This window comes from Georgenia daeguensis (genome assembly GCF_039537705.1).
GTDB classification, from domain to species: domain Bacteria; phylum Actinomycetota; class Actinomycetes; order Actinomycetales; family Actinomycetaceae; genus Georgenia; species Georgenia daeguensis.
Genome location: NZ_BAABBA010000008.1, coordinates 111,734 through 167,946 on the forward strand (window position 1 = coordinate 111,734; position 56,213 = coordinate 167,946).

The following is a 56,213-nucleotide window of genomic DNA, read 5'->3' on the forward strand; positions in this document are numbered from 1 at the left end:
GTCCGTGCTCCTGTGCGGCGAGCGGGGCGCAGCCCCCGGCCGGTCCGTGCTCCTGTGCGGCGAGCGGGGCGCAGCCCCCGGCCGGTCCGTGCTCCTGTGCGGCGAGCGGGGCGCAGCCCCCGGCCGGTCCGTGCTCCTGTGCGGCGAGCGGGGCGCAGCCCCCGGCCGGTCAGTGTTCCTACGCCCCGAGCCGCCTCTGCACTCTGTCGGTAAGTGCTCCTGGGCAGATCAAGTCGTCCTAGAAGCACTGCCGCTGCGCAGGACCACTTACCGGTGGTACCCCTCAGGTGGGGGCCGCCGCTCACACGGCCGGCGCCGTCGCCGCGACCCCGGCGCCGGGACGGACGCCGGGGTCGCGGCGGCGGGTCGGCGCCGGGGCGGATCAGACCTTCGAGAGCCCGCGGATGGGGCTCACCTGCTGCTCCGCCTCGTGGTCGGGCCCGAGGGGGATGCCGCTGCGGTCACGCAGCACCAGCGTCGCGAGGAGGCCGACGAGGGTCATCCCGGCGAGGTACAGGGTGACCGCCGTGGTGGAGCCCGTCGCCTGGACGAGCGCGGCGGCGATCATCGGGGCGAAGGCCCCGCCGGCGATGGCGCCGATCGCGTAGGAGATCGACACGCCCGAGAACCGGATCGAGGCCGGGAAGAGCTCCGCGTAGAGCGCCGCCTGCGGGCCGTACGTGAAGCCGAGGCCGAGCGTGAGCAGCGCGAGGCCCGCGAACAGCAGCCCGACGTCGCCGGTGTTCACCAGCGGGAAGAGCGCGAGCACGCCGACCAGCTGCAGGATCCAGCCCAGGACGTACGTCGTGCGCCGACCCAGCCGGTCTGACACCGCGCCGGCGATGATCGTCGAGATCAGCCACGTCACGGCGGAGCCGGTCACGGCCCACAGCACCGGGCCACGGTCGAGCCCGAGCGGGCCCTCCGGGCTCGTCGCGTAGTTCTGGATGTACCCGCCGGTCGTCATGTAGCCGACCGCGTTGTTGCCGGCGAAGACGAGCGCTGCGACGACCACGAGGACGGTGTGCCTGCGGAAGAGGCGCAGGATCGGCATCTGCGCCTCCTGCTTGCGCTCGGCCAGCTCCGCGAACACCGGGCTCTCCTCGACCTTCCGGCGCACGTAGTAGCCGACCAGGATGAGGACGACGCTCAGCAGGAACGGGATGCGCCAGCCCCACTCGAGGAAGGCGTCGCCGGGGGCGATCATCGCCATGAGCGCCATGACGCCGGAGGCGAGCAGCAGACCGAGCGGGACACCGGTCTGGGGTCCCGCACCGAACAGCCCGCGCCGCCTGCCCGGAGCGTGCTCGACCGCCATGAGGACCGCGCCGCCCCACTCGCCGCCGGCCGAGACGCCCTGGATGATGCGCAGCAGCACGAGGAGGACCGGCGCGGCGACCCCGATCGTGGCGTACGTCGGCAGCAGGCCGATCAGGGAGGTCGCCAGCCCCATGAGGATGAGGGTCACCATGAGGATGACCTTGCGGCCGTACCGGTCGCCGAGGTGGCCGGCGAGGAACGCGCCGAGGGGGCGGAAGAGGAAGCTCACACCGACGGTCGCGAACGAGAGCAGCAGCCTGTTCTCGCCCAGGCCGGCGAAGAAGATCTCACCGAAGACCAGCCCGGCGGCGAAGGCGTAGATGAAGAAGTCGTACCACTCGACCGTCGTACCGATGACGGTGGCGAAGACGACGCGCCGCCGGTCGGCGAGGTCGGGCGAGTGCGCGGGGGGCGTCAGGTCCCGGCTGTCGTTCATGGTGCTCATCAGTTGACTCCTGTGTCGTTCCGACGTCGCTGTCAGTGGCCGCCGAGCACTCCGGCTTGCCTCGTGGTGGACGATGATATACGATTTCGAATACAAAGCAAGGGGCGAAGGAGCTCATGACTGAAGACATCACCATCGGCGCAGGCACGGACGAGCGGTTCTCGGGGCTGCCGGGGCGTCCGGGCAAGATCGTCGCCGTCCACCTCAGCTACGCCTCACGCGCGGACCAGCGTGGTCGCCGCCCTGCCCATCCCTCCTACTTCTTCAAGCCGTCGAGCTCGGTCGCCCCCTCCGGCGCGACCGTCGAGCGGCCGGCCGGCACCGAGCTGCTGGCCTTCGAGGGCGAGATCGCGCTCGTCATCGGCACGGCAGCCCGCCGCGTCGACCTCGCCGAGGCGTGGGACCACGTCGGGTGGGTGACGGCGGCGAACGACTTCGGGCTGTACGACCTGCGCGCGAACGACAGGGGCTCCAACGTCCGCTCCAAGGGCGGCGACGGCTTCACCCCCGTCGGCCCCTCCCTCGTCGACGCCCGCACGGTCGACCCTGCCGCGCTCCGGCTGCGCACCTGGGTCAACGGCGAGCTGCGCCAGGACGACACCACGGCCGGGCTCATCTTCCCGCTCCCCCAGCTCATCGCCGACCTCTCCCAGCACTTCACGCTCGAGCCGGGCGACGTCATTCTCACCGGCACCCCCGCCGGCTCCTCGGTCGTCGTCCCCGGCGACGTCGTCGAGGTCGAGGTCGACGCCCCCGGGGCGCCCGGCGCCCTCAGCTCGGGCCGGCTGGTCACCACCGTCACCCAGGGCGGGCACGGTTTCGACGGCGCCCTGGGATCGCTGCCGGCCGTGGACGACGTCCAGCGGACCGAGGCGTGGGGGTCGCGCGCCGCCGCCGGCCTGGAGCCGGACCCTGAGCCGTTCCGCCTGACGCCGGAGCTGCGCGCGAAGCTCGTGAAGGCCCCGGTGGCGGGGCTCAGCGCGCAGCTGCGCAAGCGGGGCCTGAACAACGTCACCGTCGACGGCGTGCGGCCGATGCACCCGGAGGCCAAGCTCGTCGGCACCGCCCGCACCCTGCGGTTCGTGCCCAACCGCGAGGACCTGTTCGCCAGCCACGGCGGGGGCTACAACGCGCAGAAGCGGGCGTTCGACGCCGTCGGCGAGGGCGAGGTCGTCGTCATCGAGGCCCGCGGCGAGGAGGGGTCGGGCACCCTCGGCGACATCCTCGCCCTGCGCGCCCACGCCCGCCGGGCCGCCGGGATCGTCACCGACGGCGGCGTGCGCGACCACGACGCCGTGGCCGCCGTCGGCATCCCGGTGTACAGCAAGGGTGCGCACCCGGCCGTGCTCGGCCGCCGGCACGTGCCGTGGGACGCGGACGTGACGATCGCCTGCGGCGGGACGACCGTGCAGCCCGGCGACCTCGTCGTCGGTGACCGGGACGGCGTCGTCGTCATCCCCCCGGCCCTCGCCGAGGAGGTCGCCGACGCGGCCCTCGCCCAGGAGGACGAGGACGCGTGGATCGCCGAGCAGGTCGCGGCGGGGCACCCGGTCGACGGACTGTTCCCGATGAACGCCGAGTGGAGAGCGAGGTACGACGCATGGCGCGCGAAGAGGTGACCGAGACGGCGGCGCCCGCCCCGAGCAAGTCGCAGCGGGCCTACCACTGGCTTAAGGAGCGGATCGCGAACCAGGAGTTCACGCCGGGCTACCGCCTGGTGCTGGCCTCGATCGCGGCGGAGCTCGACATGAGCGTCGTGCCGGTGCGCGAGGCCATCCGCCAGCTGGAGGCCGAGGGCCTGGTCACGTTCGAGCGCAACGTCGGCGCGCACGTGTCGATGATCGACGACTCCCAGTACCGGCACAGCATGGAGGCCCTGGCGATCCTCGAGGGGGCGGCGACCGCGCTCTCGGCACCGCACCTGACCGCCGAGGACCTGCGCCGGGCGCGGGAGGTCAACGGCCTGATGGTCGAGACGCTCGACCACTTCGACCCCCGCTCGTTCACGGCGCTGAACCAGAAGTTCCACTCGATCCTCTACGCCCCGTGCCCGAACCCGCGCATGCTCGACCTCGTCAACGCGGAGTGGGGCCGGCTGGGCCACCTGCGCGACTCGACGTTCAGCTTCGTGCCCGGCCGCGCGCAGGAGTCCGTGCGCGAGCACGAGCACATCGTCCACCTCATCGAGGCCGGCGCCCCCCTGGCGGACGTCGAGCGCGCGGCCCGCCGCCACCGCTCGGCCACCCTCGCCGCCTACCTGACCCACGAGCACCCTGAGGACGCCGGTCCGGCCGACGTCCTCACCGCCCACTGACCGGAGGCACCCCATGAGCAGCACCGACCCGACGACCGCGACGGCCGCCCGCTACCTGCCCGCGGACCTGCCCGAGCGGATCCAGCACTACATCGACGGCGAGTTCGTCGACTCCGCCGACGGCGACACCTTCGACGTGCTCGACCCGGTCACGAACGAGACCTACCTGCGCGCCGCGGCCGGGAAGAAGGCCGACGTCGACCGCGCGGTCGCGGCGGCGCGGCGCGCGTTCGTGGAGGGCCCGTGGCCGAGGATGCTGCCGCGCGAGCGCTCCCGCGTGCTGCACCGCATCGCCGACATCGTCGAGTCACGCGACGCCCGCCTCGCCGAGCTCGAGAGCTTCGACTCCGGCCTGCCGATCACCCAGGCGCTCGGCCAGGCCCGCCGCGCCGCCGAGAACTTCCGGTTCTTCGCGGACCTGATCGTCGCCCAGGCCGACGACACCTACAAGGTGCCCGGCCGGCAGATCAACTACGTCAACCGCAAGCCCATCGGGGTCGCCGGGCTCATCACGCCCTGGAACACGCCCTTCATGCTCGAGTCCTGGAAGCTCGGCCCCGCGCTGGCGACCGGCAACACGGTCGTGCTCAAGCCGGCCGAGTTCACACCGCTGTCGGCGTCCCTGTGGGCGGGCATCTTCGAGGAGGCCGGCCTGCCCAAGGGCGTGTTCAACCTCGTCAACGGGTTCGGCGAGGACGCGGGCGACGCGCTGGTCAAGCACCCCGACGTACCGCTGATCTCCTTCACCGGCGAGAGCCGCACCGGGCAGATCATCTTCGCCAACGCCGCGCCGTACCTCAAGGGCCTCTCGATGGAGCTCGGCGGGAAGTCCCCCGCCGTCGTCTTCGCCGACGCCGACCTCGAGGCCGCCGTGGACGCGACGATCTTCGGGGTGTTCTCCCTCAACGGCGAGCGGTGCACGGCGGGCAGCCGCATCCTCGTCCAGCGCGAGATCTACGACGAGTTCGTCGAGCGCTACGCCGCCCAGGCCAAGCGCGTCGTCGTCGGCCCGCCGCACGAGCCCCGCACCGAGGTCGGCGCGCTCGTGCACCCCGAGCACTACGACAAGGTCATGAGCTACATCGAGATCGGCAAGACCGAGGGACGCCTCGTCGCCGGCGGCGGGCGGCCCGACGGCTTCCCGACGGGCAACTACGTCGCCCCGACCGTCTTCGCCGACGTCGCCCCGGACGCCCGCATCTTCCAGGAGGAGATCTTCGGGCCGGTCGTCGCGATCACCCCGTTCGACACCGACGAGGAGGCGCTGGCCCTCGCCAACGGCGTGAAGTACGGGCTCGCCGCCTACATCTGGACGAACGACCTCAAGCGGGCGCACAACTTCTCCCAGGCGGTCGAGGCGGGGATGGTGTGGCTCAACAGCAACAACGTCCGCGACCTGCGCACCCCCTTCGGCGGCGTCAAGGCCTCGGGCCTCGGCCACGAGGGCGGCTACCGCTCGATCGACTTCTACACCGACCAGCAGGCCGTGCACATCACGCTCGGCAAGGTGCACAACCCCACCTTCGGCAAGGTCGACCCGCACGCACCGACGGACCTGGACGACCCCGACCCGCGCTGAGCACACCCCCCGAACGAGAGGCAAGGACGCTGACGTGACCACGCGTGACCAGATGACCCAAACCACCTCCGGATTCTTCGTGTCCCAGGAGGCGCCCATCCACACCGACAACCCGGTGCCGACGCCGAGCTCGCCCCCGCCGGACATCCTGCGCTGCGCGTACATGGAGCTCGTCGTGACGGACCTGCAGCGCTCGCGCGACTTCTACGTCGACGTGCTCGGCCTGACGGTGACCAGCGAGGACGAGAACACGGTCTACCTGCGCAGCATCGAGGAGTTCATCCACCACAACCTCGTGCTCCGCAAGGGGCCGGTCGCCGCCGTGGCCGCGTTCTCGTACCGGGTGCGCAGCCCCGAGGACCTCGACAAGGCCGTGGCCTTCTACACCGAGCTGGGCTGCCGCGTGGAGCGCCGCCGGGAGGGTTTCACCCAGGGTATCGGGGACTCGGTGCGCGTGGAGGACCCGCTCGGCTTCCCGTACGAGTTCTTCCACGACGTCGAGCACGTCGAGCGGCTCGCCTGGCGCTACGACCTCTACACCCCGGGCGCGCTCGTGCGCCTCGACCACTTCAACCAGGTCACTCCGGACGTGCCGCGCGCGACGAAGTTCATGCAGGATCTCGGCTTCCGCGTCACCGAGGACATCCAGGACGAGGCGGGCACGGTCTACGCCGCGTGGATGCGCCGCAAGCCGACCGTCCACGACACCGCGATGACCGGCGGGGACGGGCCGCGCATGCACCACGTCGCCTTCGCCACCCACGAGAAGCACAACATCCTCGCCATCTGCGACAAGCTCGGTGCCCTGCGCATGTCCGACCGCATCGAGCGCGGCCCCGGCCGGCACGGGGTGTCCAACGCGTTCTACCTCTACCTGCGCGACCCGGACGGCCACCGCGTGGAGATCTACACGCAGGACTACTACACGGGCGACCCGGACAACCCGGTCGTCACCTGGGACGTCCACGACAACCAGCGCCGCGACTGGTGGGGCAACCCGGTGGTGCCGTCGTGGTACACCGAGGCGTCCCTCGTCCTGGACCTCGACGGCAACCCCAAGCCGGTTCTCGAGCGCACCGACTCCAGCGAGATGGCGGTGACCATCGGGGCCGACGGCTTCTCCTACACCCGCCGCGAGGAGGGCGAGGAGTCGATGCCGAGCTGGAAGCAGGGCGAGTACAAGCTCGGTCACCAGCTGTGACCGGCCCGCTCCCCGACGACAGGGCCACCCACACCCCAGGAGGACCGGATGCTGCCGCCTGAGACCGTCGCGGCGATCGCGGACGAGCTCGCCGCCGCCGAGCGCGACCGCACGATGGTGCCGCTGCTGACCGCCCGGCACCCCGGCATGACCGTCGAGGACTCCTACGCCGTGCAGAACGAGTGGCGGCGCCGCGCCGTCGAGGCCGGACGCCGGCCGGTCGGCCGCAAGATCGGGCTGACCTCGAAGGTCATGCAGGCGGCGACCGGCATCGACGAGCCGGACTACGGCGCGATCTTCGCCGACATGGTGTTCGAGAACGGCTCCGTCATCGAGCACGCCCGCTTCTCGAACGTGCGCATCGAGGTCGAGCTGGCCTTCATGCTGGCCGAGCCGGTCGACGGCCCGGACGCCACCGTCTTCGACGTGCTCCGGGCCACCGAGTACGTGGTCCCGGCGCTGGAGATCCTCTCCTCGCGCATCGAGCTCGAGGGCCGCACCATCGTGGACACGATCAGCGACAACGCGGCGATGGGCGGGATGGTCTACGGCGGCAACCCGGTCCGGCCCGGTGAGGTCGACCTGCGCTGGGTCTCGGCGCTGCTGTACCGCAACGAGACCATCGAGGAGTCCGGCGTCGCGGCCGCGGTGCTGAACCACCCCGCCATGGGCGTCGCCTGGCTGGCGAACAAGCTCGCCCAGCACGGCGACCGCCTCGAGGCCGGCGAGCTCGTGCTGGCCGGCTCCTTCACCCGCCCCATGTGGGTCCACCCGGGCGACACCGTGCTCGCCGACTTCCGAGAGCTGGGGACGATCTCATGCCGCTTCGCCTGACGCCGACCTTCCGCCACGCCCTGGCGGAGCAGCAAGACCGGGGCGCGAACGCCCGCCCGCTGGCGGGCATCTGGGTGTGCTCGGGCAGCCCGCTCGTCGCCGAGATCTGCGCGGGCGCGGGCCTGGACTGGATGCTCATCGACATGGAGCACTCCCCCAACGGCCTCGAGTCCGTGCTCGGGCAGCTCCAGGCGGTGGCCTCCTACCCCGTCACCCCGGTCGTGCGCGTGCCCATCGGCGACGTCGTGACCATCAAGCAGGTGCTCGACCTCGGGGCGCAGAACCTGCTGGTGCCGATGATCTCCTCCGCCGAGGAGGCCCGGGCGGCCGTCGAGGCCGTGCGGTACCCGCCGCGCGGGCGCCGCGGGGTCGGGTCCGCGCTGGCCCGCTCCGCCCGGTGGAACCGGGTCGACCGGTACCTCGCGGACGCCGACGAGCACGTGTCGCTCTTCGTGCAGATCGAGACCGCGGAGGGCGTCGACGCGGCCGCCGAGATCGCCGCCGTCGACGGCGTCGACGGGGTGTTCGTCGGCCCGTCCGACCTCTCCGCGTCCATGGGGCTGCTCGGTCAGCAGAGCCACCCCGACGTCGTCGCGGCGGTGCACCGCGCCTTCGAGGCCGTGCGCGCGGCGGGCAAGCCGGTCGGGGTCAACGCGTTCGACCAGGCCGTCGCGCGCTCCTACCTCGAGGCCGGCGCGTCATTCGTGCTCGTCGGTGCGGACGTGGCGCTGCTCGCGCGTGCCTCCGAGGCGCTCGCCGCGGCCTTCGTCCCCGCGACGGACGACGGCGCGCGCGCCAGCTACTGAGCCGGTCAGCGGGCGCGGCCGACGCCCGCCTCCTCGGCGGCCACCTTGATGATCGCGGAGGCGTTCTCCTCGCCGAGGCCCTCGTCGAGCGCCTGGAGCCGGGAGGCCACCAGTGAGTTGCCGACCAGCTTCATGCGGTGCCCGCTGCCGGCCGGACCCATGTGAGCACTAGGCGCCGGACAGGTGTCCGTCGCCGGGTACGTCCGTTCGACGCAGCTCCCGGGCCGCGCTGTCGGCGGCCTCGCGCAGCAGCACCGAGTCGCGGGCGGCGATGACCAGGTTCATGCCCTGCTGCGCCCGGCTCCGGGCGCCGGCCAGATCGGCCTGGTCGATCCCGACCGCCACCCCGGCCCCGCGTGCCGCCTCGACGACCCGCGCGACGGCGGCCTCCAGCTCGGGCGCCTCGGGCCGCCGGCCGAGCCCGAGGGAGAGGGCGAGGTCGTTGGGACCGATGTAGACGGCGTCCACCCCGGGCACCCGGACGATCTCCTCGACGTTCGCCAGGCCCTCGGCCGTCTCGATCATGAGGATGCAGGTGGCGAGGCGGTCCCCCTCGTCCGGCTCGGGGTGGCTGCGGCGCGCGTCGCCCCACAGCGGGCCCCAGCTGCGGCGTCCGGCCGGGGCGTAGCGGCAGGCGTCCACGGCCCGGCGCGCCTGCTCGGCGTCGTCCACCATCGGCACGATCACGCCCTCGGCGCCGAGGTCGAGCGCGCGCATGATCTGCTCGGGCGCGTTCCAGGCCACCCGCACCACGCTCGCGGCCGGCGTGCGGTGCAGCGCCGCGAGGATCGCCGTCGCCGAGCCGGGGCCGGCGAAGCCGTGCTGGAGGTCGACGCAGACGAGGTCGAACCCGGCCCGCCCGACGATCTCCGCCGCGACCGGGTCGTCCAGGGCGCTCCACACGCCGTAGGCGATCCCGCCGTCGGCCCACGTCTCCTTCAGGCTCATGCCGGCGTGACGTCCCCGCAGAGGTGGACGGAGACGCCGAGGCGGGCGAACATCGCCGCCTTGGCGGTCAGGGCCTTGTCCGCGGTCTTCGCGTCCGGGGCGTAAACGACCTGGGCGTGGTTGGCCTTGTGCCGGGCCATGAACTGGTCGCGCGTGATGCCGTGGAGGACGACATGGGCGATGGGCCACTCGGGGTTCGTCGCCTGCTTGCGCCGCTCGGTCTCCTCCGCCGGGAGCTCGACGACGCTGGCGCGGCCAAGGTCGACATGCAGGGCGCCGTCGGCGATGTAGACGCGGGACCAGACGATCTCGCCGGGCTTGGAGACGCCGTTGACGGTCGCGCCGCCCGCGGGGAAGAACACCGGGTCCTGGCGCCAGCCCTCGGCGTCGGCGTACCCGCGGGCGAAGTGCGACGGCGGGACCGAGCCGGAGATCTCGAAGACCCAGACGAACCGGCCCTCGTACTCCTCGCCCCAGCGCACGTCGTGCAGGGTGTTGGCCGGGTCCAGGCCCATCGCGGTCCAGATGCGGTTCGTGATGAGCGCGTCGACGGCGACCCCCTCGTCGACCTCGTTGAAGTGCGGCAGCGCCTGACCGTCGTAGAGGACGCGGGCGCCGTCCCGGCTGGTCACCGGCGGGCGAGCGACGTTGTTGAGCAGCCCCTCGACCAGGTCGGAGGCGGGCGCGAGGTTCTTCAGGCCCTGCTGATACTGGATACCGACGGCGTCCAGGCCGAAGTCGTCGCTGATCCGCAGCGCGGCGACGTACATCTTGTACTGCCAGCGCAGTTGGCTCTCGGTGAGCTCGGTGGCCTCGTCCGACCCGGTCCGGAACGTCATGCCCGCGTCGGTGAGCCACCGGCCCACCGCGTCCGCCTCCGCGTCGGTGACCGTCTGCATCTCGGCCCACAGCGCGGACTGCGAGAGCCGCTCCTTGTAGATGCCCAACGGGTTGAGCAGCTCGTCGTCGATGATGGCGTTGTACATGCCCATGCAGCCCTCGTCGAAGACGCCGATGATGGCCTTCTCGTCCAGCAGCTGCTCCGCGAGCGCCTCGCCCAGCTCCTTCTCCGGGCCCGGGCCGAGCGGTGGGAGGTCGCGCACGTGGCTGTCGTCGTGGGTGATGGTCCCGGTCTCCAGCCAGGAGCGGATGCCGTCCCGGAACCACTCGTCGGACCCGTCCACGGTCCAGATGGTCGAGTACGGCCGGCCCATCTTCGTCAGGCCGGCGTTCAGGCCGAGCAGGCCGACCAGGCCCGGCCAGTCCCCCGCGAAGTTCGCCACGGTGAGGATCGGGCCGCGGTGCGTGCGCAGCCCGGCCAGGACGTGGTGGCTGTACTGCCAGATCGCCGTCGCGACGATCAGCGGCGCATCGCGGGGGACGGAGCGGAAGACCTCCATGCCCATGCGCTGGCTGGAGATGAAGCCGTGCCCGGTCTGCGGGTCGACGCCGAGCGCGCGCTCCACGGTCCAGCCGTGCGCCGCGAGGGCGTCCGAGACGACGCGCTCGAGCTCGACCTGACTGGGCCAGCCGGCCACGTTGGCCGACTCGCGCAGGTCGCCGCTGGGCACCAGGTAGGCGGTGCGCTCCGGGACGCTCCGTGCGGTGACGGGTGCGGGCAGGGTGTAGGTCATGAGGCTCCTTCGTGCTGGATGCGTGCCAGCGCGTGCACGACGTCACGGGTGGCGGGGTAGAGGTCGAGGTAGTGGCGGTACAGCTCGTCGTAGAGGACGGCGGCGCCCGGGTCGGGCTCGCGGACCTCTGCGGCGGGGTTCCAGCCGGCCATCGAGACGTCCTCGACGAGACGGGCCGCGAGGAACGCGGCCCCGTAGCTGGCGCCGATGGTCCGGGTGGGGATGGTCTGGGGCAGGCCGGTGACGTCGGAGACGACCTGCGTCCACAGCGCACCCTGCGTGCCTCCGCCGACGGCGACCACGCGGTCGATGCTCGCACCCGCCGCCCGCAGGGCGTCGACGTTGTGGCGGACCCCGAACGCCGTCGCCTCCAGGACCGCCCGGTACAGGTCGCCGCGGGTGTGGGACAGGGTCAGCCCCGCGATGACGCCGCGGGCCTCCGGGTCGAAGATCGGGGTGCGCTCCCCCGCGAAGTACGGCAGCGCCAGCAGGCCGCGCGCGCCCGGCCCCGCGGCGTCGGCCTCGGCCAGCAGCGTCGGGTAGTCGGGGCCGCCCGTCAGGTCCCGCAGCCACGAGGTGATCGCCCCCGAGGTGGCCATGCCGCCCGCGAGGTTGTGCGTGCCCTCGAACGCCCCGACGGTGCCCCACATGAGCTCCGTGGTGACCCGCTCGGGCACCGTGGCGATCAGGAACATCGTCGTGCCGTACATGACCATGAGGTCGCCGGGGTTCTGGGCGTCGACGCTGACCGCCTCGGACCAGGCGTCGACCGTCCCCGTGATCACCGGCACGCCCGCGCGGATGCCGGCGACCTCGCGCCGGGTCACGCCGGCGCGCTCGCCGGGCCAGCGCAGGCTCGGCAGCTCCAGTCCCGGCGCGACGTGCTCGGCCCACGGGCGGTACCAGTCGAGCGCGCGGGTGTCGTACAGCGGCGTGCTCTGGCTCGCCGAGTGGTGGTCCAGCACGTACTCGCCCGTGAGCCGGTGGGCGAGCCAGGACGCGGGCATGAACAGCCGGCGCGCGCGGGCGTAGACCTCGGGCTCGTGCTCCCGGACCCACGCGATCTTCGGGCCGACGGCCTGGCTCGAGAGCACCGAGCCGGCGCGGTCGAGAATCGTCTCACGCCCGAGCTCGGCGTCGAGGCGCTGGATCTGCGCCGACGCGCGGGTGTCCACCCCGTAGAGGATCGCCGGGCGCAGGACCGCGCCGTCGGCGTCGGTGAGGACCACGCACGGGCCCATGCCGCTCACCCCGACGGCCGCGACGTCGACGTCGCCCGGGGCGGTCAGCTCACCGGCGAGGCCGACGAACTCCTCCCACCACACCTCGGGGTCCATCTCCACGTGACCGGGCGCGGGCCGGTGCACGGTGTGCTGGCGGGACGCCGTCCGGAGGATGTCGCCGTCCGGCAGGACCAGCACGCCCTTGCTGCTGGAGGTGCCGATGTCGACACCGAGGAACGCGCTCCTTCGCATGGCGGGGAGCGTGTCAGAAATCGATTACAGGTGCAAGATCGCTCCCGGTCCCACCGGCTCGGCGACCTCCGCGAGCACCGTCCGGGGCGGCTCGGCCAGCCCGTTGATCCGGTCGGCCAGCAGGCGGGCGGCGGTCAGGCCCATGGCGCGCGGGCGCAGCGGGAGCAGGGTGATGTCGTCCGTCCGGGAGGTGACGAAGGGCAGGTCGCCGATGACGCCGACGCCGGGGCGCGCACCGTTCCTCCCGGCCAGCACCTGGAGGGCGCCGACGCCGACGAGGTTGTTGGTGGCCACCACGGCCTCCGGGGGTTCGTCGCGGTCGAGCAGCTCGCTCATCGCCTGCCGTCCGCCGTCGACGCGGAAACTCGCCCGCACGAGCAGGGTCTCGGCGGCGTCCAGTCCCGCCTCCACGAGAGTCTGGCGCCAGCCGTCGGCACGCTGGTCGGCCGTGCTGGTGCCGGCCGGACCGCTGATGCAGGCGATGCGCCGGTAGCCCCGGCCGAGCAGGGCGGCGGTGACGCGGCGCCCGAGATCGACGTTGTCGAAGAGCACCTGATCCACCGGTGCGTCGACCGCACGGTCCAGCACGACCACCGCGCGCCCGCGCTCGAGCAGCGGCCGCAGGTTCGGGGTGGCGGTCGCGGGTGCCAGCAGCACGCCCGCCATGTTCTCGCTGTCCGCGATGGCCAGGTACTTCTCCTCCTTGGCCGGGTCCTCGTCGGTGTTGCACAGCACCACCGAGAGGCCGGCCTCCTGCGCGAGGTCCTCGACGCCGCGGGCGACGGACGTGAAGAAGGGGTTCTCGATGTCCGGCAGCACCAGGGCGATGACGTCGCTGTGGCGGCGCCGGAGGGAACGGGCGGTGCGGTCCGGCGTGTAGCCGAGCTCCGCCGCGGCGCGCTGGACCGCCTCAGCGAGGTCCGCCCGCACGTTCTTGCCGTTGAGCACGCGCGACACGGTCGCCGTCGACACCCCGGCGAGCGCCGCGACCTCCACGATCGTGGCCATCCGCCACCCCTTTCGTCGCCGTCACTGTAGGTCCGGCAGGCCGCCCGGCGTGGTCCCACGCGATCCGCCGTGGATCGGGGGGCTTGCGCTGGGTGGGCGCGACCGTCTATGTTCACCGTCAACGGTTAACCGAGTAATCGATTTCTCAACGAGGAGGCCCGGATGCCTGTGAACAGCGCCCTGCGTAACGCCGGCACCATCCCGCCCCCTCCGGCGCTCGGCCAGCACGTGGTCGACCACCTGCGGCGGCTGATCATCACCGGAGACCTCCAGCCCGGGACGCACCTCGTGGAGAGCCAGCTGTCGGAGAGCTTCGACGTCAGCCGCGGCCCCGTGCGTGACGCCCTGCGGCAGCTCGAGACCGAGGGTCTCGTCGAGTCCCGCCGCCGCGGCGTGTTCGTCATCGGCCTGAGCGGCGACGACATCGAGGAGCTGTACCTGCTGCGGCAGGTCCTCGAGGCCGAGGCCGTGCGGCTCTGCATGGAGTCCGGCTCCGACCTGGGGGACGCGCGCTCGGCGCTGGAGCGGATGGGGTCCGCGGCCGAACGGGCCGACCCCGTCGGGTTCGCCGAGGCGGACCTCGACTTCCACACGGCGTTCTACGCCCACTCCGGCCACCGCCGGCTCGCCAGCATCTGGCAGCAGTACCGCCCCACCTTCGCGGGGATGCTCTCGGTCACCAACGCCGAGGACCGCGACCTCGCCCCCATCCACCGCGACCACATTGACCTGCTCGAGCTCGTCGCGGCCGGCGACCACGCCACGGTGGCCCCGGCGCTCCGCCAGCACATCGACGGCTCGCGGGCTCGCATGCTCGCCGCCTACACCCGGTTCATCTCCACCCCGTGACCCCTCCTCCGCCGATCCGGCGGAGCGAACCCCCCGCTGTACCGACGAAGGAGTTGTACAACCATGATCCGCACCCGTCTCACCTCGGCCGCCGCCCTCTCCGCGATGGCCCTCGTCCTCGCCGCCTGCTCCGGCGGTGACGCCGGAGGCACCGACGCCACCGAGGACGGCCAGGCGTCGGGCTACCCCGAGAAGGACATCAACTTCATCGTCCAGGCGGCCGCCGGCGGCGGCTCGGACCTCAGCTCCCGCGCGCTCGTCGCCGAGCTCGAGCCCATCCTGGACACCTCGATCATCGTCGAGAACCGCCCGGGCGCCTCCGGCTCGACGGCCATGCAGTTCGTCTCCGAGCAGGAGCCGGACGGCTACACGATCGGCTTCGTCCCGGTGGAGATCGCGATGCTGAGCCACCAGAACTTCGACGTCGACCCGGCGGACTACGACTTCCTCGGGCAGATCATGCTCGCCCCGGGCATCCTCTCGGTGCCGACCGACAGCCCGTACCAGACGCTCGAGGACTTCGTCGAGGCAGCCAAGTCCGAGGAGCTCGCCGTCGCCAACTCCGGCGCCGGCTCCATCTGGGAGGCGGCCGCGTTCGGTCTCGCCGACGAGACGGGCGCGCAGCTCGCGTCCGTCCCGTTCGACGGCGGCGCCCCCGCTCTCGCCGCGGCCATCGGCGGCCAGGTGGACGCCGCCGTGGGTGGGGCGGGCGAGACGCTCACCGCCTACAACGAGGGGCAGGTGCGCCCGCTGGCGATCTTCCACGACGAGCGCCACCCGGACATGCCTGACGTGCCGACCGCCGCAGAGGCCGGCTTCGACCTCGAGTTCGGCGGCTGGGGCGGCATCTACGCGCCCGCCGGTCTCCCGGACGACGTCCGCCAGACGCTCGAGTCCGCCATCGAGGAGGCCGCCAACTCCGACGGTTTCACCGAGACCATCACCAAGGCCGGCAACCTGCCCGTGTACCGCGACGCGGCCGAGTTCACCGACTTCGTGAACTCCGAGCACGAGCGCTTCGGAGAGATCCTCGGAGCCCGCTGATGATCCGTTCCCGCAAGGGCACGCCGGTCGCCCCGTCCGGTCAGCCGGACGGGGCCGCCCCGGCACCCGCCCCGCACGTCGACCACCGGACGCCCCCGGCCGACGACCTGCTGGCCCATGAGGCGACCGAGGCGGTGGACGCCGCCGAGGCGGACCACGCCCCGCTCGCCCGGCCGTCCCGCAGGCTGGAGATCGTCTGCGCCGCGATCGCCGTCGCGGGCTCCGGTGCCCTGTTCCTGCTGGCCAGGGCCATCGAGGTCCGCAACGAGACGGGTGGCATCGACCCGCGCTGGTGGCCCGAGCTGCTCGGTCTCGGCGGACTCGCCCTCGGGGTGCTCCTGCTCGTCGCCGCGGTCCTCCGCCCGCCGTTCGACCGTGACGACCTCGAGGCCGCCACCCGCCAGGGCTGGTTCCGCGTCGGGCTCGCCGTCGCCCTCTCCGTCGCGTTCGTCCTTCTCTGGCCCGTGCTCGGGTTCCTGGTGGTGACGCCGGTCTTCCTCGTCGCCGCCACCTACCTCTTCGGCGGCCGGGGCTGGAAGACCCTCATCGTCTTCCCGGTGCTGATGACGGGCTTCATCTACCTGCTCTTCCACACACTCCTGAAGGTGCCGCTGTGAACGCCGTCGCCGAGGGCCTTGGGGCCCTGATCGATCCGACCGTCGCCATCTGCCTGCTCGTCGGTCTTCTGGTGGGGACGCTGGTCGGCGCCTTCCCCGGTGTGACCGGCTCGATGGCGGTGGCTCTCGCCTCCGGCTTCACCCTCACGCTGGAGCCCGTGCAGGGACTCGCGGTCCTCCTGACCATCTACGTGGGCGCGAACTACGGCGACCGGATCCCGTCCATCCTCGTGAACACGCCGGGGACGCCGGCCGCCATCGCGACCACCCTCGACGGGTATCCGCTGGCGAAACAGGGCAAGGCGGGCCTCGCCCTGGTCAGCTCCTCCATGGTGACCACCGCCGGCATCCTGCTCTCGATGGTGCTGTTCCTCGTGGCGGCACGGCCCGTGGCCAACATCGCGCTGGAGTTCGGCCCGGCCGAGATGTTCGCCCTCGTGGTCTTCGGCCTGACGATCATGATCTCGATCTCCTCGAAGTCGGTCATCAAGGGCGTTCTCGCGGGCATCGCCGGGCTGGCCATCGCCACCGTCGGGCGCGACCCCATCACCGGGGACTCGCGGTTCGTCTTCGGGGTCAACGACCTCAACTCCGGTCTGCCGTTCATCGCGGTGATCATCGGCCTGTTCGGTATCGCCGAGCTCTTCGACCAGCTCCTCACCCACCGCGAGCACCACGTCAAGCCCATCTCCAGCCTGGGCCGGTGGTGGCCGACCCGGTCCGAGTACCGGGAGATGGCGCGGCCCTTCGGTGTCAGCAGCGTCATCGGCATGATCGTCGGTGTGGTCCCCGCCGCGGGCGGCGACATCGCGGGACTCATCGGGTGGGACCGCGCCAAGCGCATGTCCAAGCACCCGGAGAAGTTCGGCAAGGGCTCCCTCGAGGGCCTCACGGCGGCGGACACGGCGTCCAGCGCCACCCTCGGCGGCTCGCTCACCACGACCATGGCACTAGGCATCCCCGGCGACTCCGTCATGGCCGTCATGATCGGCTCGATGATCATCTGGGGCCTGCAGCCCGGCCCGTCGCTGTTCACCAACAGCCCGGACCTGATGATCAGCATCGCAGGCATCATGATCATCGCGACGCTGCTCTCGCTCGGCATCAGCCTCGTGCGCATGCGCGGCATGGTGAAGCTGCTGGACCTGCCGAACCACTACCTGTGGGTGGGCATCCTCATCTTCTGCGTCGTGGGCACGTACACCACCACCAACAACCTCTACACGGTGTGGGTGATGCTCGCCTCCGGTGTGGCCGGCCTGGTCATGAAGCGCACCGGATTCCCCCCGGGCCCCGTCGTCCTGGGCCTGCTGCTCGGGCCGCTGGCGGAGTCCAACCTGCGCCGCGCCCTGATCATCGACGGCCCGTCCATCCTCGTGACGCAGCCGATCTCGGCGGGCCTGCTGGCGCTGGCGCTGCTCAGCCTCGCGCTCCCGCTGATCGGCCGGGCCCGCCGTGCCCGCCGCGGGTCCAGCACGGACTCGAACGCGGACGAGCCGATCCTCACCCGATGATCCATCCGTCCGTGACGCGGCGCTGGGTCGCCGTCGACCACCCAGGGTGGCGCCAGGCGCACGCCTCGAGCGTGCTGGCGGTCGACGGCGGCCTCGTGGCCGCGTGGTTCGGCGGCACCCGCGAGGGGACGCCGGACAACCGCATCTGGCTCGCGCACCGCCCCGCCGGTGCCGACACCTGGGGCGAGCCGTCCGTCGTCGCCGCGGGTCCTGAGGCGCACTGGAACCCGGTCCTCGCGCACGGCCCGGACGGCGCGCTGTGGCTGTTCTACAAGCGCGGCCCGCTGATCTCACGGTGGGCGACGTGGTTCCGCCGCTCCACCGACGGCGGCGCGACCTGGACCGAGCCGGCCGAGCTCGTGCCGGGCGACGCCGGCGGCCGGGGTCCGGTGAAGAACCCGCCCCTGCTGCTCCCGGACGGCACGTGGCTCGCGCCCGGCTCGCTCGAGCGCTGGGACGGCGAGGCCGTCTGGGACGCGTTCGTCGACCGGTCCACCGACGGCGGCCTGACCTGGTCGCCCGCGCCGGTGCCGCTGGACCACAGCGGGCTGCGCGGTGCGGGCGTGATCCAGCCGGCGCTGTGGCGCGGCGGGACCGCCGTCCACGCCCTGCTGCGCAGCACCGAGGGCTCGGCGTTCCGTTCCCGGTCGGACGATGCGGGTCGGACGTGGTCCCCCGCGGAGCCGACCGGCCTCGCCAACGGCAACTCGGGGCTGACCGTCGCCGAGCTCGGCGGGGGCGCGGTCGCCTGCGTACACAACCCGGTTGCCGAGGACTGGGGCGCGCGCTGCCCGCTGGTCGTCTCCGTCTCCCCCGACGACGGTGACACGTGGCACGAGGCGGTCGTCGTCGAGGACGGGCTCACCCCGCTCGACGACGACACCCGCCGCCGGCCCGCGCTGCCACCGCCGAGGTCCTTCTCCCCCGCCGACGCCGGCGTGGAGACGACCGGCGTCGGGGAGTACTCCTACCCGGCCGCCGCCGTCGCCGACGGCTCCCTCGTCATCACCTACACCTGGCAGCGCCGCGGCATCGTCGAGGCGCGCGTCCCCCTCAGCCTGCTCCACCCCTGAAAGGAAGTTCATGCCCGCCCAGATCATCAGCGCCGTCCCCGTGCCGTTCACCGAGGAAGGGTCGCTCGACCTGACCGAGTTCGAGACCGTCCTGCGCACGATCGACCCGCACGTCGACGGCGTCCTCGTCGCCGGCACCACCGGGGAGTTCCCCGCGCTGGACGACGACGAGCGGGTCGAGCTCTTCCGCGTGGCCGCCGAGGTGCTCGGCACCGCCCGGGTCATCGCGCACCTCGGCCACGGCAGCACCCGGCAGGTCCTCCGCCTCGCCGCGGGGACGGCGGAGCTCGGCATCTCCCGGTTCGCGCTGCTCTCGCCGTACTACCTGCCCACCGACGACGACGGGGTGGTGGCCTTCTTCCGGGCGCTGACCGAGGCGTTCCCCGAGGCCGGCGTGTACGCCTACCTCTTCCCCGAGCGAACCGGCATGGACGTCCCGGTGGACGTGCTGCGCCGGGTCCTGGCGCTGCCCGGCATGGTCGGGGTGAAGCTCTCCGGCGGGGCGGCGGCGCGGCTCACGGAGTACGTCGCCGCGCTGCAGGACGGCCAGGAGCTCTACTCCGGTGACGACTCCACCCTGCCGTGGGTCCTCGAGCAGGGCGGGACGGGCGTCGTCTCCGGCGTCTCCTCGGCCTTCCCGGAGACGTTCTCCGCCCTGGCCCGCGCCCTCGACGCCGGCGACGACGACGCCGCCGGGCGCGCCCAGAGCATCGTCAAGGAGGTGGTGGGTCTGACCGGCCCCACCATCCCGCGCCTGAAGACCGCGATGGCCGCCCGCACCGGCGCCGCGTGGGCGAGCCGGATGGCGCTGCCCGCCGTGGACGCCGAGCTGCGGGGCCGGATCGAGGCGGCGGTGTCGCAGCACGGCTGAGCCAGCACACCGAGCAACCGGGGAGCCGGGCCCACGCGGCCCGGCTCCCCGCGTGCGCCGGCTTCGGGTGCCCGCGAGCTTCGGTCGGGCCCAGGTCTCCCGCCGGGTCGCCCGGTCCTCCGCCTCGCCCCTAGCGCAGCTCCGGCACCCTCGCGCGGTAGTGCTCGATCAGCTCGTCGTTCGTCGGCCCCGTCGCGTTCGCGCTGCGCCAGAACGCGGTCTCCGGCGCCGTCTCGGCGCACAGGACGAGGAGCGCGTCCCACAGCAGCGTGTTGCACAGCGAGGACAGCGGCGCCGTGCGGGGCGACTCCGGGGGCCAGCTCGCGTCCCCGGGCGGCACCCGGGTGTCGAGGACGACGTCGGCGAGCTCGTGGAGGCGTCGGCCGGCACGCAGCGGCGCCGCGTCGGACGCCGTCACCGAGGTCACGGCGACCACGCGCGCGCCAGCCTCGCGCGCGGACAGGGCGATCCCGACCGGGACGTAGTTGACGCCGGAGTTCGAGAAGACGACGACGGTGTCGTCGTCGCCCACCCCGGCCTCCCTGACGAGCCGCTCCCCCAGGCCCGGCCGCCGCTCGGCGACGGTGGAGCGGTCGGCCCCGTCGAGCGGCAGCAGCTCAAGGTCCCACAGGGGCCGGACGAAGGGCAGCCCGCCCGCGCGGTAGAACGTCTCCAGCACGCCCGCCAGGGAGTGGCCGGAGCCGGCTGCGTAGACGAGACCGCCGCGCCGTCCGGACTCCAGCACGGCCTCCGCCGCCCGCCTGAGCTGGTCGGCGTTCGCCTCCAGCACGCCGTTGAGGTGCTCGGTGGTGGCGCGGGCGAACCGCAGCAGGGCCTCATCCATCGCCGACCGCCTCGGCGAGGGCCCGCTCCACCGTGGGCACGTCGCCGGCCCCGCGGATCCGGTCGGCGAGGCCGCCGGTCAGGGCCTTGCCCATGGAGCGGATCATCTGCATGTGGGAGCCGCCGGACGAGAAGGCGAGGACGACGTCGACCGGGTCGTTGGTCGCGTGCCCGAACTCCACGGGCCGGCCGAGCCGCAGCGCGGCGAGACCCTCGGTCGTGGCGCCGGCCACCGCCTGCGCGTGGGCGAGCGCGACCCCGGGGGTGAGGACGATGTAGGGCCCGTGCTCCTCGACGGTCCTCACGCAGGCGTCGACGTAGGCCTCGTCGGCGGTGCCGAGCTCCACGAGGAGCCGCGCGGCGGCCCGGACGGCCTCGCGCCAGTCGGCGCAGGAGTCGAGCACCGCCGCGCGGACGGGCACACCCGGAGCCTCCTCCGAGCCTGGATCCCCGGCCATCACAGCCAGCCCTGCTGCTCGAGCGCCGGCCGGAGCCGGGACTCGAGAGCGGCGTCGTCGACGAAGTCCTCGACCGTGACCGTGACGGGGGCGGTGCCCTCGAGCTCGCTCGTGTGCATGCCCTGGCCGACGATGACGTCCGCCTGCGTGCTGCGAGCGGCGGAGATGTCGGTGTTCTCCACCTCCACGGGGATACCGAGGCGCTGGAAGACGGTCTCCGTCGTCATCCTCAGGATCAGGCTCGTGCCCATGCCGAGCCCGCACACGGCGAGCACCTTCAGGGGGTCCGGTCGGTCGGTCATGATGTCTCTCCTGTCGCTTGCCGGCGGCGGGCCGTGTCAGCCGGCCGGTTCTCGGTGGATCGTGCGGTCGGGGCCCCGCCGGTCGTCGGGCCGGCCGAGGTGCCCGCAGCGGCCGGGGCCGAGGAGCCCGCGGAGGCCGGGGCCCCCGAGGTGACCGGGGCTGCGGAAGTCTCGTCCGGCGTCGTCCTGCGCCGGGACAGCACCATGAGGATGGCGACGGTCGCGACCAGAACCGCCCCCGCGACGACCCAGACGGCGGCCGCGCCGAGCGGCTCGAGCAGCTGGGTGGCACCGAGGACGAGCCAGCCGACGGCGTACCAGTCGGGGTCGGCCAGCGTGGCGATCTCGGGGGCCGTGCTGTCGTACAGCCCCCAGCCGATCCACTGGCCGAACGCCAGCAGCACGCCGTTCACGAGGCCGCCGAAGACGGCGCCGCGCCAGCCGGCGACGGCGTTGCCGAAGACGCCGCCCGACCCGCCGCCGAAGAAGAGCATGATCATCGGCGGCACGAGCACGAACCAGCCGGCGGCGGCGAAGACGCCCATGAGGACGAGGAACACGACGGTCGAGGACAGGAAGCCGATCATGACCGCCGTCGGCGCCTTGGGGAAGACGACCGGGATGTCGAGCGCGGGCCGGGTGCCGGGAAGGACCTTGTCCGAGATGCCCTTGAACGCCGGGACGATCTCGGCCAGGAACATGCGCACGCCGAAGAGCAGGATCGCGATACCGGCCGCGAACCGCAGCGCCTGCGTCAGGCCCCACGCCCACGGCAGCAGCTGGGAGTCGCCCATCTGCTCCTGGACCACGGCGGAGTCGGCGAACGCGATGGCGACGAGCATGATCACGGCGATGATCAGCGCGGTGGAGACGTTGATGTCCTTGAAGAAGGAGATCGACCTCGGCAGCTTGAGCTTTTCCGAGTCGTGCCGCTGGGCGTCGCCCAGCCGCAGCGCCCGTGAGCCGTACCCGGCGAGGAGGGCAACGGTCGAGGTGGTGTGCCCCAGGCCGAACTGGTCGTGGCCCATCAGCCGTTTCATGAGAGGTGCGATCCACAGCGGCTGCAGCGTCCAGTAGCAGGCGATGATCACCGCGCCGACGATGATCAACGTGGTCCGCGGGATGTCCGTCAGCACCTCCACGAGGGAGGCGGCGATGACGATGCTCATCCAGAACATCAGGTGGCCGGTGAGGTAGACGTACCGCGCGGCCGGGAAGATCCGGACCAGCAGCACGTGGATCGCGAAACCCACCGCGATGATGAGCGGGACGGCCGAGCCCTGCCCGCCGAGGAAGTCGTTGAGGGTGCTGGTCGCCGCGGGCGGCTCCAGCCCGACGGCGGAGGCGACGATGGCCTGGAACGCCACCAGCCCGCCGACGAAGATCTCCACGCCGAGCATGAGGATGACGACGCCGACGACCGCGCGGATCGTCCCGCCGACCACCGCCTCGACAGGCTTGCGCTGCAGCAGCAGGCCGGCGAGGGCGATGAGGCCGATGAGGATCGGCACCTGGTTGAAGATGTTGTTGGCGATACCGGTGAGGATGTCCTGCAACAGTTCCACGGTGGCCTCCTTGCGACCGAGTGCTGCGTGGGTTGCTCACTCCAGTGCCATCATTCTGCTCCCGAGGCGTTCTTTCCTGCCGCACGTACGGCGCATTTCCAGCCTCCGATGGCCCGCCCGCCGTCCGGCGAGACGGGACCGCCACGGGAGACGGAGCGGGGCCGTCCTCTCCCCCGGGAGGACGGCCCCGCTCTCGTTCACCCGGCCGCTCGGCCGGGCGGCCTCACGCCCCGCAGGCCCACGGTGGCCTGCCGAGGCCGCGCTCGAGCGCCTGCGTGTGGTCTGCCGCGCCGCCGGGTGCCTCGGCCGGGGCCGAGCCGGGCGTCTCGCACGCGGGCACCTCGACCTCGGGCACGGTGACGGTGACCTCCTCGGTCACCCCGTTGACGGTCAGCCGCACGGTCGCGGTTCCCGAGCCCACGGCGGTCAGCTCGCCGGTGGCCGGGTTGAGCCGCAGCACGGCCGCCTCGCCCTCCAGCTCGGTGCCCGACCCCGGCTCGGACCCGGCGGAGACGGTCACGCCCTCCCCCGCCCAGTCGGCGCTCATCGGCCAGCCCACCGGAACCGCACGGGTGCCGTCCTGCGTGACCGTCCCGCCGACGACGGCGGTCTCCCCGAGCGTCAGCTCGGCCGGCACGTCGAGCGTGAGCGAGTCGACCCGGGCGCGGACCTCGGCCCGCATCCAGTCCAGCCGGTCGGTCACGGGTGCGGGGCTCTGGCCCACCACGCCGTCGGCCGGGTCGATGCCGAGCAGCGTCCACCCGGTGAACCCGCCGTTGTCCGGCGTGGAGGCCGGCGACTTGCCCGAGTTGCCGTTGATGACGTTGGAGACGCCGTCGAAGCTGCGGGCGTGGAACGCGCCGACGTGGGCGTTGACGGCCGCGACGGACTTGCCGGAGGTGGCCCGGAAGTCGGCGAGCGCCTCGTCGACCGCCGCGGCCTCGTACCGGTCGGACAGCTGCGAGGCGTCGTCGGGCAGCGGGTCCTCGGTCGGGTGGTGGAAGAACACCATCACGCCGGTGACCGCGGGGTCGGACGCCGCCGAGGCGAGGGAGTCCTCCAGCAGCCGGATCTGGTCCAGCCCGCCGGCCCGGAGGGACCCGGCGGAGGTGTCGAGCGTGACGACCCGCGTGCCGGCCACGTCCACCACGTTCTGCGCCGGCCCGAACGCTGCCTCGAAGGCCCCGATGGAGCCGCCCATGATCTCGTGGTTTCCCGGCACGTACAGGTACGGGACGGCGTCGCCGACCTCCTCCTCGAGCACCCGCCTGGCCAGGTCGAAGTCGATCGTGGCGCCCTCGTCGACCAGGTCGCCGTTGACGACCAGCAGGTCCGGGTCCTCGGCGACGATCTCCCGCAGCGTCCGCCGCGCGGCCGCGACGGTGTCGGAATCCGGGGCGCGGCCGACGAACTGCGCGTCCGACATCACCGCGATCCGCTGGGCGTACCCGTCCACGGTGCCGTCCGTGACGATCACCGGGTCGTGCACCGGCGCCAGCACCGGCTGCTCGACGTCGGGGGCGACGACGGCCCTGATGTCCGTGAACGCGACGTCGCCCTGGTAGCTGGCGGTGGAGCGGGTCTCCATGATCCGCACGCGCTCGAGCGTGAGGGGGAACGGCGTGCCCGCCGGGACCGTGAACGTGGTCTCCTTCCAGCCCTCCCAGGTGATCATCGGCCCGTCGAGCTGCTTGACCACGCCGTCGCCGTCGCGCACCTGCAGGCGCGGCCAGGCGCCGGTGGCGTCGCCGTCGATCAGCATCGTGATGGCCTGCGGCTGGCCGGGCACGGGGATGGGCGCGGGCGCGACGGCGTAGGAGCCGCGGGTCGCCGTCGACGTCGTGAAGTCGTGCGTGAGCCGCAGCGCCGCCTGCCCCTGGGGGCCCTCCGCCACGGTGAGCGTGCCGGTGGCGCGCGCCTGCGCGAAGGTCCACGACGCGCCGTCGGACAGGTCCGTGACCGGCTTGGTGGTCAGGCCGACGGTGACGGGCAGCTGCACGACGGTCCCGGCCACCTCCAGCTGGGCGAGCGCCGAGCCGGAGCCGGTGGTCGCGGTGATCGTGAAGGCCCCCAGGCCGGCCGGCTCGATGGTGAACCCCTCGTCGATGGAGGCGTCGACGTCGGAGACCTCGATCGGCGCGGAGAACCCGTCGGCGTCGTGGCCGGTGAGGGAGACGGTGGCGGTGTCGCCCTCGCCCTCCATGGCGATCTGCGAGGTCGACGCGGTGACGTGGTCCAGCGGGCCGAGCACGGTGAGGTTCGTGGCGCCGGTCAGGCCGGACGCCTTGTACGTGACAGTCGCGGGGCCGGGAGTGACGCCCTCCAGTACGGCGCCGGTCTTCGTCTGCTCGGTGAGAACGGCGTTGGCGTCGGCGCCGTTCGGCAGCGAGCCCGGCGAGGTCACGGTGAACCGGCCCTCGGCGTCGGTGCCGGCGAGCTGGTCGGTCAGGCCGACCCCCTCGACGGTTCGGTGCAGTCCGGGGATGACGTGGTGGGCGTCGTCGCCGTCGAGGGCGGGGCGCACGGCGACGTCGGTCAGCTCCTCGGTGTCGGCGGAGGAGAAGAACGCCAGGGAGTTGGCCACCACGCGCTGGGAGCCGTCGGAGGGGACATTGACGAGCTCGGGCTCGGTGCCGCCGGCGGGGCGGGCCACCATGGTGGTGGAGCCGCCGCCGTCGATGTTGACGGCGTTGTGGGCGCCGAGGTCGATCATGAGCTCGGCCATCTCCACGCGGGTCAGGCCGCGGGCGGTGGCGCTGCGCCCGTCCACCGTTGCGACGAGGAGCTCGGAGCCGTCCTCGGTCAGCCCGAGGACGGTGCGGGCGGCGACCGGCTCGTCGGGGAAGTCGGCCAGCTGCCCGTCCAGGACCAGCGGGACGTTGCCGCCGATCCCGAGGTCGACGTCGGAGCTCGGGGAGATCGTCACGTCCACGGCCTGACCGACCGCCAGGGCGCGCAGGGCGGCGGCGCCGGTGCCGCGGCCCAGCAGGACCTGACCGCCCGCGGGGAAGGTGGGCACCCCGGCCCCGTCGGTCACTGCGGTGACGGTGCCGCCGGAGACGACGGCGGTCGCGACGTCGGTCTCGCCGGGCAGGCCGGCGGGGCGGTCGAGGGAGGCGTTCCCCCACCGCTCGTTGTAGACGCCGATCGAGTCGGCCGGGACGGTCGCGCGGTTGAGGCCGGCCAGCTCGTGGGTGGTCCCGCCCGCGGTGAGGGTGCCGGAGGCGGAGAGGTACTCGACGGCCGCGACGCCGTCGGTGAGCGTGAACGCCGGGAACGGCTGGCTGTAGCCGTTGATGACCTCGCCGTCGCTGATCGTGGTGAAGATCGGGGCGTTGGTGAAGTTCATGTCGAAGTGGTTGCCGTTGACGGCGGCGACCGCCCCGGTGCCCTCGACCTGGTCCAGCACGGTGGCCGGGGATGTGGTGGAGCCCGAGTCGAGGACCTTCATGCTCAGGGTCGGCTCGGTGAGGTCCGCCTTGAGGATGTTGCCCGACGTCCAGCCCTTCTCCTCCAGGCGCTGGAAGCTGGTCAGGTCCAGGCCCGGCGCGACCGCCTGGGTGGAGACCTCGTGGAGCACGGACCCGTCGGCGTCGAGGTCGAGCCCGTTGTCGTCGCCGACGGTGACCAGGTCGGCGAGGGTCTCGGCGTCGGTCGGCTCGGTGGTGGCCAGCGCCGGCAGGGCGCCGACGGCGGCGAGGCAGAGGCCGGCGCCGGCGAGCGCGGCGGTCAGTCTTCGGGCAGGAAGGTGCACGGTTCCCCCGGATGATCGGTGCGGGCTGGCGCGGCCCGGACGTCGTCGTCCGGCCGCGGTTACCGACCGTAGCGAGGGGATATGGCTCGGTGATGAACGGCGGGTGAGCGGTTGTGGCCACGGCCGGTACCTGCCACCCCCGGCTCAGCCCCGCCGGCCCCCGAGCAGCGGGACGACGCCCGCGATGACGATGAGCCCGGCCCCGACGGCGGCGAGCGCCGAGATGCCCTCGCCGAACAGGGCGGCACCGAGCAGCAGCGCCACCACGACCTCCCAGTAGGACAGGCCGGAGAGCTCCGCGGCGCGCAGGTGCTTGCCCGCCACGACGAGCAGGCCGAGCGCGAGGAGCCCGCAGACGAGGAAGAACGCGGCGGCCCACGCCCAGTGGGTCGCCGTCATCCCGGACAGGTCGGGCCGCACCACGGCGACCAGGGCCGCGGTCCCCAGCGTGCCGAAGGCGAAGTTCCAGAAGCTGCGCACGTCCGCCGGCATGTCGGCGCGGTACCGGTAGCACAGCAGCGCCGCCCCGTAGAAGATCCCGGAGGCGATGCCGAGCCCGACGCCCAGGGCCTCCTGCCCGGACGCCGCGGCGGGCTCGCCGCCGACCAGGCCCGCCGCCAGCGTCATCCCGACGAAGCTGGTGACGAGGGAGACCACCTCGAGACGGGTCATCGACTCCTTGAGCAGCACCCACGCCAGGGCGGCCGAGAGGACCGGGCCCAGGTAGTGCAACGCCACGGCGAGCGCGAGGTCGACGAGGACGGTCGCGGAGAGCAGCGTCGCCAGCGACAGCCCGAGGAAGACACCGCCCAGCACGACGGACCAGGACAGGCGTGTGCGGCGCAGGACGCCGAGGCGGCGGCCGGCGGCGAGGACGACCAGCATCCCGATCGCGCCGACCAGCATGCGGCCCATCGTGAGCGCCTCGCCGATCGGTGCGCCGGACGGAGTGGCCAGGCGGCCGAACACCCCCGCGGTGCCCATGGCGGTGGCAGAGACGACGATCGCGACGACGCCGAGGCGGCGGTTGCGGGCCGGGGCGCCGGCACGAGTGATCTCGGGGACGCGCACGGGCGCGTGGGCGGACAGTGCCACAGAACTCCTCAGGACGGGCACGCGCGGGGGCGCGCAGAGCGGGCGGATCGATCCCCGCTCTGTCATCGGACCTGAGAGCTTTCACGGGCCGCGGCCCGGTTACACCGTCGGTGGACCCCCGAGGGGGTCGCTTTCCAGAGGAGCCTCGCCGGCGGCGGTCTTGGGGGCCTGAGAGATTCCCGGGGAGGTTGCTCCTTCGGCGCCCGCTGCTGCGGGACTCTCCCGCCGCGGTTCGGTGGCGTGTTCAGTTGTGGAGGTTTCAAGTATGCCTTACCGGACCGCAACGGCGGCAAACGCGGCGCGGCGCGCGCGTGCAGGGCGTCAACCTGCGGGTGACCACCCGAACGCCGGCGCCACGTGCCGGGCGATGTTCTCCAGCAGCTGGGCGTTGTACTCGACACCGAGCTGGTTCGGCACCGTGAGCAGCACCGTGTCCGCCGCCGCCACGGCCGCGTCCTTGCTCAGCTCCTCCGCGATGACGTCGGGCTCCCCGGTGTAGCTCTTGCCGAACCGTGCGCGGACGCCCTCGAGCATGCCGACCTGGTCGTGCCGCTCGTCCTCGCGGCCGCCGAAGTAGGCGCGGTCGAGGTCGGTGGTGAGCGGGATGACGCTGCGGCTGACCGAGACGCGGGGCTCCCGCTCCCAGCCGGCGTCCCGCCAGGCCTGGCGGTAGAGCTCGATCTGCTCGGCCTGCAGCTCGTCGAACGGCACGCCGGTGTCCTCGCTCAGCAGCGTCGAGCTCATAAGGTTCATCCCCTGCTCCGCCGTCCACCGCGCGGTGGCCCGCGTCCCCGAGCCCCACCAGATCCGCTCGGGCAGGCCCGGCGAGAGCGGCTGGATCGCGAGCGGGGCGTCGCTCCCGGTCATCCGCGGGTTCGCGCGCGCCACCCCCGCGCCGTCGATCGCGGCCCGGAAGAGCTCGGTGTGCGCACGGGCCATGTCGGCGTCGCTCTGCCCCTCGGCGGGGACGTAGCCGAAGGACTCGTACCCGCGCAGGGCCGTCTCGGGCGAGCCGCGGCTGACGCCGAGCTGGAGGCGCCCGCCGCTGATGAGGTCGGCGGCCGCCGCCTCCTCGGCCATGTAGAGCGGGTGCTCGTAGCGCATGTCGATCACCCCGGTGCCGATCTCGATGCGCGAGGTGCGCGCGGCGATCGCGGAGAGCAGCGGGAAGGGCGAGGCGAGCTGGCGGGCGAAGTGGTGCACGCGCACGTACGCGCCGTCGATGCCCAGCTCCTCCGCGGCAACGGCGAGCTCGATGGTCTGCAGCAGGGCGTCCGCGGCCGTGCGGGTCTGGGACCCAGGCACCGGCTGCCAGTGCCCGAACGAGAGGAAGCCGATGCGCTTGCGGTGCGTCCCGCCGTCCGTGGTCATGGCCGCATCCTCTCAGCCGGCCCCGACGTCGAGCAGGGTGAGCCGGACCCGCGCCGTGTCCCCCGCCTCCAGCCGCTCCGCCTTCCGCACCGCCTTCTTGATGGGCAGCACGTAGGTGCGCCGGCCGCTGTCGGGGAAGACCGACGTCCGCCACACCGTCCTGCCGACGACGACCTCCACCCGCACCGAGCCGAAGCCACGCTCGTACGGGGCGCTCAGCTCGAGGATCTCGTCGGCCACCTCCGTGGGCAGCGAGACGAACGTCCAGGTGTCCATCTGCCGGGCGTCCCAGAGCCACAGCGCGGCGTCGAACTCGTAGGTCACGGCGGCATGCTCCCGGCGCTGGGCCCGCGGGTCAACCGGTTTGGCGACCGGTCAACCGGTTCGGCGGCCGGCCCACGGTTCGGCGGCCAGCCACGACGGCGGACGGCGAGGGCGGCGCCCCGGCCGCACGCCGTCGCTCGAAAATGCCGTGCCCCCGCCGGGCCGGGAGGGCACGCTCTCCCCGTACCGACCGGTCCGGCCGGCGGCGATGACGTCACGCGCGTCCGGACGATGAGGAGGTTGTGCGGTGGCTCGCGTGCCGACCCGGATCGACGCCGCGATCCGGCACCTCGACCCTGCGGGGACCGAGCGGGTTCTCGAGATCGGCGGCGGCACGGGCGTGGCGGTCGAGATCCTGCTCGACACCTTCCCCCGTCTCACGTGCACCGCCGTCGACCGGTCCGCCCGTGCGGTCGACCAGACCCGACGGCGCAACGCCCGGTTCGTCGAGGAGGGGCGGCTGACCGTCGTGGAGGCGGACGTCGCCGACCTGACGGCCGCGCTCGGCGCGGACGCCACGTTCGACCTCGCCCTGGCCGTCAACGTCAACGTCTTCTGGACCCGGCAGGCGGTGCACGAGGCCGGCGCCCTCGCCGCGCACCTGCGACCGGGCGGGCGCCTGTGCCTCGTCTACGAGCTGCCGGACGGGCGGCGGCCCCGCGAGGACGTGGCGGACCGCGTGGTCCGCTCCCTCGACGTCCCGGGTCTGCGGACCGCGGTCCGCGCCGAGGACGGTCTGCTGGTGGTCACCTCCAGACGCGATCTGGGAGGGTGAGCCCCGTGACCGACCACGCCGTCCCGCAGAGTCCCGCCGCCCCACGGCGAACGCACGTCGTCACCGGCGCCGACTCGGGGATCGGTGCCGAGCTGGTCGGGCTGCTGAGGTCCGCCGGTGACCGGGTGCTCACCTGCGGCCTGGGCGACGGGGTCGACGTGCGCGCCGACCTGGCCACCGCGACCGGACGCACCGCACTCGTGACGGCCGTGGAGCGGCTCGCCCCCGACGGCCTCAACGGCGTCGCCCTGGTCGCAGGGATCGACGACCGCGGCCCGGCCACCGTCTCGGTGAACTACTTCGGCACGACCGCGGTGCTCGACGGGCTCCGCCCCCTCCTCGCGCGCCGACCCGCCCCGCGGGCGACCGTGGTCACCTCCGCGTCGTCGCTCTCGGCCGGCGATCTCGCCGTCGTCGAGGCCTGCCTGGCCGGGGACGAGGCGGCGGCGCGGGCGGCCGCCGGGGGTGCGGCCGGGCGGGGACGGGGCGCCGTCATCTACCGCTCGACGAAGATCGCGCTGAACCGCTGGGTCCGCCGCCAGGCCGCGGACGCCCGGTGGGCCGGCGCGGGGATCACGCTCAACGCGGTCGCACCTGGCGTGGTCGACACCGAGACCGCCCGGCGGACGATGCTCGGCAACGCCGCACAGGCACGGGTCCTCGCCGAGGCGTTGCCCCAGCCGCTGGGCATCCCCGGACCCGTCCGCGCGGTGGCGAGCGTGATCGCCTGGACGCTGGCGGAGGAGAACGCCTTCATGACCGGGCAGGTGCTCTTCGTCGACGGCGGCGCCGACGCGGTCCTCCGCGGTGAGGGGCCCTACGAGGACGGGGTGCGCTACAGCCCCGCGGCGGTGGCCAGGATGGTCTTCTGGTCAGCGGTGGCGCGCCTGCGGCGCTGATCACCGGAGCGCCGAGCCAGCCGCCGACCGGGCCGCCGGAGCGCCGAGCCAGCCGCCGACCGGGCCGCCGGAGCGCCGAGCCAGCCGCCGGCGGCGGGCCGCCGGAGCGCCGAGCCAGCCGCCGGCGGCGGGCCTGACCCCCGTCAGAGGACCGAGACACGAACGAGATCGAGGTTCTGGTTCGTGCATCGACGAATCCGAACCAGAGCCTCGATCTCGTTTGGGCCTTGCGAGCCTCTCGACCCGACGGCGCGGGTCTAGCGGTCCCGGCCGCCGAGCACAGCAGTACCGACGCGGACAAGCCCGAGCGCGACGGCGTAGGTGACCAGCGCGATCGTGGCGATCTGCACGACGGCGGGGGTGCGCCGTCGTCCGCGGTGCGCCCCGTCGCGCGACTCGCCACCGGCGATGCCGGCGTCGGCCCGGACGTGCTCCGCCGCGGGGCACGTCTCCTCCGGGCCCTCGACGAGATAGTGGTGACCGTCGGGCGTGGTGTGCACGTGCATGGTCGCGGTGGGGTCGGTCATCGTCCTGGTCCTTCGACGGCGGCGGGAGTCTCCTACCGGTATATCCGAAAACGGCGCCAGGAGCGCGCCCGCCCGGCCCCGCGCGGGCCGGAGATGCGTCACACTTCCGGCGCCGAGACGGCGCCGCCGCGGGCCTCCGCCCGGGCGTCACGCCGTCGCGAGCGCGCGCGAGAGGAAGTCGACCTGGTCGGCGAGGACCCGTTCCCGCACGTCCGGCCGGTACATGTCGAAGTGGGAGCAGGGGTAGGTCCGCACCTCCACCCGCGGCGCCGCCCGGACCAGCTGGTCGGTCTGCTCCCCCTGGGTCTCCCGGTCGAGCGCGGCGACGCACACGAGCAGCGGCATCGTCAGCCGGGACGCGACGCTGCCCGGGCGGTAGCGCATCATCGACCACAGCGCCCGCGGCGCGACGCGGTTCTCCCAGGTGTCGCTCGCCAGATTCTCGACGGTCCGCTGCGCCTCGTCGCTGGCCATCACGGCGAGCTCGCCGGGGCGCCCCACCGCCTTGATGTAGCCGGGCGGCAGGCGGAACGCCCCACGAAGGGCGTCCCCGGCCATGGCGCGCAGCAGCGCCCGCTGCGACCGGGCAGAGCGCCCTTCCACCTTCCTGGGGAAGCCGTTGAAGGGCACCTGCGCGACGACGGCGGCGATGCGCGGGTCGTCCGCCGCGACGGTCACCACGTGCCCACCGCCGAGCGAGGTGCCCCACAGCGCGACCCGGTCGGCGGCGACGCCGGGCAGCCGGCGCAGCTGGGCCACCGCGGCCCGGATGTCGGCGAGCTGGCCGCGGATCGAGACCACCTGCCGGGGCCGGCCGTCGCTGCGGCCGAAGCTGCGGTAGTCGAACGTCAGCGCCGCCCAGCCGTGCTCGGCGAACGTCGTGGCGGCGGCGACAACCGAGGGCGTGTCCTGCGTGCCGCCGAACCCCGTGCACACCACGACGCCGGGCGTGGTCCCGCCGCGATCCGGCCGGTAGAGGTTCCCGGCGAGCCGCGTGCCGCCAGACAGGAACGTCAGCGCCTCGGGTCCGGTCGCCATCGCTACGTCCTCCACCTCCCGACGGCGGAAGCGCGGCTCCCTCGGGCGTTCCGGCGTCGTCGACGCTCCCAGGCTAGCCAGCCCGCTCCCGCCCGCGGGGCGGGACCGGCGACCCGGACGGCGTCGATCCGGACGCCGACGACCGTCGCCCGGTGACGACACCGGGAGTCGACACCGGGCCGATGTGGCCGGCGGCAGCCCGCTCATAGCGTCACCGTCATGACACAGCACACCCCAGACACAGCCCCGATGGTGCCGACCGGCACGTCGCGGCCACGCCCGGCACGCCTCCAGGCCGACCCGAGAACGGGACGGCAGAAGCTGGCCCACGCGGTCACCCTCGCCTACGCGTGGGTGATGATGATCCTGCTCGGGGCCATCGTGCTCGAGACGTTCATGGTCTACCCGAACGTCTTCGCCGACCCGCCGGAGTCGCTCGAGCTCGGCATGGAGTTCCTCGCCGTCACGGGGCCGAATGACTTCTTCCCGCCGCTCGGGCTCGCCACCTGGGTGCTCGGCGGCGCCGCCCTCGTCCTCACCTGGCGGGAGCGCCAAGCGCGCTGGTGGATCCTCGTCAGCCTCGTGGCGATCCTCGGTGAGGGCCTCGCCTCCATCGTCTACTTCTGGCCGCGCAACGAGATCATGTTCGTGGAGGGCCTGGCGGTCCACTCCCCCGAGTACCTGGTGCAGGTGGCGCGGGAGTTCGAGACCTGGCACTGGCGCTCGCGCATGGGGTTCAACGTGGTGGCGGCCGTGGGCGCCTTCGTCGGGTTCCTCCGGGTCTACCGGCTCCGGTGGGCGAGCTAGACGGCCACACTGGGCAGGTGCGCGCACGCCCGGTCCGCGACCCCGGGCGCCCACCCGTCACGGTGGGCGCCGGCCGGTCCGTGCCGGCGTTCCTCGCGTCTGTCGCCCTCCTCTCGGCCGTCTTCTGGGCGCTCGACCCGCTGCTCGGCGACCCGCTGGGCGCGCTCACCGGCACCGACCTGCCCGCGAGCGCGCTCATGTTCCTCGTGCCCGGCGCGGCAGCGGTCGCCCTGACGTGGCGCCGCGGCGGGCGCCCGGCCGTCCGACGGCTGCTGACGACGGCGACCCGGCGGCCGCGTCCGAGATCGCGGCTCTGGTACGTGCCCACCCTGCTGCTGATGCCCGCCGTGGTCGTGGCGAGCTACGCCGTCGTGCGGCTGGCCGGGCTGCCGCTCCCCCAGCAGATCGTGGTGCCGTGGGCCGCCGTCCCCGTGCTGCTCGCGCTGTACCTCGTCAGCGGGTGGTGCGAGCAGCTGGGCTGGACCGCCTACGCCACCGACCCGCTCCAGGCCCGCCTGGGCGCCCTCGGCGCGGCGCTCGTCCTCGGGCTGGCGTGGGCGCTCATCCACGTCATCCCCTACGCCCAGGCCGGCCACGGCACACGGTGGATCCTCGGCCAGTGCCTCTACACGGTGGCGCTGCGGGTGCTGCTGTCCTGGATCTACGCCAACGCCGGGCCGGGCATCCTGGCCGTCACGCTGTGCCAGGCGTCCTCGAACGTCGCGTGGTCGCTGTTCCCGAACCACGGCTCGCACTTCGACCCGGTGGTCGCGGGCATCCTCGTCGGCCTCGCGGCCGTGGCCGTGGTGGTGCTCTCCGGTCCGCGCACGCTCGCCGGGAGGTCGACGTCGTGACGGACCCCGGGGCGACCGTCACGGGGCTGCTGGCCGGTCAGGGTTACCGCGCGGAGTCCGTGCGCCCGCTCGGGTCGGGCCTCGACCACACCGCCTTCGAGGTCGACGGCGCCCTCGTCGTCCGGGTGTCCGCGCGCGCCCACCCGGCGGAGCGCGCCCTCGAGGTGGACCGCGAGACGCGGCTCCTGCACCGGATCGCGGCGATCAGCCCGCTGCCCGTGCCGACGCCGCTCTACGCAGACCCCGCGGGCGGCTGGCTCGCCTACCGGAAGCTGCCGGGCGCGCCGTTCCTCGGCCTGCCGGAGCCCGCGGCCTGGGCGACGACCGTGGGGACCGCGCTGGGCCGGCTGCTCGCCGTCCTCCGCGGCCAGCCGCCGGAGGCCTGGGCCGGGCTCGTCGAGAACGACGACGTCCCGCCGCACGCATGGCTTCGGGAGGCCCGCGAGACGTACGCGGCCGTGGCCGCCTCGGTCCCGCCGTCGCAGCGAGGCGCCGTCGAGGCGTTCCTCGGCGCCGCTCCGCCGCCCGCCACGACGCGTCGCGTCCTGTCCCACAACGACCTCGGGATCGAGCACGTCCTGGTCGACCCGGCCACGGGCGAGGTCATCGGCGTCATCGACTGGAGCGACGCCGCCCTCGTCGACCCGGCGTGCGACCTCGGCCTGATCCTCCGAGACCTCGGGCCCGACGGCCTGGACGCCGCCCTCGCGGCGCTGCCACCCGACGACGACGACGAGCTGCGCACGCGGGCCACGTTCTACGCCCGATGCAGCGCCCTGGAGGACCTCGCCTACGGCGTGGGGACGGGTCGGGGAGCCTACGTGCGCAACAGCCTGGCCGCCCTCGCCCGGCTGCTCCCACCGCGCCAGTAGCCCGTAGGCGACACCGGACGTCGACGGCGAGCCGATGTGGCCGACCGCCGCGCCCCCTTAAGGTCGCCGTCATGGCACACGCCCCGGACGATCTGCCGCCGGCGGGAAGCACCCTCGTGCGGCCCCTCGGGCCCGAGGAGGTGCGGACCGCCGTCGCCCTCCTCGCCCGGGGGATGCGCGACAACCCGCTCCACCTGGCCGCGTACGGCCGCGACGAGCGGCTGCGGCGCGCTCGCCACGCCCGCCTGCTCACGGGCCGGCTCGACGTCGCCCCCACCCTGGCGCTCGCGGGCGCGTTCCGCGGCGGTGTCCTCGTCGGGGTCTGCGGCGCGGCGCCCGCCGGGACCTGCCGGCTCACCACCGTCCAGCGGCTCCGCATGCTGCCGACGCTCGCGCGGCTGGGCCCGGCCGCGGCGGCCCGCGTTCTCGCGTGGACGGGCGCGTGGTCGCGCCATGACCCGACGACGCCGCACGTGCACCTCGGCCCGGTCGGCGTCGACGCCCACCTGCAGGGGCGGGGCGTCGGCACCGCTCTGCTGGCTCACCACTGCCGTCGGCTGGACGCCGAGGGGCAGGTCGGCTACCTCGAGACGGACAGGCCGCAGAACGTGTCCTTCTACTCCCGGTTCGGGTACGCCGTCGTCGGCGAGGAGACGGTGCTCGGCGTCGCCAACTGGTTCATGGCCCGGGATCCGTCCGCGGCGTGACGGGTTCGGTCGTCGACCCCTCCGGCAACGTCGTCGGACCGTGTCCAGCCCGCACCACCTCCTCGACCGGAACGATGTCGGGGCCCGCCGGCGAGCCTCGCCGCGACGGACGCCCCGGGAGGACCGTCGCCGGGGCCTGACGACCCCCGCACGCTGCCGACCGACGGCGAGCGCACGCCTGCCGACCGACGGCGAGCCATCCCACCACCCGGCCCCGGGCCACGCACGCCGCCCGGTGGCTCGTCCCGCATGGTGAGCGCACCCCACGTGTCCCGTCTCGCCCGCCGACGCGGCAGTGGTGCCGGCGCGCCCGGCCCGCACGATCGGGGCACGCCGAACCACGAGGAGATTCACGTGCCCCACCGCCTTCAGCACCACGTCGCCGACACTGACGCCGACGTGACAGCGAGCTCGCCGCTCGCCGCCATCGACGTCGCAGCGCTGCGCGGCCGCCGCGCCACCAGCCGCTGGAACCGCGTCTCCGTGGGCGACCTCCTCGAGCGGCTCACCTGGAGCGAGCCGGAGAAGGAGGCGATCGTCGGCTGGGAGGGCGCCTACGAGAATCTCGCCCACGCCCGGCTGACCTACCTCGCCGCGGACCGGCTGGCCAACCAGGTCGCCCACGCGTTGCTGGCCGAGGGCCTGCGAGCCGGCGACGTCGTCGCGCTCCTGACCGAGAACTCGGTCGAGGCGCTCGTGACGAAGCTGGGCATCGCCAAGGCTGGTCTCGTGGCCGCCCCGATGAACCCCTCCATGGCGGCCGACCAGCTGGCGTCGATGATCGAGCTGGTGGAGCCCGCGTTCCTCGTCGTCGACGCCGAGCTGTGGCCGCGGGCCGAGCTGGTCCTCACCGAGCGGGGCGTCCTCCCCGGTGTGGCCATCGCCATCGGCGGCCCCCTCCCCGGCGTCCCGACGTTCACCGAGTTCGTCGCGGGCCGCCCGACGGCCGAGCCGGACGCCGTCGTCCACGGCGACGACATCGCCGAGATCCTCTTCACCTCCGGGACCACGGCCTCCCCCAAGGGCGTCATGCTCTCGCACAGCAACGCCTACATGGGCGGGTACTCCTTCACCGGCCTCGCGACGGCGGGGCTGCGGTTCCAGCACCACCTGCGGCTCGGCTGCTTCCTCCCGATCGTCTACCACTCCGGGGACGTCCTGTTCACCGCCGTCGCCCTTTCCGGCGGCACCCTCGTCCTCGGCCGGCGGCCCGACCCGACGGCCATGGCGCAGGCGGTCCACACCGAACGGCTCACCGCGCTGTGGGCCGGCATGCCGCGGCTGGTCCGCGCCGTCGTCGCCGCGCTCGACGAGCGCCCAGAGCTGGACACCGCCAGCCTGCACACGCTGGTCTACGGCTGGTCGCCGATGCCGGCCGACGTCTACGCCGCGCTCAAGGAGCGCGTCGGCGAGCAGGTCACCGTCGCCGAGATCCTCGGCATGACCGAGGTGATCCCGGCCCACCGCTACTGGCACGAGGACAACCACGCCATCGAGGAGACGAAGGGCACCGAGGACAACTACGTCGGGCTGCCCAGCCCCGCCATCGCCGCGCGCCTTGACGACGCCGGAGCCACCGTCCCGCTGGGCGGCGACGGCGTCGGGGAGGTCGTCTACCGCTCCCCCGCCCTCATGGCTGGGTACTACCGCGACGAGGAGGCGACCCGCCACGCGCTGCGCGACGGCTGGTTCCACGGCGGGGACGCCTTCCGGTACGGCCAGGAGGACCAGCGCCTCATGGTCGACCGGTACAAGGACCTCATCAAGTCGGGCGGCGAGAACGTCGCGAGCGCCCGCGTCGAGGCCGTGCTGCGTGAGCACCCGGCCGTCGACGACGTGGCGGTGGTCGGCCTGCCGCACCCGGAATGGGACGAGGCCGTGACCGCCGTCGTCGTCGCCCGCGACGGCGCCGGCGGCCCGGGCCTCGAGGCGGACCTCGTCGACCGGTGCAAGCAGCGGCTGGCCCGCTACGAGGCGCCCAAGCGGGTGGTGTTCGTCGACGCGCTGCCGGTGACCGTGGGCGGCAAGATCCTCAAGCACCGCCTGCGCGAGCAGCTCGCCGGCCTGTACACCCGCGAGGAGGAGACCGCCCGTGTCTGACACCACCACCGGCGCGACCGTCAGCGGCACCGCCGTCGAGGGGGCTACCGAGGCGGCGGCCGGCCTGGTCGAGGGGTACGAGAACCTCCGGGTGAGCCTGGCCGGCGGTGTCCTCACCATCGAGCTGCACCGGCCGGGCCGGCTCAACGCCCTGAGCGCGGACCTGCTCGAGGAGCTCGGGCGGGCCGTCGCTCTCGCGTACCACGACGACGCCCGGGTGCTCGTGCTGCGCGGCGCGGGCCGCTCGTTCTGCGCGGGGTACGACGTCACCGCGATCACCGCGGAGGGCACGTTCCGCGACCGGTGGCTGGCCAACAGCCGGCTGGCCGCGGTGGTCCGCGCCATCGAGGAGGCCCCGGTGGTGCGGGTGGCGCAGCTGCACGGGCACGTCGTCGGCGCGGGGCTGATCCTCGCCACCCTGTGCGAGCTGCGCTACGCCGCCCCGGACACGCGGTTCTCGGTGCCGGAGCTCGACCTGGGCATCCCGTTCTCCTACGGCGGCATCTCCCGGCTTGCGCGGTACGTGGGCCTGACGCGGGCGGCGGACATGGTGCTGACCTGCACACCGCTGGCGGCCGACCAGGCGCTCGCGGCCGGACTCGTGACCGAGGTGGTGGAGGCCACGGAGCTCGGGGCGCGAGTCGGCGCCGTCGCGGAACGCCTGGCCGCCCGCCCGCCCGTGCTCGTGGCCCAGACCCTGGTCGGGCTGCACGAGGCCGCCCGGGACCTGCTGCCCGCGGACACCGTCGACCTGCCGCAGATGTTCCTGGCCCAGGACGACCCCGAGGCGCGGGCGGTCAACGAGCGGTACCTCGAGCGATTCCGCCGCTGAGCGGCCGCGTCACCGCTAGCGTGACGGCCCATGAGCGTGCCGCGCACCCTGACGGTCCTCGGCGCGGTGCTGCTCGTGGGCGGGCTCGCCGCGTCCTTCGGTCCGCCCGACTGGTCGGGAGAGCCGGGCTACGGGTGGGTCACCGACCCCGAGGAGATCGCCGCGCTCGAGGCGAGGCTCTCGCCGGTGGGGTACACCCTGTCCGGGGTCCGGTACCAGCTCACCTGGTGGCAGGTGGTCGGCTACGGCATCTCCTCCCTCGGGCTGGTCGTCCTCCTGACGGCGCTGGGCCGCGCCCTCGGACGCCGGCGGCCGCGCCCCGGCACCGAGACCACCGATCTCTAGGTGCCGCGTTGTCCCCGCAGCCACGCCAGCACGGCGAGCACGCGGCGGTGGTCGTCGGCGGAGGGCGCCCGCTCGAGCGGGCCGCTGCTACGCCGGACCGTCGGCTGACGGACAACGGACACGCTTCGTTCACGTGGTGCGGCTAGCGTCCCCGACGGCACCCCGTCCGATTCACGAAGGGCCCGTCCATGCCTCGTCACACCGTCCTCGCCGCCACCTCGGCCGCCCTCGCCGGGCTGCTGCTCGCGGCCCCGGCCGCGGCCGCCCCGCCCGAGCACGCCGCCGGGTCCGACAACCCGCGCACCTCGCAGACCGCCACGCTGCTGTACTTCCACGACGCCCACGAGATCGGTCCCGTGCTCGGCGGCGGCCAGGACCGCGGCGGCGTCGCCCGCCTCGCGACGGCGATCGACACCGTCCGCGCGGAGAACCCCGCCACCTCCGTCGTCTTCGGCGGCGACCTCGCCGGCGGCACGCTCTTCGGCGGCCTGTACAAGGGCTTCCCCATGGTCGAGGCGTTCAACACCATCGGCATCGACCTCGCGAACTTCGGCCAGCACGACTTCGACTTCGGCGTCGACAACGCCCGCGAGCTCGTCGCCGCCTCGGACTTCCCGTGGATCAGCTCCAACCTCGTCGACGGCGAGGGCGAGCCGTTCGTCGACGGCGGCACCTGGGCGGTCCAGCAGGTCGGCAAGGTCCGGGTCGGCTTCGTCGGCCTGACCGACGCGATCGAGACCACCTCGGCGAGCGACCAGCTCGACGAGCTCGACGCGGTCGAGTCCACCCGCTCCGCCGTCGCGGAGATGACGGCGAGCGAGAAGGTCGACGTCGTCGTCGCCGTCACCCAGCACCCCATGGAGGAGAACCGGGAGCTGGCGCGGGCCGTGCCGCAGATCGACGCGATCTTCGGCGAGGAGATGGCCGAGTACGACTCCGTGATCGAGCACGAGGGCGACGTCCCGCTCATGGCGTCCGAGGGGAACATGGGCTCCCTCGTCCGGCTCGACATCACCAAGGAGCACGGCGAGTACGCGCTCGCGCCGTCCGTCGTCGAGGTCGACCACACCGTGGCCGCCGACCCGGAGCTGCGGGCGATGGAGGAGCGCTACGCCGCGGAGATGGAGGAGAACCTCTCCACCGTCCTCGCCACCGTGGAGACGCCGCTGCTCAACCCCGACCACGCCAGCCGGCGGCGCGAGACCGCCCTGGGCAACTTCGTCGCCGACGCCTTCCGTGAGTACCACGGCACGCAGATCGGCTGGATGAACGGCGGCGGCCTGCGCGCCGAGGCGCCCGGGCCCGACTTCACCACCCGCGACGCGTACGCCATCGCCCCGTTCGACAACAAGGTCATGGCCGTGCAGGTCAGCGGCGCCGGGATCGTCCAGGCGCTCGAGCAGGCCGTGGCGAAGGTCGACACCCTGGGCGGCGGGTTCCCGCAGGTGTCCGGGATGTCCTACGCCTACTCCCCCACGGCGCCGGTCGGCTCCCGGGTGAGCGACGTGCGGGTGGCCGGCGAGCCGATCGACCCGGCCGCCACGTACAGCGCGGCCGTGACGAACTACGTCGCCGGGGGCGGCGACGGCGTGACCGGGTTCGCGGGGGCCGAGGTGCTCGTCCCGGTGTCGGAGGCCCCGGCCGACGCCGAGGCGATCGTCGCCCACGCCACCGATCTCGGCGTCATCGACGTCGCCACGGACGGGCGCATCACCGTCCTGCCGTGACGTCACGCCGGGACGTTCGTCCGTCGCGCCGGCGTTTCGTCCGAGGATGGTGGAGGAGGACGGAGGTGGGGCGCGATGACGACGCCGACCAGGCAGCTCCCGGCCGTGCCGCGCGCCGCCCGGCCCGACTGGGACGACCTCCTCACGCCCACGCCCGACCCGGAGCCGTACGACCCCGCGATGGCGGCGGACCTGCCGGCGGCCGCCCGCCGGTGGCTCGACCACGCCGTCGCACCGGGAACGCCGCTGCGCCGCCGGGTCGAGATGCGCCAGCACGGGCAGATCCGGCTCGGCCGCAGGTGGTGGCCGATCCGGGCCCGGCAGGCGCTGGACCCGCTGCGGGGCTACGTCTGGCCGGTGCGCACCAGCCTCCTCGGCGTCCCGCTGGTGGGGGTCGACCGCCTCCACGACGAGCGCGCGCAGATGACCCACCGGCTGCTCGGGCTGGTCCCCGTGGTGCGGGCGTCCGGCGCCGACCTCGCGCGCGGCGCCGCCGCCCGCGCCGCGAGCGAGATGTGCTGGTCCCCCGCCACGGCGCTGCACCCGGCGGTCCGGTGGCGCGAGGTCTCGGACACCGAGGCGGTCGCCCTCGTGCCGGTCGCCGGCGAGATCCAGGAGTGCACGCTGGACGTGGACGGCTCCGGCACCCTGCGCGGCTGCCGCAACCGGCGCTGGGCCCGGCTCGACGGCGGACCATGGCGGTGGCACACCTTCGGTGCGCGCATCCTCTCGGAGGGCACGTTCGCCGGGTTCACCGTGCCGACCCGCGTGGTGGCCGGGTACGGCGAGGACTACGCCGGCGAGGGCGCGTTCGTCCGCCTGGCGATCGACGACGTCGTCCACCACTGAGCCATGACGGCGGCTGGAGGTCAGGGGCGAACCAGGGTCCGACCAGGGCCGACCCCGATACCGCCGCGTCGGCCCGCACTGAGACGGTTCGTACGGCCTTCCGGCCGCTCACGTCCGATTCGATCCAAGGGGTCACCATGTCCGCCCGCACACCCACCCGCAGCCCGAGCACCGGTCCGACGACGGCGGGGCTCACCCCCCGCTCGCTGTGGGCGTTCTTCCTGGCCACCTTCGGCCTCTCCTGGGGTGCGGGCATGCTGTACGTGTTCTTCCAGGAGCAGGTCGACGTGGTCCTCGGGCCGATGGGCTACACCAACCCGGTCTTCATCTTCATGGTCTACACGCCCGGCATCGTCGGTGTGCTCCTGGTGGCCCGTCACTACGGCATGGCCGGGCTCGGGGCGTTCTTCCGTCGTTTCGCCCTGTGGCGGATGTGGCCGACGTGGTGGCTCGTGCTCGCGGTCGGCATGCCCGCGGTGTTCTACGCCGGTGCCGCCATCACCGGCAACCTGGGCGACCCGTTCCCGTTCGCACCCTGGTACACCGTCCTGCCCGCCCTGCTGCCGATGTTCCTCATCGGCCCGATCGAGGAGCTCGGCTGGCGCGGGGTCGCGCTGCCGCTGCTCCAGCGGCGCCTCGCACCGCTATGGGCGAGCCTGGTCCTCGGCCTGATCGTCGCCGTCTGGCACACCCCGTCGTTCCTGCTCAGCGGCACCAAGCAGTCCGCGTGGGACTTCTGGCCGTTCTTCTTCGGCGTCATCGCGATCAGCGTCATCCTCACCCCGATGTTCAACGCGGCCCGCGGCTCGCTGCTGGTCGCCTTCCTCTTCCACGCCCAGATGAACAACCCGGTCTGGCCCGACGCCCAGCCCTGGGACATGTGGCTCTTCGTCGCGGTCGCCGTCGCGGTCGCCGTCATCAACCGCAGGGCCATGCTCGATCGTGGGAGCGCGGCGACGGCGGTCCTCGCGCCGGCCGGGCGGCCGTCCGTGGCCGCGACCGGGTTCACGGCGCCCTGACGACCGGAGGGCGGGGCGGGCGCCTCGCCGGTGCGGTCCCAGATCGGCTCGGCTGTGAGAACCTACGGCGTGCGCGCGATCCGGGACCGGCCGACAGTCCCCGCCCTGAGGTCGGGAGCGGCCCCTCGGTGGGCGGGGATCGCCGCGGTCGTCGCCGCCGCCGTGCTGTGGGGCACCACGGGAACGACGAGCCAGTACAGCCCCGCCGACGCGGGCGCGGCGTCCGTCGGCGCCGCCCGGATCGTGCTCGGCGGCGGGTTGCTCCTGGCCTGGGCCGCCGGGCGGGGACAGCTGCGCGGCCTGCTCGGTGCCGGCCGGTGGAAGCTTCTGGCCGCGGGCTCGGTCGCGGTCGCCGCGTATCAGCTGTGCTTCTTCGCTGCCGTGGACGTCACCGGCGTGGCGGTGGGCACGGTGGTGGCGATCGGCGCCGGTCCCGTCCTGACCGGGCTGCTGACCCGCCTCCTGCACGGCACGCCGCTCTCGCGACGATGGCTGCTCGCCACGCTGACCGCCGTGACCGGCTGCGCCACCCTCGTTCTCGGCGGTGCCGGCGCCGGCGTCGTCGCCACGGGCGTCGCGCTCGCGCTGCTGGCCGGTGCGGCGTACGCCGCCTACGCCGTGATCGCGGCGACGCTGATCGTCCACGGCGCCTCCTCCACGGGGGTGATGGGTGGCCTCTTCGGCGGTGCCGGCCTCCTTCTTCTGCCCGTCCTGCTGGGCACCGACCCGGGCTGGCTCCTGGAGCCCGCGGGCGCCGCCGTCGCCCTCCACCTGGCCGTGGTCACCACGGCGGTGGCCTACACGCTGTACGGCTACGGCCTGCGCAGCGTCCCCGTCGCCACCGCGGCGACGCTGGCGCTGGCCGAGCCCGGCGCCGCCGCCCTGCTGGGCCTCCTCCTCCTGGACGAGCCCGCCAGCGTCAGCACCGTCGTCGGACTCGGCCTGCTCGCCGCGGCGCTGGTCGTCCTGGCGACGCCGTGGAACCTCACCCGCCGTACGGCCGCGTGATGATCTCGAGGTTGTGGCTGGCGGGGTCGGCCCGGTAGAGCCCGCGCCCGCCGTCGTCGGTTTTGATGACGTTCGAGACGGCGAACGCGAGCGCGCCCAGCCACGCAGCGGTGATGTCGACCGCCGGGCGCCGGTGGTACGGGTCGGCCAGTAGTCCAGGCCGGTCAGCCTCGCGCCGGCGGCAACATCGGCCAGTCGGCGGGCGGGTCCTCCCCCACGCGCCCGTCGATCGCCTCGCGCAGCAGGTCCATGTGGCCCGTGTGCCGGCCGTACTCCTCGATGATGTCGTGCAGGTGCCGGCGGACGCTCGGGCGCACGTCCCCGTACGCGAGGTGGCCCGGCTGGTCGAGCCCGCCGTCGGCCACGAGCTCGCGCAGCCTGACTCGAGACCGGCCGACCGCCGCCTCCCACAGTGCGTACACCTGCTCGGCGGTCTCGTCGGGTTCGACCGTGAACTGCCAACGTGCGACGTCCTCCTCCGGCACCAGCATCCAGGTGACCGGCGGACGGCCCGACATCCGCCAGCAGAAGACGTCGTCCTCGCAGACCGCCAGGTGCTTGAGCAGGCCACCGACCGTCAGCTCCGACGTCGGGACGGTGCGGGCGCGCAGCTGGTCCACGTCGAGGCCGTCGGCCTTCCATCGGAAGGTCGCGCGAAGACGTTCCAGCGTTCCGATCGCGTGCTCGACGTCGGTCCCGGCGAGCGGCGGTTCCCAGGGCGGGTCGTGGTGCGGCATCGCGCTTCTCCTGACCGGACGGCATGAGGTGCTCCGGATGCTAGTGCCGCGCTCGCGGGGCCGCGCAGCTCATGCGGCGGCGGGCACTCCCCCGAGCTGCTCGAGCCGGGCGATGCCGGCGGCCGAGTGCGCGCGCAGCCGGCCGAGCGCGTCGTCCAGCGCCGCGGGGCGGTCGTACCGGGGCGGGATGCGCGCGGGGTTGAGCGCGACGCCGTTGGCCCAGTTCTTGATGTCCGGCTCGGAGTTGAACGACGCCGCCGCCCGGGCGCCCAGCACGTTCATCCGGGCCCAGTCGGTCATCGTGTCGGCGAACGGGGTGGGCGGGCAGAGCCGGTTCTTCTCCGCGTCGTCCTCCCTGGTGGCCTCGACGTAGCCCGCCAGTGCCGCCCCGAAGCACGGGAAGCCCGTGCGGATGGCCTGCAGCGTGATGGCCTCCGGCCCCCAGATCGGCACCAGCGGCGGGTACTTCAGCCCGGACGCCGCGCAGTGCACGACGACGGCGTCCCTCGCCGTCGTCAACTCGGCCCGGTCCAGGACGAGGCGACCCGCCTCCGCGCGGCGGACGTGGCCCAGCCGGACGACGTGCTCGATCGTGCGGAGCTGGTCGAGCTCCCAGGTGGCGAGGGTCGGGGCCTTCGCCATCGTCGGCATCACGGACGTGTCGATGCGCAGCATGATGCCGGCGTCCTCCAGCCGGAGGAAGAGGTCCTCGAGCGAGGTGGCGGCCTCGGCCGCCGCCATCACGTCGGCCACCATGCCGATGAAGACCGCCGGGTCCGGCTGGACCACCGCCCGGTTGAACATCCACGGGTCGCGGGGCCGTACCCAACAGATCGCCCCGGGGTCCACCCCGCGCGAGAGGAGCCAGACGCAGGCGTCGGTCGCGGTCTTGCCGGAGCCGACGACGACGTACTGGCCCGGCGCGTCGCTCACGCGGGCGAGGTCGTTGACCGGCAGCACCCGCGCATCCTCCGCGACCTCGAACGGCGCGGGCGTCGTGGCCGGGATGTCCGGGGCGAGGTACCGCCCGTCGACCAGCCGGCATCCCGGCCCCACCTCGAAGCGCTCGCCGGAGATGCACGAGACGAACTCACCGTCGCCGAGGTACTCGCAGTTGGGGAAGAACTCCGCCCTGCCCGACTCGAGCAGCCGGTCCGCCACCCGCGCGAAGTAGGCGCAGATCTCCGGCTCGGTGGCCCGCTCCTGCAGGCCCGTCTCCGGCCCGTGGTCCTGGAGGCGGCCCTCCCCGAGCAGCGTGGAGGCGACCCCGTAGAACGCCGAGGCCTGGTGCAGGCGGACGAAGGGATAGTCCTCGAGCCAGTGCCCGCCGACGCCGAAACGGCGGTCCACCACGGCGACCCGCACGTCTGCGTGGTCGGTCAGCGCGTCGGTGAAGGCCATGCCGCTGGCCCCCGCCCCCACCACGAGGTAGTCGGCCCGCACCGTTGTGGCCACGCGGTCAAGCGAAGCACCGCACCGATCGCGTGTCCAGGAGGAGACCCGGACGGATTCCCTCGTCACACTCGGGGCACGAGCGGTGTCCAAGACAGTGACCGAACCGAACGGGCGGCGCCGGGAGGCCCGCCCTGTGAGAAGAGGAGCTGTCGTGCCCACCGCCTACGTCGTCGTCACCGTCTTCGCCGCCCTGTGGGTCGGGTTCTCCGCCGTCTCCCTTCTCAGGGGCGCGACCTGGGTGACCGACTCCCTCACCGAGTACGGCGTGCCGCGCGCCTGGTGGCCGTGGCTGGGTGCCGCCAAGGCCGCCGGTGCGCTCGGCCTGCTGGCCGGCCTGGTGGTGCCGGCCGGCGGCGTCGCCGCAGCGATCGGGCTGATCCTGTACTTCACCGGCGCCGTCGTCACGGTGCTGCGTGCCCGCGCGTACACCCACGTCCCCTACCCGCTGCTGTACCTGGCGCCCGTGGTCGGTTCCCTGGCGGTCGGGGCGGCGTCCTGAGAGCGTGGGCCGATGGACGACGCGCTCGCCGAGCGTTTCGAGGAGCACCGCCCGCACCTGCGCGCGGTGGCCTACCGGATGCTCGGTTCGGCGAGCGAGGCGGAGGACGCCGTCCAGGACGCGTGGCTGCGGGCCGGTCGGGCGGGCATCGAAGACGTCGAGGACCTGCGGGCCTGGCTCACCACGGTGGTGGCGCGGGTGTGCCTGAACATGCTCCGCTCCCGCCGGCGCCGGCGGGAGGAGCCGCTCGAGCTCGGGACGGCGGACCGGCCGGACGACCGCGCCGGCCCCGAGGAGGAGGCGGTCGTCGCCGACTCGGTGGGCCTCGCCCTGCTCGTCGTGCTCGACACCCTCACCCCCGCCGAGCGGCTGGCGTTCGTGCTGCACGACATGTTCGACCTGCCGTTCGAGGAGATCGGGCCGATCGTGGGACGGACCCCGGCGGCAGCGCGCCAGCTCGCGAGCCGCGCCCGCCGGCGAGTCCGCGGCTCCGAGCCGCCGCACGGTGATCTGGGCCGACGGCGTCGGCTCGTCGAGGCGTTCCTCGCCGCGGCTCAGAACGGCGACCTCGAGGCGCTGATCCGCGTCCTCGACCCCGACGTCGTCCTCCAGGCCGACGCTCAGGCCGTGCCCGGCGGCCGGCCGGTGGTGCTCCGCGGCGCGGAGATTGTGGCCCGGAGCGCCGCGGCCGCGGCCGTCCGGGCGCTGGTCTCGGAGGTCGCCCTGGTGGACGGCGCACCGGGGATCGTCATGGCGCCGGACGGCCGACTGTCGGTGGTGCTGGCCTTCGCCGTCGACGGCGGCCGGATCACCGCCATCGACGTCGTCGCCGCCCCGGAACGGCTGGCCCGCCTGAGCATCGCGGCGCCGGAGGGCTGGTGAAGGTCGCCGCGCCCGCGCGTGCCCGCCCCGGGGCGACGTGCCCGCACCGGGCACGGCTGGAACGCTGTCAGGCATGGAGCGGATCACCGACAAGCTCTACTCCTGGGCGTCGCTCGTGGACGAGGAGACGCTGGAGCAGGCCAGGCGCACCGCCAGCATGCCGTTCGTCGAGCCGCACGTGGCGCTCATGCCGGACGCGCACCAGGGCATCGGCGCGACGGTCGGCTCCGTGATCCCGACCGTGGGGGCGGTGATGCCCGCCGCCGTGGGCGTGGACATCGGATGCGGCATGGTGGCGGTGCGCACGCAGTTCACCGAGCGGCAGCTGCGCGGCGTCGGCCGGCCGCCGGCGGAGCTGCGCGAGCAGATCGAGCGGGCGGTCTCAGCCCGGGCCAGCACAACCGGAAGGTCCGGGGAACCGCGACGGCCGCCGTCGACCGTCTGGAGGAGCTCGCGGCGGACGACGGCGCCCGTCCCGCCGCGTTCGCCAAGAACTGGCGTCACCAGCTCGGGTCCCTGGGCGGCGGGAACCACTTCATCGAAGTCAGCGCCGACGAGCGGGGCGACGTGTGGGTTTTCCTGCACTCGGGCAGCCGCGGGGTGGGCAACCGCATCGCCCGCCACTTCATCGACAAGGCGAAGCAGCGCATCCCGGCACGCCCGGGCGCTCTGCCGCACCGCGACCTCGCCTACCTCACCGACGACGACGCCGCCTTCCACGACTACCTGGCCCACCTGCACTGGGCCCAGGAGTTCGCCCGCCTCAACCGCGAGGTGATGAAGGACCGGGTGATCGACCAGCTGGGCCGCTTCATGGGCGAGGACGCCGAACGGGTCGAGGAGGTCAACGCCCACCACAACTACACGGCGCGCGAGGAGCACCTCGGTCGGCAGGTGCTGATCTCCCGCAAGGGTGCCATCGACGCCCACGCGGGCGTGCCGGGCCTCATCCCCGGCTCGATGGGCACCGCCTCCTACGTCGTCACCGGGAAGGGCAACGCGATGGCGCTGCACTCCGCCCCGCACGGCGCCGGCCGGGCGTACTCCCGGACCAGGGCCCGCAAGACCTTCACGCAGGACGACCTGCGAGCGCGGATGCGCGGCATCGAGTACCGCGACCTGCCGGACTTCGTCGACGAGATCCCCGACGCCTACAAGGACATCGACGTGGTCATGGCCGACGCCGCGGACCTCGTCTCCGTCCGCCACGTCCTCCACCAGATCGTCAACGTCAAGGGGCAGTGAGCACGCTTCCCCGCCGTCACGGCACCGAGCACGCCCGCCCGCCGGCGGCGCCCGGCGCGGCCGGCGGGTGCCGCGCCCCCGCCGGGCAACCCGTCAGCGGACGCGTCTCGACGCCGTCCTCAGCACCCTCACCCCGCTCGGCGCCGGACCGATCGCCACGCCGTCGACGACGGCCTCGAACAGGTCGCTCGCGCCATCCTCGCTCGAGGGGAAGACGGCGATCGACGCGGGGGCGGCGTGCTCCCGGCGGAGCCGCGGCCGCTCCATGAGCACCGCGTCCCGGTCGGGCTGGGCCACCATCGGCTCGACGCCGGCCGCATCCGCGACGCCCGACAGGTCGAACGGCTCGGGCGAGAGCACCCACACCTTGGCCTCGGCGTCGTAGCTCTGCCGGTTCGTGACCGTGAAGGCGGTGAGGGTGCGGATGAACCTGACCTCGTCGTCCTGCTGCTCGGCGGAGGTGTGCGCCTGCGGGGAGGCGACGACGCCGTCGTCGAACCAGACCTCGACGACGCCGTCAATCGACCTCTCCGGCTCGCCGTTCGTCCAGAACGACCGGACGGAGTTCTGCACGTACTCGTCGAGGCCCGGCAGGGCCGCGATGATCCGCGCGTGCGGGACCGCCCAGTGCTCGTCGAACTCCGCGAAGGACAGGTCGGACCGGCGCTGCAGGAGCGCGACGCGTTTCCTCAGCACGTCGCCCCCTCGTGCGCGCCGGTGAGCGCGCCGAGCGCGCGCCGGGCCGCCGCACGGCCGGCGATGCTCCCGGTGAGGTGGGCGGGCGCGAGACCGCCCGCGTAGCCGTAGTTGTTGAACCCTCCGATGTCCGCCCCGGCGGCGTAGAGCCCGTCGATCCGTGCGCCCGCGCGGTCCAGCGCGGACGTGCCGGGGTCGATGGCGATACCGCCGAGCGTGAAGGTGATGGCCGGCTGGACTTCGAGGGCGTAGAACGGGCCCCGTCGGAGTCTTTCCAGCTGGTGCGTGGTGGGCGGTGCGGCCCGGGACACCCGCCGCGCCAGACGTGAGGGCTCGACGTCGCCCGCGAGCGTCCGCGTGAGCTGGTCGGCGTCGACGCCGAGGGCGCCCAGCTGCCGCACGAGCCCCCCGAGGGTCCCGGCCGTCGCGTGGCGCGCTCCCGCGGCCACCGCGAGCTCGAACCGGTCCACGCGCCCGAAGTTGGCGAAGGGCTCGGAGACGCCGTACGTGGATCGCACCTCGTCGTCGAAGAGGAGGAACGCGGTCATGCCGTCGACCTCGGCGAGGTCCTGGTTGAGGATCTCGTCGCCCCGGGACTCCTCGGCGAAGCGCCGCCCGTCCGCCGCGACGAGAATGCCGTGGCTGGAGTAGTACTGCGAGAACAGCATGAACCGGTCCGGTGTGAACCCGGTGACCGGGTGCGGGACGAGGTGCCCGTAGAACGTGCCGAGGTCTCCGGCGAGCCCGGCGCCCAGGGACGTCGCGAGCCTCAGCCCGTCGCCCTCGCTGCCGGGGTTCGAGCGCAGGACGATGTCCGCGCCGACCGCCGGCATGTGAGCGGCTCGGAGCTCCGGGGAGGCCTGGAAGCCTCCGGTGGCGAGGACGACGGCGGAGGTGCGCAGCTGCGCCCGCCCGCCCGCCGTCTCGGTGCGGACGAGGAACCGTCCGTCGTCCGTGCGCTCGATCCCGAGGGTGCGGACGCCGGTGCACGCCTCGCCGCCGCGTGCACGGAGCCGATCCTCGAGGATCCCGAGGTAGGAGCGGACGTCGAAGGAGTAACCGCGGCCGAAGTCGCCCATCACGCCGAGCGTCGGCTCGTCGTCGACGTTGACGCCGCTCGCGCGTATGTCGGCCAGGTCGGTCTCGTACTCGGCGATCAGCCGGGCGGCGAGCTCGCGGTCGCCGTCGGGGACGCGCTGGTGGTAGGAGGCCAGATCGGGCGCGGTCCAGAACATCCCGGCCGACAGGGCCGACGACCCGCCCAGCCGGTCCTGCTTCTCCAGCAGCACCACGCTCGCGCCGGCAGCGGCGGCGACCGACGCCGCGCGCAACCCGGCCAGACCACCTCCGAGCACGACCACGTCCCACGACGAACCGTCCACCAGTGCCATCCCACGCCTCCTCGCTGTGTCCTTGGCTCCGCGCCCCTGCGACGCCACAACATAGGCGGACGCTCATGCAGTGCGCACACCGCTTTCCGTATGACAGAAACCCTGGCTGGCCCCCGTGGGCCGCCATCGAAGCAGCCGCCCGGCGGTCCCTCACGAGCGCCGCAGCCGGTCAGGGAACCGCTTTTCCAGATAGCAGAACACTGCGTTGACGGGGACCTTGGTCCTGGTTACGTTCGGCCCGCTCGAAGGCGAGACAGGGCCACCGCGGCCCACGACACGGAAGGCCTCAAACATGACGCAGGAGACATTTGCTGTCGCTGCCCCGCCGCTGGACCGCGACGAGGCAGGGGCGCCCGGCCGGCGCGCGCAGAAGAGAACCGCGGTGGTCAGCGGCGCGATCGGCTCGGCGCTCGAGTGGTTCGACTTCGCCGTCTACGGCGCCCTGTCGGCGACGATCTTCCCCGTGCTGTTCTTCTCCGGCCTCGGAGCGGCCGGCGGTCTCATCGCCTCCTTCGCCACGTTCGGCGTCGGGTTCTTCGCCCGCCCGCTCGGCGCCGTCGTCTGCGGTCACCTCGGGGACAAGTACGGCCGCCGTCCCGTCCTGCTCGGCACCTTCGTCCTCATGGGGGTGAGCTCGCTGGCGATCGGTGCGCTGCCGGTCAACCAGGGCGTCACCATCGCCGCCGTGCTGGTCGCGCTGCGGTTCCTGCAGGGGTTCTCCCTGGGCGGCGAGGCCACCGGTGCGCAGCTGATGATCCTCGAGCACGCGAACGCCCGGCAGCGCGGGTTCCTCGGGGCGTTCATCAACATCGGCTCACCGCTGAGCCAGGTGCTCGCGAACGTCACCCTCGTCGTGCTGAGCAGCTCCCTGAGCGAGGCCGCGTTCCTCTCCTGGGGCTGGCGCGTGCCCTTCCTGATGAGCATCTTCCTCGTCCTCGTCGGGATCTTCATCCGGCTCCGGCTCGAGGAGACGCCCGTGTTCGTCGAGCACAAGGCCGCCTCGACGGAGTCCGTCAGCGGGCTCCAGGTGCTCAGGTCGCGCCCGGGGACGATCACCAAGCTCATGCTGGTGCGGGCCGGCTCGAACGTCACGTTCTACACGATGGCCGTCTACGGCCTGAACTACCTCACCACCAGCGCGGGCTTCGTCCAGTCGCAGGCGTTCGTCATCGTGCTGGTCGCCAACGGCGTCTCCGTGCTCTTCGGGCTGCTCGGCGGCCGCCTGAGCGACCGGATCGGCCGCCGGCCGATCCTCGTCATCGCGATCCTCGCGCAGATCGTCGCGGTGGTCTGCTTCTTCCCCGCCGCGGCCACCGGCAACGTCGTCCTCGTCACCGCCACCGTGGCGCTCGCCATCAGCGGCGTGCAGTTCGAGTTCGGCTCGCAGCCCGCGCTCTACGCCGAGGAGTTCCCGACCAACATGCGCTTCTCCGGGTCGGCGCTCTCGCTCTCCTTCTCCCAGCTGCTCTTCTCCGCGCCGGCACCGATGCTCGCCGCCGCGTTGGCCAGCACCGGCAACTTCTGGGCGATCGCCGCCGTGAACGTCGCCGTGCTGCTCCTCTCGCTCGTCTGCGTCCGCTGGCTGCGGCGCAACCACCGGGCCGAGCTGACCGAGATCGGCTGACCCTGCCCGCTGGTCCGCGAGGCCTCCGCGCTCACCGGCGCGGAAGCCTCCGGCGGCTCCCGGACCACGATCGTCGCGGGCCGACTTGGCCCCGCGGGCAGGAAGGGAGTTCCCTGTGTCCGTGCCCACCGAACCGAAGCAGGTCTACGAGCGGCCGCGGTACGCCCTGAGCTCGGTCGACCACGCCCTGCGGATCATCCAGATCCTGCGGGACACCGGCGGCGCACGGCTGTCCGACATCGCGCGCGAGCTGGACGTCTCCCCCTCGACGGCGCACCGGCTGCTGGCGATGCTGGTGTACCGGGACTTCGCGATCCAGGACGAGTCCCGCGCGTACGTCCCCGGGCCGTCGATGGGCGCGGCCCCCTCGCCCTTCCCGTGGACGCGGCGCCTCAAGCAGCTGCTCGGCCCGCACCTCGATCTCCTGGCCGCGAGACTGGACGAGACCGTCAGCCTGATGTTCCGAACGGGCACGCGGATCCGGGTGCTGATGACCGTGGAGGGCGGCCAGCTCCTCCGGGTCGGCGACCGGACGGGCCTGGTGCAGGACGCCCGGCTCGCCGCGGGCGGGAAGGCGATCCTCGCCGACCTCGACCCGGCGTTCCTCGAACGGCTCTTCCGGAGCCAGTCGGCGAAGTTCGCCGGCACGTACCTCCCCGACGCCGAGTTCCGCCGCCTCACGACGACGCTGGAGGAGACACGGCAGCGCGGGTACGCCCTCAACCACGAGGAGACGGAGCCCGGGGTGCACGTGCTCGGCATGTCCCTCCACGACGCGGGCGGCGGCCCGCTCGCCGCACTCGCGGTGCTCGTGCCCTCGTCGCGCGCGGAGGTCCTCGAGGACGAGACCACGCTGGCCATGGTGAGGGAGGCGAGGACGGACATGGACCTCGAGATCGGCGCGGCCGGGCTCGAGGCCTGACGGGGAGCGGGGCCCGATCGAGCTAGGCACGTTCCAGGCTGTCAGCGCCGGTCCCGTGAGCTCCTCCGGACGCACGGGGCGCCCCCACGGAGCGGAAGGCCTCGAGCGTGCGGCGCGGGTCCTGCGCGCGTTCGCGCGCGACGCCGCGCGCCCCGAGCCGGTCGAAGACGAGGCCGGAGGCGAGGAGGCCGCGGACGAAGCTCAGCCGCGTGGTCCTCGCGTCGTCGACCAGGTGGGCCAGCACGTCGTGGACGTCCCATCCGGGGCACAGCGACGGGGTGGACCACCGCCCCGCCGGGACGCCTGGAGGTCCTCGATCAGAGCGGCACGATCCGCGTGGACCACCGGCCACACCTTGGTCATCGGACTCCTCGTGCGTCGTCGGGTCTGTGTCGGGTCGTGCGTCGAGGTGGTGCGGCGCCTCAGCGCGTGCCCGCATCCCCCAGCGGCGGCGCGTCGATCGCCCCGGCGATCCGCTGCTCGAAGGCGTCCGTGGTGGCCGCCGGCAGCACCACGAGCCCCTCGAGCTCGCGCATCGCCCGCTTGTAGGCGGACTGCCGCTCGGCATGGGTGGCGGCCGGGTCGTCGGCGAGCGCGATGAACTTCTTCGCGCGGGTCAGCGACTGCTGCTCCACCACCGTGAAGTCCGACGTGCGGCGCCGCCGCGCCTCCTGCTCGGCGAGGTCGAAGGTGGTCTCGAAGTGGCGCACCGCGTCGCGGTACTCGGCGAGCCGGCCGGGATCCTCCAGCTCGGCGGCGTCGTCGGGCCGCAGGGCGTCGGCGTCCCGCTTCGCCCGGTGGAAGTCGAGCGTGAGCGGCTCCCGCATGTCGGTCATCAGCGGGTAGTCGATGAGCTTGGCGACGTCGAGCTCGTAGTCGAGCCACCGCCCGTTGACCGCCCGGTGCCGGGCGAGGGTCCGCTCGATCTCGGCCTGGGTGACCCTGGCATGCTCGGCCTCGGCGGCGCGGGCGCCGTACTTGATCCGGGCGAGCTCGATCTTGTCCTGCCGGCGCTGCTCGTCCCACTTGCGGGCGTTGCGCATGAAGGCGCCGACGGAGCCGCCGAGGGCGCCGCCGAGCGGGAACACGAGCCACCAGTAGTTCCCGATGAACTCGAAGGGGTCCACGCGCGGCAGTCTAGGTCTCGCCCATGCCGTCGGGACCACCGCCCAGCTCCGGCAGATCGTTCGACGACGCGCGGGGCCGTTCCCGACGAGGGGCCCTCGGTCGGCGAGCGTCCGCGCCACACGCCTCCGGTGGGGGAAGACGCCGGCCGCGCTACACGTGCCCGGCGGCGGAAGGTGAGGGCCCAGCGGGAAACCGGTGCCGGAGCGCCGCGTGGACCGCGTCGGCGTAGGGCTCCGCGGCGGCGACGGCCTCCTTCACTGTGTTCAGGAAATCGGCGGTGCCCGCCCCTGTCACAGGGAAGGCGGACTGCGCCACGACGTCGTGAGCGAGGAGCGCCTCGATCGCGAGCAGGTCCTCGAGCATGCCCAGCGCCTGGTCCGTCCGTCGAACGGCGAGCGGGGCGCCCGTGGCGTGGTCCTCGACGCCGAGGTCGAGCGGCGGGGTGTCGAGCGTCGCGGGGGCCGCCGCCTGGAGGAGCTCGGGCAGCAGGGCCGCCGCGGTGTAGCGCAGCTGGAGCCCGTACACGGCCGACGGCGGCGGTCCCTGCGCCGTCCGGAAGAACGCGTCCCAGAGGTGGGCCATCCGGCGTTCGCTGAGCTGACCGACGTGCGCGAGCGCGATGCGCAGCGCGTCGAACCCGATGGCGAGGACCATGGGATGGAAGTTCCCGTTACTGAGGAGCGTGCCCTCGTCCACCGACACGAGCGGGTTGTCGGCGGCCGCGTTGAGCTCGGCCGTGACCGCGTGCCGCGCGGCCGTCACGTACTCCCGCAGCGCGCCGTGGACCTGCGGGACGACGCGGAACGAGAGGGCGTCCTGGACGGAGCGGGCGGCGTCAGGTCGCGTCAGCGCGCTGCCCGCGAGCAGACCACGGAGATGGTCCGCCGTGGCGGTCTGCCCGGCGATCCCCTTGGCCCGCGCCACGGAGGGGTGCAGCACCGAGAGGTTGGCGCCGGTCGCCTCCATGGAGAGCGCGGCGGCCAGGTCCGCCGCCTGCGCGGCCCGCTCGGCGCGGTCGACGACGAGGGCGGCGTGGCCGACGGACACCGCGTTGGCCGAGATCAGCGCGAGACCGTCCTTGCCGCCGAGCACGAGCGGCGTGATGCCCGCCCGGCGCAGCGCCTCCCCGCCGGGCAGCACCTGACCGCGGTGCTCGGCGCGGCCGGCGCCGACGGCGACCTGCGCCATGCTGGCCATCGGCCCCAGGTCGCCCGCGCCCACCGAGGAGATCTCCGGCGCCACCGGGTGGACGCGCGCGTTGAGCATCGCCGCCAGGACCTCGGCGACCGCGACCCCGGCGCCCGACCCGCCGCGCGCGATGCCGTTCAGGCGCACCGCGAGCGCCGCGCGCACGACGTCGGTGGGCAGCCTCGCGCCGATCCCGCCGCTGTGGGACATCACGAGGAAGAGCTGCTCGCCGCGGATCTCCTCCTCCGTGAGCCGGGTGTCCTTGCCGTGGCCCACCTGGGTGGTCAGCCCGTAGACGGCGTCGCCGGCGTCCAGCGCCTTCTCCACGACGGCCCGGCCCGCGGCGATGCGCCCGCGTGCGCCGTCGTCGAGCTCCACCCGCGCGCCGCGGACGACGGCGAGCAGCTGCTCGATCGAGAGCGGTGACTCGGTGATCGTCACGACGGCCATCGCGGTCCCTCCGGTAGCGCCCGCAGCCCGACCCGCCACCTGGCGAGCATGGCCAGCCCCCGGGAGGCCTCAGTCTTCACCGTTGCGCCGCGGAGGGAAAGGCACGGCCGGGGCGCCCCGGCACGACCGACGGCGGAGCAAGGACCCGCCGCCCGTCGCCTACCGTGGAGCGATGGACGGCGGTCGGGCCCGTTTCGCCGCGGCCCGGGTCGCCCGACTGGCGACGGTGACGCCCGTCGGCGACCCGCACGTGGTGCCGGTGACCTTCGCGCTGATCGGTGACGTCGTCTGGACCGCGGTCGACGACAAGCCGAAGTCCACGCGGCGGCTGCAGCGGCTCGCGAACATCGAGGCGCACCACGCCGTCAGCCTCCTGGTGGACCACTACGAGGA

Annotated in this window: 53 protein-coding genes, 1 pseudogene and 1 riboswitch (1 of these 55 cut by a window edge); of the genes and pseudogenes, 31 read left to right on the forward strand and 23 right to left on the reverse strand. The window is 73.5% G+C overall.

What is annotated here, in order from left to right; translation table 11 throughout:
* Positions 1-382: 382 nt before the first annotated feature.
* On the reverse strand, positions 383-1,765 hold the full coding sequence (locus tag ABD774_RS09885) for an MFS transporter (RefSeq protein WP_345040448.1): 1,383 nt from the start codon (positions 1,763-1,765) through the stop codon (positions 383-385).
* 116 nt (positions 1,766-1,881) lie between these two features.
* Here ABD774_RS09885 and ABD774_RS09890 point away from each other — a divergent pair, with 116 nt between their 5' ends.
* The 6 genes from ABD774_RS09890 to ABD774_RS09915 are packed head-to-tail and all read left to right on the forward strand — an operon-like array spanning position 1,882 to position 8,499.
* Entirely contained in the window at positions 1,882-3,384 is a 1,503-nt protein-coding gene (locus tag ABD774_RS09890) for a fumarylacetoacetate hydrolase family protein (RefSeq protein ID WP_345040450.1), read from the forward strand.
* Positions 3,366-4,079 (forward strand): GntR family transcriptional regulator, encoded by a 714-nt coding sequence (locus ABD774_RS09895; RefSeq protein WP_345040452.1) that lies wholly within the window; start codon positions 3,366-3,368, stop codon positions 4,077-4,079. The genes ABD774_RS09890 and ABD774_RS09895 overlap by 19 nt, the downstream gene beginning before the upstream one ends.
* A 13-nt stretch (positions 4,080-4,092) precedes the next feature.
* Entirely contained in the window at positions 4,093-5,658 is a 1,566-nt protein-coding gene (gene hpaE / locus ABD774_RS09900; protein WP_345040455.1) for a 5-carboxymethyl-2-hydroxymuconate semialdehyde dehydrogenase, read from the forward strand.
* Positions 5,659-5,692: 34 nt separating this feature from the next.
* Positions 5,693-6,859, forward strand: coding sequence for a 3,4-dihydroxyphenylacetate 2,3-dioxygenase (hpaD, locus tag ABD774_RS09905; protein ID WP_345040457.1), 1,167 nt, complete (start codon positions 5,693-5,695; stop codon positions 6,857-6,859).
* 48 nt (positions 6,860-6,907) lie between these two features.
* A complete protein-coding gene (gene hpaH / locus ABD774_RS09910; RefSeq protein WP_345040459.1) occupies positions 6,908-7,693 on the forward strand; it encodes a 2-oxo-hept-4-ene-1,7-dioate hydratase in 786 nt (261 codons plus the stop codon).
* A complete protein-coding gene (locus tag ABD774_RS09915; protein WP_345040462.1) occupies positions 7,678-8,499 on the forward strand; it encodes an HpcH/HpaI aldolase family protein in 822 nt (273 codons plus the stop codon). Before hpaH ends, ABD774_RS09915 begins: the two co-directional genes overlap by 16 nt.
* 5 nt (positions 8,500-8,504) lie before the next feature.
* On the opposite strand, the gene ABD774_RS09920 is transcribed toward ABD774_RS09915, so the two are convergent.
* Genes ABD774_RS09920 through ABD774_RS09940 form a run of 5 tightly spaced genes read right to left on the reverse strand, consistent with a single transcriptional unit; the run spans position 8,505 to position 13,564 of the window.
* A complete protein-coding gene (locus ABD774_RS09920; protein WP_345040464.1) occupies positions 8,505-8,633 on the reverse strand; it encodes a hypothetical protein in 129 nt (42 codons plus the stop codon).
* 34 nt (positions 8,634-8,667) lie between these two features.
* Positions 8,668-9,447 (reverse strand): HpcH/HpaI aldolase family protein, encoded by a 780-nt coding sequence (locus ABD774_RS09925; protein WP_345040466.1) that lies wholly within the window; start codon positions 9,445-9,447, stop codon positions 8,668-8,670.
* Complete coding sequence (locus tag ABD774_RS09930) at positions 9,444-11,081, reverse strand: fucose isomerase (RefSeq protein ID WP_345040470.1); 1,638 nt, start codon at positions 11,079-11,081, stop codon at positions 9,444-9,446. Before ABD774_RS09930 ends, ABD774_RS09925 begins: the two co-directional genes overlap by 4 nt.
* Positions 11,078-12,556 carry an FGGY-family carbohydrate kinase gene (locus ABD774_RS09935; protein WP_345040473.1) on the reverse strand — a complete coding sequence of 493 codons (1,479 nt, stop codon included), beginning with the start codon at positions 12,554-12,556 and terminating at the stop codon, positions 11,078-11,080. Before ABD774_RS09935 ends, ABD774_RS09930 begins: the two co-directional genes overlap by 4 nt.
* Before the next feature lie 24 nt (positions 12,557-12,580).
* Entirely contained in the window at positions 12,581-13,564 is a 984-nt protein-coding gene (locus ABD774_RS09940; protein ID WP_345040476.1) for a LacI family DNA-binding transcriptional regulator, read from the reverse strand.
* A 162-nt stretch (positions 13,565-13,726) separates the two neighbouring features.
* On the opposite strand from ABD774_RS09940, the gene ABD774_RS09945 reads away from it, so the two are divergent.
* From ABD774_RS09945 to ABD774_RS09970, 6 genes are all read left to right on the forward strand, one after another.
* Positions 13,727-14,413, forward strand: a complete 687-nt coding sequence (locus ABD774_RS09945) for a GntR family transcriptional regulator (RefSeq protein ID WP_345040478.1) — start codon at positions 13,727-13,729, stop codon at positions 14,411-14,413.
* Positions 14,414-14,476: 63 nt separating this feature from the next.
* Positions 14,477-15,457, forward strand: a complete 981-nt coding sequence (locus tag ABD774_RS09950; RefSeq protein WP_345040480.1) for a tripartite tricarboxylate transporter substrate binding protein — start codon at positions 14,477-14,479, stop codon at positions 15,455-15,457.
* On the forward strand, positions 15,457-16,074 hold the full coding sequence (locus tag ABD774_RS09955; protein ID WP_345040482.1) for a tripartite tricarboxylate transporter TctB family protein: 618 nt from the start codon (positions 15,457-15,459) through the stop codon (positions 16,072-16,074). The genes ABD774_RS09950 and ABD774_RS09955 overlap by 1 nt, the downstream gene beginning before the upstream one ends.
* Positions 16,071-17,588, forward strand: coding sequence for a tripartite tricarboxylate transporter permease (locus ABD774_RS09960; RefSeq protein ID WP_345040485.1), 1,518 nt, complete (start codon positions 16,071-16,073; stop codon positions 17,586-17,588). Before ABD774_RS09955 ends, ABD774_RS09960 begins: the two co-directional genes overlap by 4 nt.
* The gene (locus tag ABD774_RS09965; RefSeq protein WP_345040487.1) at positions 17,585-18,661 is read left to right on the forward strand and encodes a sialidase family protein; all 1,077 of its coding nucleotides are present in this window, start codon (positions 17,585-17,587) and stop codon (positions 18,659-18,661) included. The genes ABD774_RS09960 and ABD774_RS09965 overlap by 4 nt, the downstream gene beginning before the upstream one ends.
* Before the next feature lie 10 nt (positions 18,662-18,671).
* Positions 18,672-19,532, forward strand: coding sequence for a dihydrodipicolinate synthase family protein (locus ABD774_RS09970; protein WP_345040490.1), 861 nt, complete (start codon positions 18,672-18,674; stop codon positions 19,530-19,532).
* A gap of 130 nt (positions 19,533-19,662) precedes the next feature.
* On the opposite strand, the gene ABD774_RS09975 is transcribed toward ABD774_RS09970, so the two are convergent.
* The 8 genes from ABD774_RS09975 to ABD774_RS10010 all read right to left on the reverse strand — a co-directional run bounded on the left by ABD774_RS09975 (position 19,663) and on the right by ABD774_RS10010 (position 29,244).
* On the reverse strand, positions 19,663-20,376 hold the full coding sequence (locus tag ABD774_RS09975; RefSeq protein ID WP_345040492.1) for a sugar isomerase domain-containing protein: 714 nt from the start codon (positions 20,374-20,376) through the stop codon (positions 19,663-19,665).
* Positions 20,369-20,797: a PTS sugar transporter subunit IIA gene (locus tag ABD774_RS09980; RefSeq protein ID WP_345040495.1), complete on the reverse strand. Its 429-nt coding sequence runs from the start codon at positions 20,795-20,797 to the stop codon at positions 20,369-20,371. The genes ABD774_RS09975 and ABD774_RS09980 overlap by 8 nt, the downstream gene beginning before the upstream one ends.
* Positions 20,798-20,832: 35 nt before the next feature.
* Positions 20,833-21,135 (reverse strand): PTS sugar transporter subunit IIB, encoded by a 303-nt coding sequence (locus ABD774_RS09985; RefSeq protein ID WP_345040497.1) that lies wholly within the window; start codon positions 21,133-21,135, stop codon positions 20,833-20,835.
* Complete coding sequence (gene ulaA, locus ABD774_RS09990; RefSeq protein WP_345040500.1) at positions 21,132-22,700, reverse strand: PTS ascorbate transporter subunit IIC; 1,569 nt, start codon at positions 22,698-22,700, stop codon at positions 21,132-21,134. Before ulaA ends, ABD774_RS09985 begins: the two co-directional genes overlap by 4 nt.
* A 223-nt stretch (positions 22,701-22,923) precedes the next feature.
* Complete coding sequence (locus ABD774_RS09995) at positions 22,924-26,454, reverse strand: phosphodiester glycosidase family protein (protein WP_345040502.1); 3,531 nt, start codon at positions 26,452-26,454, stop codon at positions 22,924-22,926.
* 144 nt (positions 26,455-26,598) lie between these two features.
* The gene (locus ABD774_RS10000; RefSeq protein ID WP_345040504.1) at positions 26,599-27,549 is read right to left on the reverse strand and encodes a DMT family transporter; all 951 of its coding nucleotides are present in this window, start codon (positions 27,547-27,549) and stop codon (positions 26,599-26,601) included.
* A 145-nt stretch (positions 27,550-27,694) separates the two neighbouring features.
* Positions 27,695-27,784: riboswitch (glycine riboswitch) on the reverse strand.
* A gap of 86 nt (positions 27,785-27,870) precedes the next feature.
* Positions 27,871-28,920 carry an LLM class flavin-dependent oxidoreductase gene (locus ABD774_RS10005; protein ID WP_345040506.1) on the reverse strand — a complete coding sequence of 350 codons (1,050 nt, stop codon included), beginning with the start codon at positions 28,918-28,920 and terminating at the stop codon, positions 27,871-27,873.
* Between the two features lie 12 nt (positions 28,921-28,932).
* Positions 28,933-29,244, reverse strand: a complete 312-nt coding sequence (locus ABD774_RS10010) for a DUF1905 domain-containing protein (protein ID WP_345040509.1) — start codon at positions 29,242-29,244, stop codon at positions 28,933-28,935.
* 247 nt (positions 29,245-29,491) lie between these two features.
* Between ABD774_RS10010 and ABD774_RS10015 the strand changes: the two genes are divergently transcribed.
* Both ABD774_RS10015 and ABD774_RS10020 read left to right on the forward strand, forming a co-directional pair.
* Positions 29,492-30,019, forward strand: coding sequence for a class I SAM-dependent methyltransferase (locus tag ABD774_RS10015; RefSeq protein WP_345040511.1), 528 nt, complete (start codon positions 29,492-29,494; stop codon positions 30,017-30,019).
* Positions 30,020-30,024: 5 nt separating this feature from the next.
* On the forward strand, positions 30,025-30,918 hold the full coding sequence (locus tag ABD774_RS10020; RefSeq protein ID WP_345040513.1) for an SDR family oxidoreductase: 894 nt from the start codon (positions 30,025-30,027) through the stop codon (positions 30,916-30,918).
* 257 nt (positions 30,919-31,175) lie between these two features.
* Here ABD774_RS10020 and ABD774_RS10025 read toward each other — a convergent pair whose 3' ends face one another.
* Both ABD774_RS10025 and ABD774_RS10030 read right to left on the reverse strand, forming a co-directional pair.
* Positions 31,176-31,445 (reverse strand): hypothetical protein, encoded by a 270-nt coding sequence (locus ABD774_RS10025; protein ID WP_345040515.1) that lies wholly within the window; start codon positions 31,443-31,445, stop codon positions 31,176-31,178.
* 147 nt (positions 31,446-31,592) lie between these two features.
* Complete coding sequence (locus ABD774_RS10030) at positions 31,593-32,483, reverse strand: alpha/beta hydrolase (protein ID WP_345040517.1); 891 nt, start codon at positions 32,481-32,483, stop codon at positions 31,593-31,595.
* Between the two features lie 219 nt (positions 32,484-32,702).
* Here ABD774_RS10030 and ABD774_RS10035 point away from each other — a divergent pair, with 219 nt between their 5' ends.
* The 11 genes from ABD774_RS10035 to ABD774_RS10085 all read left to right on the forward strand — a co-directional run bounded on the left by ABD774_RS10035 (position 32,703) and on the right by ABD774_RS10085 (position 43,603).
* Complete coding sequence (locus ABD774_RS10035; RefSeq protein WP_345040520.1) at positions 32,703-33,290, forward strand: hypothetical protein; 588 nt, start codon at positions 32,703-32,705, stop codon at positions 33,288-33,290.
* A 17-nt stretch (positions 33,291-33,307) separates the two neighbouring features.
* The gene (locus tag ABD774_RS10040) at positions 33,308-34,144 is read left to right on the forward strand and encodes a CPBP family glutamic-type intramembrane protease (protein WP_345040522.1); all 837 of its coding nucleotides are present in this window, start codon (positions 33,308-33,310) and stop codon (positions 34,142-34,144) included.
* Positions 34,141-35,016, forward strand: coding sequence for a phosphotransferase family protein (locus ABD774_RS10045; RefSeq protein WP_345040525.1), 876 nt, complete (start codon positions 34,141-34,143; stop codon positions 35,014-35,016). The genes ABD774_RS10040 and ABD774_RS10045 overlap by 4 nt, the downstream gene beginning before the upstream one ends.
* A gap of 71 nt (positions 35,017-35,087) precedes the next feature.
* Positions 35,088-35,723, forward strand: coding sequence for a GNAT family N-acetyltransferase (locus ABD774_RS10050; RefSeq protein ID WP_345040527.1), 636 nt, complete (start codon positions 35,088-35,090; stop codon positions 35,721-35,723).
* Between the two features lie 354 nt (positions 35,724-36,077).
* Positions 36,078-37,823 carry an AMP-binding protein gene (locus tag ABD774_RS10055; protein WP_345040529.1) on the forward strand — a complete coding sequence of 582 codons (1,746 nt, stop codon included), beginning with the start codon at positions 36,078-36,080 and terminating at the stop codon, positions 37,821-37,823.
* Positions 37,816-38,655, forward strand: coding sequence for an enoyl-CoA hydratase/isomerase family protein (locus ABD774_RS10060; RefSeq protein ID WP_345040532.1), 840 nt, complete (start codon positions 37,816-37,818; stop codon positions 38,653-38,655). The genes ABD774_RS10055 and ABD774_RS10060 overlap by 8 nt, the downstream gene beginning before the upstream one ends.
* A gap of 30 nt (positions 38,656-38,685) precedes the next feature.
* A complete protein-coding gene (locus tag ABD774_RS10065) occupies positions 38,686-39,000 on the forward strand; it encodes a hypothetical protein (protein WP_345040534.1) in 315 nt (104 codons plus the stop codon).
* 188 nt (positions 39,001-39,188) lie between these two features.
* Positions 39,189-40,727 carry a bifunctional metallophosphatase/5'-nucleotidase gene (locus tag ABD774_RS10070; RefSeq protein ID WP_345040536.1) on the forward strand — a complete coding sequence of 513 codons (1,539 nt, stop codon included), beginning with the start codon at positions 39,189-39,191 and terminating at the stop codon, positions 40,725-40,727.
* Positions 40,728-40,802: 75 nt separating this feature from the next.
* A complete protein-coding gene (locus tag ABD774_RS10075) occupies positions 40,803-41,576 on the forward strand; it encodes a DUF6544 family protein (RefSeq protein WP_345040539.1) in 774 nt (257 codons plus the stop codon).
* A gap of 137 nt (positions 41,577-41,713) precedes the next feature.
* Entirely contained in the window at positions 41,714-42,595 is an 882-nt protein-coding gene (locus ABD774_RS10080; RefSeq protein ID WP_345040541.1) for a CPBP family intramembrane glutamic endopeptidase, read from the forward strand.
* A 69-nt stretch (positions 42,596-42,664) separates the two neighbouring features.
* Positions 42,665-43,603, forward strand: coding sequence for an EamA family transporter (locus ABD774_RS10085; protein ID WP_345040543.1), 939 nt, complete (start codon positions 42,665-42,667; stop codon positions 43,601-43,603).
* A 164-nt stretch (positions 43,604-43,767) separates the two neighbouring features.
* Here ABD774_RS10085 and ABD774_RS10090 read toward each other — a convergent pair whose 3' ends face one another.
* Together ABD774_RS10090 and ABD774_RS10095 are read right to left on the reverse strand one after the other, a co-directional pair.
* A complete protein-coding gene (locus ABD774_RS10090) occupies positions 43,768-44,340 on the reverse strand; it encodes a mycothiol transferase (RefSeq protein WP_345040545.1) in 573 nt (190 codons plus the stop codon).
* A gap of 69 nt (positions 44,341-44,409) precedes the next feature.
* The gene (locus ABD774_RS10095; RefSeq protein WP_345040547.1) at positions 44,410-45,795 is read right to left on the reverse strand and encodes an NAD(P)-binding protein; all 1,386 of its coding nucleotides are present in this window, start codon (positions 45,793-45,795) and stop codon (positions 44,410-44,412) included.
* Positions 45,796-45,946: 151 nt separating this feature from the next.
* On the opposite strand from ABD774_RS10095, the gene ABD774_RS10100 reads away from it, so the two are divergent.
* The 3 genes and pseudogenes from ABD774_RS10100 to ABD774_RS10110 all read left to right on the forward strand — a co-directional run bounded on the left by ABD774_RS10100 (position 45,947) and on the right by ABD774_RS10110 (position 48,421).
* Complete coding sequence (locus ABD774_RS10100) at positions 45,947-46,294, forward strand: DoxX family protein (protein WP_345040549.1); 348 nt, start codon at positions 45,947-45,949, stop codon at positions 46,292-46,294.
* Positions 46,295-46,306: 12 nt separating this feature from the next.
* Positions 46,307-47,176, forward strand: a complete 870-nt coding sequence (locus ABD774_RS10105) for a sigma-70 family RNA polymerase sigma factor (RefSeq protein ID WP_345040551.1) — start codon at positions 46,307-46,309, stop codon at positions 47,174-47,176.
* Between the two features lie 73 nt (positions 47,177-47,249).
* Positions 47,250-48,421: pseudogene (locus tag ABD774_RS10110) on the forward strand (RtcB family protein).
* A gap of 93 nt (positions 48,422-48,514) precedes the next feature.
* Here ABD774_RS10110 and ABD774_RS10115 read toward each other — a convergent pair.
* Together ABD774_RS10115 and ABD774_RS10120 are read right to left on the reverse strand one after the other, a co-directional pair.
* Complete coding sequence (locus tag ABD774_RS10115; protein WP_345040553.1) at positions 48,515-49,117, reverse strand: EthD domain-containing protein; 603 nt, start codon at positions 49,115-49,117, stop codon at positions 48,515-48,517.
* Positions 49,111-50,508, reverse strand: a complete 1,398-nt coding sequence (locus tag ABD774_RS10120; protein WP_345040555.1) for an FAD-dependent oxidoreductase — start codon at positions 50,506-50,508, stop codon at positions 49,111-49,113. The genes ABD774_RS10115 and ABD774_RS10120 overlap by 7 nt, the downstream gene beginning before the upstream one ends.
* Positions 50,509-50,800: 292 nt before the next feature.
* Here ABD774_RS10120 and ABD774_RS10125 point away from each other — a divergent pair, with 292 nt between their 5' ends.
* Both ABD774_RS10125 and ABD774_RS10130 read left to right on the forward strand, forming a co-directional pair.
* Positions 50,801-52,132 (forward strand): MFS transporter, encoded by a 1,332-nt coding sequence (locus ABD774_RS10125; protein WP_345040557.1) that lies wholly within the window; start codon positions 50,801-50,803, stop codon positions 52,130-52,132.
* 121 nt (positions 52,133-52,253) lie between these two features.
* Positions 52,254-53,054, forward strand: a complete 801-nt coding sequence (locus ABD774_RS10130; RefSeq protein WP_345040559.1) for an IclR family transcriptional regulator — start codon at positions 52,254-52,256, stop codon at positions 53,052-53,054.
* A 22-nt stretch (positions 53,055-53,076) separates the two neighbouring features.
* On the opposite strand, the gene ABD774_RS10135 is transcribed toward ABD774_RS10130, so the two are convergent.
* From ABD774_RS10135 to ABD774_RS10145, 3 genes are all read right to left on the reverse strand, one after another.
* Positions 53,077-53,298, reverse strand: a complete 222-nt coding sequence (locus ABD774_RS10135; protein WP_345040561.1) for a hypothetical protein — start codon at positions 53,296-53,298, stop codon at positions 53,077-53,079.
* A 178-nt stretch (positions 53,299-53,476) separates the two neighbouring features.
* A complete protein-coding gene (locus tag ABD774_RS10140) occupies positions 53,477-54,181 on the reverse strand; it encodes a hypothetical protein (RefSeq protein WP_345040564.1) in 705 nt (234 codons plus the stop codon).
* 151 nt (positions 54,182-54,332) lie between these two features.
* The gene (locus tag ABD774_RS10145; protein WP_345040566.1) at positions 54,333-55,820 is read right to left on the reverse strand and encodes an HAL/PAL/TAL family ammonia-lyase; all 1,488 of its coding nucleotides are present in this window, start codon (positions 55,818-55,820) and stop codon (positions 54,333-54,335) included.
* Positions 55,821-55,992: 172 nt separating this feature from the next.
* Between ABD774_RS10145 and ABD774_RS10150 the strand changes: the two genes are divergently transcribed.
* Positions 55,993-56,213 carry the 5' portion of a TIGR03668 family PPOX class F420-dependent oxidoreductase gene (locus tag ABD774_RS10150; protein WP_345040568.1) on the forward strand. Its footprint extends 205 nt past the window's final position, so the window shows 221 of its 426 coding nt (coding positions 1-221); it begins with the start codon at positions 55,993-55,995; its stop codon lies beyond the right edge, outside the window.

Excerpts from the sequence above, each read along its gene's own strand:
- ABD774_RS09885 (WP_345040448.1), bottom strand. The coding sequence starts at position 1,765 with ATGAGCACCATGAACGACAGCCGGGACCTGACGCCCCCCGCGCACTCG.
- ABD774_RS09890 (WP_345040450.1), top strand. The coding sequence starts at position 1,882 with ATGACTGAAGACATCACCATCGGCGCAGGCACGGACGAGCGGTTCTCG.
- ABD774_RS09895 (WP_345040452.1), top strand. The coding sequence starts at position 3,366 with ATGGCGCGCGAAGAGGTGACCGAGACGGCGGCGCCCGCCCCGAGCAAG.
- hpaE (WP_345040455.1), top strand. The coding sequence starts at position 4,093 with ATGAGCAGCACCGACCCGACGACCGCGACGGCCGCCCGCTACCTGCCC.
- hpaH (WP_345040459.1), top strand. The coding sequence starts at position 6,908 with ATGCTGCCGCCTGAGACCGTCGCGGCGATCGCGGACGAGCTCGCCGCC.
- ABD774_RS09915 (WP_345040462.1), top strand. The coding sequence starts at position 7,678 with ATGCCGCTTCGCCTGACGCCGACCTTCCGCCACGCCCTGGCGGAGCAG.
- ABD774_RS09920 (WP_345040464.1), bottom strand. The coding sequence starts at position 8,633 with ATGAAGCTGGTCGGCAACTCACTGGTGGCCTCCCGGCTCCAGGCGCTC.
- ABD774_RS09925 (WP_345040466.1), bottom strand. The coding sequence starts at position 9,447 with ATGAGCCTGAAGGAGACGTGGGCCGACGGCGGGATCGCCTACGGCGTG.
- ABD774_RS09930 (WP_345040470.1), bottom strand. The coding sequence starts at position 11,081 with ATGACCTACACCCTGCCCGCACCCGTCACCGCACGGAGCGTCCCGGAG.
- ABD774_RS09935 (WP_345040473.1), bottom strand. The coding sequence starts at position 12,556 with ATGCGAAGGAGCGCGTTCCTCGGTGTCGACATCGGCACCTCCAGCAGC.
- ABD774_RS09940 (WP_345040476.1), bottom strand. The coding sequence starts at position 13,564 with ATGGCCACGATCGTGGAGGTCGCGGCGCTCGCCGGGGTGTCGACGGCG.
- ABD774_RS09945 (WP_345040478.1), top strand. The coding sequence starts at position 13,727 with ATGCCTGTGAACAGCGCCCTGCGTAACGCCGGCACCATCCCGCCCCCT.
- ABD774_RS09950 (WP_345040480.1), top strand. The coding sequence starts at position 14,477 with ATGATCCGCACCCGTCTCACCTCGGCCGCCGCCCTCTCCGCGATGGCC.
- ABD774_RS09955 (WP_345040482.1), top strand. The coding sequence starts at position 15,457 with ATGATCCGTTCCCGCAAGGGCACGCCGGTCGCCCCGTCCGGTCAGCCG.
- ABD774_RS09965 (WP_345040487.1), top strand. The coding sequence starts at position 17,585 with ATGATCCATCCGTCCGTGACGCGGCGCTGGGTCGCCGTCGACCACCCA.
- ABD774_RS09970 (WP_345040490.1), top strand. The coding sequence starts at position 18,672 with ATGCCCGCCCAGATCATCAGCGCCGTCCCCGTGCCGTTCACCGAGGAA.
- ABD774_RS09975 (WP_345040492.1), bottom strand. The coding sequence starts at position 20,376 with ATGGATGAGGCCCTGCTGCGGTTCGCCCGCGCCACCACCGAGCACCTC.
- ABD774_RS09985 (WP_345040497.1), bottom strand. The coding sequence starts at position 21,135 with ATGACCGACCGACCGGACCCCCTGAAGGTGCTCGCCGTGTGCGGGCTC.
- ABD774_RS10005 (WP_345040506.1), bottom strand. The coding sequence starts at position 28,920 with ATGACCACGGACGGCGGGACGCACCGCAAGCGCATCGGCTTCCTCTCG.
- ABD774_RS10025 (WP_345040515.1), bottom strand. The coding sequence starts at position 31,445 with ATGACCGACCCCACCGCGACCATGCACGTGCACACCACGCCCGACGGT.
- ABD774_RS10030 (WP_345040517.1), bottom strand. The coding sequence starts at position 32,483 with ATGGCGACCGGACCCGAGGCGCTGACGTTCCTGTCTGGCGGCACGCGG.
- ABD774_RS10035 (WP_345040520.1), top strand. The coding sequence starts at position 32,703 with ATGACACAGCACACCCCAGACACAGCCCCGATGGTGCCGACCGGCACG.
- ABD774_RS10050 (WP_345040527.1), top strand. The coding sequence starts at position 35,088 with ATGGCACACGCCCCGGACGATCTGCCGCCGGCGGGAAGCACCCTCGTG.
- ABD774_RS10065 (WP_345040534.1), top strand. The coding sequence starts at position 38,686 with ATGAGCGTGCCGCGCACCCTGACGGTCCTCGGCGCGGTGCTGCTCGTG.
- ABD774_RS10070 (WP_345040536.1), top strand. The coding sequence starts at position 39,189 with ATGCCTCGTCACACCGTCCTCGCCGCCACCTCGGCCGCCCTCGCCGGG.
- ABD774_RS10075 (WP_345040539.1), top strand. The coding sequence starts at position 40,803 with ATGACGACGCCGACCAGGCAGCTCCCGGCCGTGCCGCGCGCCGCCCGG.
- ABD774_RS10080 (WP_345040541.1), top strand. The coding sequence starts at position 41,714 with ATGTCCGCCCGCACACCCACCCGCAGCCCGAGCACCGGTCCGACGACG.
- ABD774_RS10090 (WP_345040545.1), bottom strand. The coding sequence starts at position 44,340 with ATGCCGCACCACGACCCGCCCTGGGAACCGCCGCTCGCCGGGACCGAC.
- ABD774_RS10105 (WP_345040551.1), top strand. The coding sequence starts at position 46,307 with ATGGACGACGCGCTCGCCGAGCGTTTCGAGGAGCACCGCCCGCACCTG.
- ABD774_RS10120 (WP_345040555.1), bottom strand. The coding sequence starts at position 50,508 with ATGGCACTGGTGGACGGTTCGTCGTGGGACGTGGTCGTGCTCGGAGGT.
- ABD774_RS10125 (WP_345040557.1), top strand. The coding sequence starts at position 50,801 with ATGACGCAGGAGACATTTGCTGTCGCTGCCCCGCCGCTGGACCGCGAC.
- ABD774_RS10145 (WP_345040566.1), bottom strand. The coding sequence starts at position 55,820 with ATGGCCGTCGTGACGATCACCGAGTCACCGCTCTCGATCGAGCAGCTG.